The 57,671-nt window shown below is 61.5% G+C and carries 42 protein-coding genes and 1 tRNA gene; 19 read left to right on the top strand and 24 right to left on the bottom strand.

Features of this window, described 5'->3' with window-relative positions; genetic code table 11:
• The first annotated feature begins 39 nt into the window (after positions 1-39).
• The 3 genes from modA (at position 40) to HMPREF2996_RS05030 (ending at position 3,321) form a co-directional block, all read left to right on the top strand.
• A complete protein-coding gene (modA, locus tag HMPREF2996_RS05040) occupies positions 40-762 on the top strand; it encodes a molybdate ABC transporter substrate-binding protein (RefSeq protein ID WP_070730412.1) in 723 nt (240 codons plus the stop codon).
• Between the two features lie 9 nt (positions 763-771).
• The gene (locus HMPREF2996_RS05035; RefSeq protein WP_246822988.1) at positions 772-2,502 is read left to right on the top strand and encodes an ATP-binding cassette domain-containing protein; all 1,731 of its coding nucleotides are present in this window, start codon (positions 772-774) and stop codon (positions 2,500-2,502) included.
• 117 nt (positions 2,503-2,619) lie between these two features.
• The gene (locus HMPREF2996_RS05030) at positions 2,620-3,321 is read left to right on the top strand and encodes a helix-turn-helix transcriptional regulator (protein ID WP_070710972.1); all 702 of its coding nucleotides are present in this window, start codon (positions 2,620-2,622) and stop codon (positions 3,319-3,321) included.
• Position 3,322: 1 nt separating this feature from the next.
• Here the strand turns inward: HMPREF2996_RS05030 and thrB are convergent, their stop codons facing one another.
• The 4 genes from thrB to argS all read right to left on the bottom strand — a co-directional run bounded on the left by thrB (position 3,323) and on the right by argS (position 8,765).
• On the bottom strand, positions 3,323-4,246 hold the full coding sequence (gene thrB / locus HMPREF2996_RS05025) for a homoserine kinase (RefSeq protein WP_070730408.1): 924 nt from the start codon (positions 4,244-4,246) through the stop codon (positions 3,323-3,325).
• 17 nt (positions 4,247-4,263) lie between these two features.
• Positions 4,264-5,586, bottom strand: a complete 1,323-nt coding sequence (locus HMPREF2996_RS05020) for a homoserine dehydrogenase (RefSeq protein ID WP_070646010.1) — start codon at positions 5,584-5,586, stop codon at positions 4,264-4,266.
• Positions 5,587-5,737: 151 nt separating this feature from the next.
• Positions 5,738-7,075: a diaminopimelate decarboxylase gene (lysA, locus tag HMPREF2996_RS05015; protein WP_070646014.1), complete on the bottom strand. Its 1,338-nt coding sequence runs from the start codon at positions 7,073-7,075 to the stop codon at positions 5,738-5,740.
• Between the two features lie 28 nt (positions 7,076-7,103).
• A complete protein-coding gene (gene argS / locus HMPREF2996_RS05010) occupies positions 7,104-8,765 on the bottom strand; it encodes an arginine--tRNA ligase (protein ID WP_070730406.1) in 1,662 nt (553 codons plus the stop codon).
• 235 nt (positions 8,766-9,000) lie between these two features.
• On the opposite strand from argS, the gene HMPREF2996_RS05005 reads away from it, so the two are divergent.
• The 6 genes from HMPREF2996_RS05005 to HMPREF2996_RS04980 all read left to right on the top strand — a co-directional run bounded on the left by HMPREF2996_RS05005 (position 9,001) and on the right by HMPREF2996_RS04980 (position 15,798).
• Positions 9,001-10,653, top strand: a complete 1,653-nt coding sequence (locus HMPREF2996_RS05005; RefSeq protein ID WP_070730405.1) for an L-lactate permease — start codon at positions 9,001-9,003, stop codon at positions 10,651-10,653.
• Positions 10,654-10,966: 313 nt separating this feature from the next.
• Positions 10,967-11,752 carry a (Fe-S)-binding protein gene (locus tag HMPREF2996_RS05000; RefSeq protein WP_010187137.1) on the top strand — a complete coding sequence of 262 codons (786 nt, stop codon included), beginning with the start codon at positions 10,967-10,969 and terminating at the stop codon, positions 11,750-11,752.
• Complete coding sequence (locus HMPREF2996_RS04995; protein ID WP_070730403.1) at positions 11,752-13,257, top strand: LutB/LldF family L-lactate oxidation iron-sulfur protein; 1,506 nt, start codon at positions 11,752-11,754, stop codon at positions 13,255-13,257. Before HMPREF2996_RS05000 ends, HMPREF2996_RS04995 begins: the two co-directional genes overlap by 1 nt.
• On the top strand, positions 13,254-13,883 hold the full coding sequence (locus HMPREF2996_RS04990; RefSeq protein WP_070646026.1) for a LutC/YkgG family protein: 630 nt from the start codon (positions 13,254-13,256) through the stop codon (positions 13,881-13,883). The genes HMPREF2996_RS04995 and HMPREF2996_RS04990 overlap by 4 nt, the downstream gene beginning before the upstream one ends.
• Before the next feature lie 104 nt (positions 13,884-13,987).
• A complete protein-coding gene (locus HMPREF2996_RS04985; protein WP_070730401.1) occupies positions 13,988-15,571 on the top strand; it encodes an alpha/beta hydrolase in 1,584 nt (527 codons plus the stop codon).
• Positions 15,572-15,724: 153 nt separating this feature from the next.
• Positions 15,725-15,798: transfer RNA gene (locus tag HMPREF2996_RS04980), tRNA-Arg, on the top strand.
• Between the two features lie 201 nt (positions 15,799-15,999).
• Here HMPREF2996_RS04980 and HMPREF2996_RS04975 read toward each other — a convergent pair.
• The 8 genes from HMPREF2996_RS04975 to HMPREF2996_RS04940 form a co-directional block, all read right to left on the bottom strand.
• Entirely contained in the window at positions 16,000-16,440 is a 441-nt protein-coding gene (locus tag HMPREF2996_RS04975) for a hypothetical protein (RefSeq protein ID WP_070730399.1), read from the bottom strand.
• A gap of 383 nt (positions 16,441-16,823) precedes the next feature.
• The gene (locus HMPREF2996_RS04970) at positions 16,824-17,033 is read right to left on the bottom strand and encodes a hypothetical protein (RefSeq protein ID WP_070710964.1); all 210 of its coding nucleotides are present in this window, start codon (positions 17,031-17,033) and stop codon (positions 16,824-16,826) included.
• A gap of 181 nt (positions 17,034-17,214) precedes the next feature.
• Positions 17,215-17,508 carry a molecular chaperone GrpE gene (locus tag HMPREF2996_RS04965; protein WP_070644741.1) on the bottom strand — a complete coding sequence of 98 codons (294 nt, stop codon included), beginning with the start codon at positions 17,506-17,508 and terminating at the stop codon, positions 17,215-17,217.
• Positions 17,509-17,573: 65 nt separating this feature from the next.
• Positions 17,574-18,083, bottom strand: a complete 510-nt coding sequence (locus HMPREF2996_RS04960; protein WP_070644742.1) for a MarR family winged helix-turn-helix transcriptional regulator — start codon at positions 18,081-18,083, stop codon at positions 17,574-17,576.
• Between the two features lie 24 nt (positions 18,084-18,107).
• A complete protein-coding gene (locus HMPREF2996_RS04955; protein ID WP_070730396.1) occupies positions 18,108-20,693 on the bottom strand; it encodes an AAA family ATPase in 2,586 nt (861 codons plus the stop codon).
• 3 nt (positions 20,694-20,696) lie between these two features.
• The gene (locus tag HMPREF2996_RS04950; protein WP_070730394.1) at positions 20,697-21,821 is read right to left on the bottom strand and encodes a metallophosphoesterase; all 1,125 of its coding nucleotides are present in this window, start codon (positions 21,819-21,821) and stop codon (positions 20,697-20,699) included.
• A gap of 62 nt (positions 21,822-21,883) precedes the next feature.
• Entirely contained in the window at positions 21,884-22,717 is an 834-nt protein-coding gene (locus HMPREF2996_RS04945) for an SWIM zinc finger family protein (protein WP_070730392.1), read from the bottom strand.
• A complete protein-coding gene (locus tag HMPREF2996_RS04940; protein WP_070730390.1) occupies positions 22,718-25,789 on the bottom strand; it encodes a DEAD/DEAH box helicase in 3,072 nt (1,023 codons plus the stop codon).
• 243 nt (positions 25,790-26,032) lie between these two features.
• Between HMPREF2996_RS04940 and putP the strand changes: the two genes are divergently transcribed.
• From putP to HMPREF2996_RS04925, 3 genes are all read left to right on the top strand, one after another.
• The gene (gene putP / locus HMPREF2996_RS04935; RefSeq protein ID WP_070443710.1) at positions 26,033-27,595 is read left to right on the top strand and encodes a sodium/proline symporter PutP; all 1,563 of its coding nucleotides are present in this window, start codon (positions 26,033-26,035) and stop codon (positions 27,593-27,595) included.
• 325 nt (positions 27,596-27,920) lie between these two features.
• Positions 27,921-28,463 (top strand): HNH endonuclease family protein, encoded by a 543-nt coding sequence (locus HMPREF2996_RS04930; protein ID WP_070730387.1) that lies wholly within the window; start codon positions 27,921-27,923, stop codon positions 28,461-28,463.
• A gap of 47 nt (positions 28,464-28,510) precedes the next feature.
• Positions 28,511-28,954, top strand: a complete 444-nt coding sequence (locus HMPREF2996_RS04925) for a DUF2269 domain-containing protein (protein WP_070443704.1) — start codon at positions 28,511-28,513, stop codon at positions 28,952-28,954.
• Between the two features lie 105 nt (positions 28,955-29,059).
• Here the strand turns inward: HMPREF2996_RS04925 and HMPREF2996_RS04920 are convergent, their stop codons facing one another.
• From HMPREF2996_RS04920 to HMPREF2996_RS04890, 7 genes are all read right to left on the bottom strand, one after another.
• Positions 29,060-31,054: a DEAD/DEAH box helicase gene (locus tag HMPREF2996_RS04920; RefSeq protein WP_070730385.1), complete on the bottom strand. Its 1,995-nt coding sequence runs from the start codon at positions 31,052-31,054 to the stop codon at positions 29,060-29,062.
• A gap of 76 nt (positions 31,055-31,130) precedes the next feature.
• The gene (locus HMPREF2996_RS04915) at positions 31,131-32,681 is read right to left on the bottom strand and encodes an ATP-binding protein (protein WP_070730384.1); all 1,551 of its coding nucleotides are present in this window, start codon (positions 32,679-32,681) and stop codon (positions 31,131-31,133) included.
• Positions 32,682-32,739: 58 nt separating this feature from the next.
• Positions 32,740-33,918 carry an imidazolonepropionase gene (gene hutI, locus HMPREF2996_RS04910; protein ID WP_070730383.1) on the bottom strand — a complete coding sequence of 393 codons (1,179 nt, stop codon included), beginning with the start codon at positions 33,916-33,918 and terminating at the stop codon, positions 32,740-32,742.
• A 21-nt stretch (positions 33,919-33,939) separates the two neighbouring features.
• Positions 33,940-35,616, bottom strand: a complete 1,677-nt coding sequence (locus HMPREF2996_RS04905; protein ID WP_070730381.1) for a urocanate hydratase — start codon at positions 35,614-35,616, stop codon at positions 33,940-33,942.
• 271 nt (positions 35,617-35,887) lie between these two features.
• Entirely contained in the window at positions 35,888-37,441 is a 1,554-nt protein-coding gene (gene hutH / locus HMPREF2996_RS04900; protein WP_070730379.1) for a histidine ammonia-lyase, read from the bottom strand.
• Positions 37,442-37,626: 185 nt separating this feature from the next.
• Positions 37,627-38,355, bottom strand: a complete 729-nt coding sequence (locus tag HMPREF2996_RS04895; RefSeq protein ID WP_070443682.1) for an IclR family transcriptional regulator — start codon at positions 38,353-38,355, stop codon at positions 37,627-37,629.
• 37 nt (positions 38,356-38,392) lie between these two features.
• On the bottom strand, positions 38,393-39,739 hold the full coding sequence (locus tag HMPREF2996_RS04890) for a YjiH family protein (protein WP_070730376.1): 1,347 nt from the start codon (positions 39,737-39,739) through the stop codon (positions 38,393-38,395).
• A 362-nt stretch (positions 39,740-40,101) separates the two neighbouring features.
• Here HMPREF2996_RS04890 and HMPREF2996_RS04885 point away from each other — a divergent pair, with 362 nt between their 5' ends.
• Genes HMPREF2996_RS04885 through HMPREF2996_RS04870 form a run of 4 tightly spaced genes read left to right on the top strand, consistent with a single transcriptional unit; the run spans position 40,102 to position 46,027 of the window.
• A complete protein-coding gene (locus HMPREF2996_RS04885) occupies positions 40,102-41,517 on the top strand; it encodes an amino acid permease (protein ID WP_070443676.1) in 1,416 nt (471 codons plus the stop codon).
• 2 nt (positions 41,518-41,519) lie between these two features.
• Positions 41,520-42,488, top strand: a complete 969-nt coding sequence (gene hutG, locus HMPREF2996_RS04880; protein ID WP_070730374.1) for a formimidoylglutamase — start codon at positions 41,520-41,522, stop codon at positions 42,486-42,488.
• A gap of 33 nt (positions 42,489-42,521) precedes the next feature.
• Positions 42,522-42,914: a (deoxy)nucleoside triphosphate pyrophosphohydrolase gene (locus HMPREF2996_RS04875; protein ID WP_070730371.1), complete on the top strand. Its 393-nt coding sequence runs from the start codon at positions 42,522-42,524 to the stop codon at positions 42,912-42,914.
• A complete protein-coding gene (locus HMPREF2996_RS04870; protein WP_070730370.1) occupies positions 42,911-46,027 on the top strand; it encodes a DUF3427 domain-containing protein in 3,117 nt (1,038 codons plus the stop codon). The genes HMPREF2996_RS04875 and HMPREF2996_RS04870 overlap by 4 nt, the downstream gene beginning before the upstream one ends.
• Positions 46,028-46,371: 344 nt before the next feature.
• Here HMPREF2996_RS04870 and HMPREF2996_RS04865 read toward each other — a convergent pair whose 3' ends face one another.
• Positions 46,372-47,607 carry an MFS transporter gene (locus tag HMPREF2996_RS04865; protein ID WP_070710952.1) on the bottom strand — a complete coding sequence of 412 codons (1,236 nt, stop codon included), beginning with the start codon at positions 47,605-47,607 and terminating at the stop codon, positions 46,372-46,374.
• Between the two features lie 94 nt (positions 47,608-47,701).
• Here HMPREF2996_RS04865 and HMPREF2996_RS12960 point away from each other — a divergent pair, with 94 nt between their 5' ends.
• On the top strand, positions 47,702-48,223 hold the full coding sequence (locus tag HMPREF2996_RS12960) for a hypothetical protein (protein ID WP_246815682.1): 522 nt from the start codon (positions 47,702-47,704) through the stop codon (positions 48,221-48,223).
• Between the two features lie 77 nt (positions 48,224-48,300).
• Here HMPREF2996_RS12960 and HMPREF2996_RS04855 read toward each other — a convergent pair whose 3' ends face one another.
• The 3 genes from HMPREF2996_RS04855 to HMPREF2996_RS04845 all read right to left on the bottom strand — a co-directional run bounded on the left by HMPREF2996_RS04855 (position 48,301) and on the right by HMPREF2996_RS04845 (position 51,885).
• Positions 48,301-49,152 carry a hypothetical protein gene (locus HMPREF2996_RS04855; RefSeq protein WP_070710951.1) on the bottom strand — a complete coding sequence of 284 codons (852 nt, stop codon included), beginning with the start codon at positions 49,150-49,152 and terminating at the stop codon, positions 48,301-48,303.
• A 62-nt stretch (positions 49,153-49,214) separates the two neighbouring features.
• A complete protein-coding gene (locus HMPREF2996_RS04850; RefSeq protein WP_070730366.1) occupies positions 49,215-50,087 on the bottom strand; it encodes a DNA primase in 873 nt (290 codons plus the stop codon).
• A 76-nt stretch (positions 50,088-50,163) separates the two neighbouring features.
• Entirely contained in the window at positions 50,164-51,885 is a 1,722-nt protein-coding gene (locus HMPREF2996_RS04845; RefSeq protein WP_070730365.1) for a carboxylesterase/lipase family protein, read from the bottom strand.
• Between the two features lie 115 nt (positions 51,886-52,000).
• On the opposite strand from HMPREF2996_RS04845, the gene HMPREF2996_RS04840 reads away from it, so the two are divergent.
• Positions 52,001-52,768: a hypothetical protein gene (locus tag HMPREF2996_RS04840; RefSeq protein WP_070718763.1), complete on the top strand. Its 768-nt coding sequence runs from the start codon at positions 52,001-52,003 to the stop codon at positions 52,766-52,768.
• A 153-nt stretch (positions 52,769-52,921) separates the two neighbouring features.
• Positions 52,922-56,665, top strand: coding sequence for a multifunctional oxoglutarate decarboxylase/oxoglutarate dehydrogenase thiamine pyrophosphate-binding subunit/dihydrolipoyllysine-residue succinyltransferase subunit (locus HMPREF2996_RS04835; RefSeq protein ID WP_070710947.1), 3,744 nt, complete (start codon positions 52,922-52,924; stop codon positions 56,663-56,665).
• 559 nt (positions 56,666-57,224) lie between these two features.
• Here HMPREF2996_RS04835 and HMPREF2996_RS04830 read toward each other — a convergent pair.
• Positions 57,225-57,671, bottom strand: a 447-nt coding sequence (locus tag HMPREF2996_RS04830; RefSeq protein ID WP_141757480.1) for an LPXTG cell wall anchor domain-containing protein, incomplete at its 5' end; no start/stop codon positions are given.

Below are 57,671 nucleotides of genomic sequence, written 5' to 3'. Positions count from 1 at the left end.
TCACGCGAACGGCCTAAAGCTTCCGTAAGCTGACTGAACATGCACCTCGCAAAGATTGTAATCCCCGTCATCGCCGCCGCGCTGACTGTTGCCGGTTGCGCCTCTGATTCCACAGAGCCCTTGCAGGTGTTTGCTGCATCCTCGACAAGAGTGTTGAATGACGAGCTTGCTAGCGCCTCCGGGACTCCCCTGGCCTTCAACAACGGCGGCTCTTCTGCTTTGGTGCAGCAAGTCGATGAGGGAGCGCCCGCAGACCTTCTCCTCACTGCTTCTCGGGAGACCATCGAGAATGCACTCGCTCAGGGCAGCGTGGAGACGCCCGTGGCCTTAGCCAGCAACGTCATGGTTATGGTCGTGCCGAAAGGTAATCCTCAAGGTCTTCGCTCTGCAGCAGACCTGGAGCCCTCGGCACGCCTAGTTCTCTGTGACCCGAGCGTGCCTTGCGGAGCCATTTCCACGCGCATTATGGAGGCCAATGGCTGGCATCTGTACGCATCATCTTTGGAGAGCCAAGTCGCTGATGTCCTGGGAAAGGTTGCCTCCGGTGAAGCGGACGCCGGGTGGGTCTATTCCACCGACGCCGCCGCGAGCGAAGATGTCGAGGCCATCCCGCTCGCCCACGCGGAAGACTTCCGCAATGAGATCATGGGCGCTGTGGTGGCTTCTTCATCCCGGCATGAAGAAGCCCAAGAAGTCCTCTCGCTTCTTGAGTCGGATTTTGACAGCACTTGGGAACACTTCGGCTTCACTCCGGTGAACTAGGTGTCGCGCATGATTCTGCGCGAACAGCGCCCACGAGCCCCTTGGCCGGTCATCGCCGCCGGCGCATTGGCAGCTATCTACATTCTCGCCCCAGTCCTCGCCTTGGGAGTGCGGGTGCCCTGGAGGCAACTCTCGGACACGCTGAGCTCGCCGATGACCCAGGATCTTCTCCGCGTCAGCCTGTTCGCGGCGGCGTGGTCTACAGTGTTGTCCACGTTGCTGGGCACCTGCTTGGCGCTGTGGCTGCAGCAGCTACGCCACGCTTCCCACCTGGTGAGACTGGTGGTCTACCTCCCCTTGGCCATGCCTCCCGTCGTGGGAGGCTTGGCTCTTACTGCCCTGCTGGGGCGCCGCGGACTGCTTGGTCCTGTTCTGGAGCAGGCTGGACTGCACGTGTCTTTCGCCTTCCCGGGTGTCGTGGCAGCCCATGTCTTCGTCACGCTTCCCTTCGCGGTGGTGGCGGTGGACTCCGCGCTGCGGCAACTCGATCCTGAGGTCATCGCCAGCGCGCGCGGCATCGGCTTAGGAGCGGGAACCATCCTTCGGCGCATCATTCTCCCAGCCATCCGCCCCGCTGTGTTCACCGGTGGTGCGCTGGCTTTCGCCCGCTCACTGGGTGAATTCGGAACAACTATCACCTTCGCCGGTTCCCTGCCCGGCTCGACCCGAACCATGCCGAGCGGAATCTACCTAGAGCGCGAGGTCAGCGCGGACAATGCCTATGCCCTTTCCGCCGTGCTTATTGGAATAGCCATCCTTGCGCTCACCGCCGCCGGACTGCCCCTGTTGCTGCGGCGTCGCCGCGAGCCGAAGGTGCGCATGCTCAAGCCGATGGATCCTGCGGCACTTCGCACTGCCACCACCCCTGTGGACTCAGCCCACGATCTTTCCGTAACTATCGGCAACGCCACCACCACGTTCCGGGGCGGGCGCATGACCGCGGTGGTCGGGCCCAACGGTGCCGGAAAGACCACGCTTCTGCGTTTCATTAGCGGGCGACTCCAAGGGGCACACACCAACGCCGAACGCGTGATCATGCTTTCTCAAAACCCTGGGCTGCCGCCCACTGCCACCGTGGCTCAAGCGTTGACGATGGTGACCAAAGACCCGCAAAGGACCAAAGAGTTGATCAACGCCGCCGGACTGCAAGAGCTGGGCCATGTATCCGAGCTTTCCGGTGGTCAAGCCGCACAGGTTGCCCTCCTCCGCGCGCTGGCGGCGCGCCCGGCGGTATTGGTTGCGGATGAGCCCTTTGCCGCCATGGACGTAGAATCCGCCGCGCGTTGGCGCCACTTATTGCGCCTTTCAGCCGCTGACCGTACCACGGTCATCGTCACCCACAGCCGCGTGGACCTCGACACGCTGGCGGACGACATCCTGGTGATGGAAGCCGGCAACATCATCTCTCAAGGCTCCGCGGAGCGCCTACTGGAACGGCCCCCGTCCCGCTTTATGGCAGAGCTGGCGGGCATCAATGTGCTTCGCGGCTACCATCAGAATGATGCATTTCAGCCAGCTCGCAACGGCGAGCACTGGGCGGCCTTTCCCCAGTCTGCGCTGCGCTTCGACCCCGCTGGCGCACTGAGCGCGACCATTGTGGCCGATCTGGGCAAAACCACCCTTATTGACATTGACGGCCAACGGCTCACAGTGGGCGAGCCAGCAGGCAACAATGCTCCCAGCGACGAGGTCTCCGTGGCCCTCGACGCCACCGCCCTCACGGTCTACACCCGTACTTAATCCATGGGATTTTACCCACGTCGTCACGCAGGTCGTGGTGCCTCTGAGCACCGCAGTGGAAGAAAATCAGGACCTCGGATGTAGAATCCTTCTAGAGTTTTCAAGGAGTCACAGTTCATGTCCGCATTTGCTACGCCTAGCCCCCGCTCCTCCAGCGAGCTGTTTCCTGACACGATGAAGCTCTCCCCCAAGCAGCGCGACGTCCTCTCGGCCTTACAGAAATTCCCGCAAGGAGCACGGGCTGCAGAGATTGCGAAGAAGATGGGCATGCATGTCAACACCGCGCGCGGCCACCTAGATGAGCTCGTTCGCGCTGGCGCGGTGCGAGTAGTTACTGCTCCGGCGAAGGGGCGCGGACGCCCCTCACTGATCTTCCAAGTGCGGGTGCCGGACAACCGTTCAGTGGCGGAGGAATACGTCACGCTGATCAGCGTGCTCATCACAGCGCTGGCGGAAAAAGACCAGCTCAACGATTATTCCTCGGAGCAGGCGCGGGAGCTTGGCCGCGAATGGGCCAAAACTGCGGCCACCAGCCATGGTGCTGAGGCACTCGGCTCGCTTTATCTGATGATGCGCGATATGGGCTTTGACCCGGTAACCTCGTCCGATCACTTCGACGAGGAAGGCCGCGCCGATGTGGAGCTACACGCCTGCCCATTTGTCAGCGCCGGTGTGGAGCCCTCCCCCTTCGTCTGCGCCATCCACGATGGCTACTTGGAGCAGGCGGCTGCCGATTCCGGTGGGAGGTTAAGCCTGAAGCTGATCCCGAAGTCCGGAAACGGCGTGTGCCGAATCAACGTGGAAAAGGAGGCTAGCTAGCCTAACCGCGCTCGACGGAAACCGGCCCGGCGACCTCCAGCTCCAGCACGCGCAGGTTCTGTCCGCGGGCATCCTCGAGGATCTCTTCCTCGATGGGCTCGGTGTGGAGGACCATGATGGTGGGGCCAGCACCGGACAGGTAGGCGGGATAGCCGCGGTTGCGCAGGCGGTTGACCCACTCCGCGGTCACCGGTAGGACATCAGCGCGATAAGGCTGGTGCAGGCGGTCGCGGGTGCCCTCCCACAGTAGGTCCGGGTAGGCGGTCAACGCCGCCACGTTCACCGCAGTGCGGGAGACGTTGAAGGCGGCATCGGCGTGCGTGACGTGGGAAGGCAGCACGCGGCGCACTGCCTGGGTCGACGCGTGGAAGTCCGGGACCAAGGCCGTGGCCTTGATAGTCGGGTGCACGTCTAAGGTGGCGGCGCGGTACTCCGGGAGCGATCGGCCGTCGACAGGCACGGTGGTCCACGAGACCACGGCGTTTCCTAGCACGGAGGCCGCGGCGTTATCCGGGTGGCCTTCGAAGGCTGAAGACAGCTGAACAACCTGCTCCTCGGAGAGCGGGAAACCAGCCAGGCCATTGCCCGCGGCCACACCGGCTACCGCAGCGGAGGCCGAGGAGCCCAAACCGCGGGACTGCGGGATGTTATTCGTGCATACCACGCGCAGGCCAGATACTTCTACGTCGGCAGCCTTCAGCGCGGAGCGGATGGCCTTGACTACCAAGTGGGAGCCATCGCGAGGAAGCTCATCGGCGCCCTCGCCGAAGATCTCCACTTCCAAACCGGAGCGCGTGACTTCTACCTCTACGGTGTCGTAGAGGCTCAGCGCGATGCCAAGGGTGTCGTAGCCCGGGCCTAAGTTGGCCGAGGAGGCCGGGACCTGGACGGTGACCTTGGTGCCTACTTCGATATCGATACTCATTGTTGTACCTAAGCCCCTTAAACGCCCAGGCGGATGACGGAGTGAACGGCCTTGACCTCATCGAGCTCGCCGAGGGCAGCAACGATATCCTCGAGCACCGCTTCCTTCGCCGCGTGGGTGACCACGATGAGGCGGGCGGTGGCATCGCCGTCTTCCTGGCGCACGGTGCGCAGGGAGACACCGTGGCGGGCAAAGACACCGGAGATGGCGGAGAGCACGCCGGTGCGGTCTTCAACTTCCATGTCGACGTGATAACGAGTTTCCACTTCTCCGAACTCCGCAATAGGTAGGTTGGCATAGGTGTTCTCCCCCGGCGCACGGCCGCCGTGGACGATGTTGCGTGCCGCACCGATGACATCACCCAGCACAGCAGATGCCGTCGGGTTACCGCCGGCACCGTTGCCGTAGAACATCAGGGAACCAGCGGCCTCCGCCTCAACGAAGATGGCGTTATAGGACTGGCTGACCGAAGCCAACGGGTGCTCCTTCGGAACCAACGTCGGGTGCACGCGGGCGTTGACGGATTCCGCACCGGTCTCCTCATCCACGAGGCGCTCACAGATGGCCAGCAACTTGATGGAGTAGCCGGCCTGGTTGGCAGCCGTGATGTCATCGGCGGTGATCTTGGAAATACCCTCGCAGTAGACATCGTCGAAGGTCAGGCGGGTATAGAAGCCCAGGGATGCCAGGATGGCAGCCTTGGAGGCAGCGTCGTGGCCCTCCACGTCAGCGGTGGGATCGGCCTCGGCGTAGCCCAGGCGAGTGGCCTCAGCCAGCGCATCCTCATAGGAGGCACCGGTGGACTCCATGGCGTCCAGGATGAAGTTGGTGGTGCCGTTGACGATTCCGGAGATGCGCTGGATCTTGTCACCGGCCAGGGAGCGGCGCAGCATGCCGACGACCGGGATGGCGGCGGCTACAGCGGCCTCGAAGTAAAGGTCAACGTCGGCGCGGTCGGCAGCTTCAGCGAGCTCATCCGCGTGCGCGGCCACGAGAGCCTTGTTGGCGGTGACCACGGATTTACCGGCGTTGAGGGCGGCGAGGACAAGCTCGCGCGGGAAATCAATGCCGCCGATGACCTCGACGACAAGGTCGATATCATCGCGCAGGACAAGTGCCTTGGCGTCGTCGGTCAGCAGCTCCGCCGGAACGCCCGGGCGCAGCTTGTTCTTGTTGTGCACGGCAACGCCGCGGATCTCCACGGGGCCGCCGATGCGGTGTGCAAAAGCGTCAGCGTTCTCCTGCACGAGGCGGAAAACCTCAGCGCCCACAGTGCCAAATCCAAGCAGCGCGATTCCTACGGGTTCGCCTTCGGGCTTCTTGCTACGGTTCGTCGTCATGGTGTCCCCTTGTTGAAATTGCGAAAGATTCTTACGTGCTAGCCCATCACTATACAGAACGAGCTGTCTATTTCTATACGAAATGGCCGGCACAACGTGCGACCGGCCATGTCTTTGTGAATAAAATGCGGTGAGCTGTGCCAACGCCGCGCTAATCGACGTCCAACGCCAGCAAGTCCTCCACCGTTTCCCGGCGCAGCATAAGTGAGGCTTTGCCGTCACGCACGGATACGACCGCCGGGCGCAGAGCGCCGTTATAGCGCGAGGCCATCATGTACTGATAGGCGCCGGTGGTGGCGAAAGCGAGGAGATCCCCGGTAGTGATATCCGAGGGGAAACGGCGCTCGTTGACCAGAATGTCACCAGACTCGCAGTGGAAGCCCACGATGCGCGAGTCCACCGGCTCGCCCTGGGTGCGGCGGTTGACCACGCGCACGTCATACTCAGAGCCATAGAGCGCCGGCCGGATGTTATCGGACATGCCGCCGTCCACGGAGAGGTAACGGCGCATCGGCAGATCCGCCTTGCCGGTCTCCACGTCCTTGACCGTGCCCACGCGGTATACGGTGACCGCGGAGGCACCCACCAGCGAGCGGCCGGGCTCCACCAGCACGAAGGGCGGCTTGATACCGAGCTCAGTGGCGGTGCGCTCCACGGCGTCGAGCAGGTCCTTAGCCAGCGTGGCGACGTCGAGGGCTTCCTCGTATTCCATGTAGGGAATGCCGAAGCCGCCGCCCAAGTCCAGCTCCTCAAGGGCAACACCGAGCTCGGAGTGAATGCGCTTGTAGAGGCTCAGCACGCGCTCGGCAGCCAGCTTGAAGCCATCGGCATTAAACACCGAGGAGCCCACGTGGCAGTGCAAGCCCACGAGCTTTAGGTTCGCGGATTCCAGCACCGTGCGAGCGACATCGAAGGCGGCGCCGGTGGACAGGGAAATGCCGAACTTTTGATCCTCATGAGCCGTGGCGATGAATTCGTGTGTGTGGGCATCCACGCCAGGCTTGACGCGGATCATCACCGGCTGGACGCGGCCAGCGGCCGCAGCAATGCTGTTAAGCCGCGAGAGCTCCTCCGCGTTATCCAAGACCACATGGCCAATCCCCTCGTTTACGCACAGCTCAAGGTACTCATCTTCCTTGTTATTGCCGTGCGCGGTCATGCGCTCCGGCGGGAAGTCCGCGGCTAGCGCCAGCTTGGCCTCATTGAGGGAGGCCACGTCAAGGCACAGGCCCTCCTCATCCACCCAGCGCACGATGCGCTTGGTAATGAAAGCTTTAGAGGCATAGTGCACGTGGTCGGGGCCGCCGAAGGCCTGGGCCATGTCCCGGCAGCGTGAGCGGAAGTCTTGCTCATCGAAAACATAGAGCGGGGTGCCGTATTCTTCAGCCAGCTCGGTCAGGGAAACGCCACCAATCGAGACCACACCATCGGAATCACGAGCAGCGTTGCGCGGCCACACGTGGGCCGGAAGAGAATTGAAATCAGTCATCGATACCTTGTCTTATATCTTCTCCGTCTTACATCTTCTCCGGTGCGCTGACCCCAACCATGGTCAAGGCATTGGCCATGACCTGGCGGGTGGCGCTGGCCAGGGCGAGGCGCGCGGAGTGAATCGACTCGGTCTCTTCACCAGCCTTCGGCAGCACCTGGCACTGGTCATAGAAGCGGTGGAACACAGCAGCAAGCTCCTCGGCATAGCGCGCGATGCGGTGCGGTTCGCGCAACGTGGCAGCAGTGGCCACAACCTCCGGGAACTCGCCCAGGGTGCGGATAAGGTCGCCCTCCTTATCGTGGGTGAGGAGGTCGAGGGGGGCATCGGCGAGCGCGGCGGTGTCGAAGCCCAGCTCTGCCGCCTTGCGCAGGATGGAGCAAATACGGGCATGGCCATACTGCACGTAGTAGACCGGATTATCCGCCGACTGCGAAGCCCACAGGCCCAAGTCGATGTCCAGGCTGGAATCCACGGACGAGCGCACCAGGGAGTAGCGCGCGCCGTCGACGCCGATGGCCTCGACGAGGTCATCAAGAGTGATGACGGTGCCGGCACGCTTGGACATCTTGACCGCCTGGCCATCGCGGACCAGGTTGACCATCTGGCCGATGAGGACCTCGACGGCCTCCGGGTCATAACCCAAAGCCTGGGCGGAAGCGCGCAGGCGGGCGATGTAGCCGTGGTGGTCTGCGCCCAACATGTAGATAGCCAGGTCGTGGCCGCGGTCAAACTTATCGGCCACGTAGGCGATATCGCCGGCGATGTAGGCGGCGTTGCCGTCAGACTTGATGACCACGCGATCCTTATCATCGCCGTACTCGGTGGACTTCAGCCACCATGCGCCCTCAGACTCGTAGAGCTTGCCGTTGTCCTTGAGCTTTTGGATGGCCTTCTCCACGGCACCGGACTCGAAGAGGGAGTTCTCGTGGAAGTAGACATCGAAGTCCACGCCGAACTCGTGGAGGGACTCCTTAATCTGGGCGAACATCATCTCCACGCCCGCGGAGCGGAAGGCTTCCTGGACCTCGGCATCGCTGCCGTCGAGGGCGTCCGGGTTCTGCTCCAGCACACCCTGAGCGATCTCCTTGATGTAATCGCCGCCGTAACCGTCCTCCGGGGTCGGCTCGCCCTTGGCGGCAGCCACGAGGGAACGAGCGAAGCGGTCGATCTGGCCGCCGTGATCGTTGAAGTAGTACTCGCGGGTCACCTCCGCGCCGGAGGCTTCGAGCACGCGGCCCAGCGAATCACCCACGGCAGCCCAGCGGGTTCCGCCCAGGTGGATCGGGCCAGTCGGGTTCGCGGAGACGAACTCCAGGTTGATCTTCTTGCCCTGGTAGGTGGTGTTGCTGCCGAAGTCTGCACCGGCATTGAGCACCTGGGCCACGATGGCGCCCTGCGCTGCGGCAGCGAGGCGAATGTTAAGGAATCCCGGGCCCGCGATGGAGGCCTCATCGATGGCGTCGTTGCCGGCGAGGGCATCCGCCAACCACTGCGCCAGCTCGCGGGGCTGGGCACCAGCCTTCTTGGCTACCTGGAGTGCCAGGTTGGTGGCATAGTCACCGTGCTCCGGGTTGCGCGGGCGCTCCACGGTGACAGTCTCTGGCAGGACGGAGGCGTCCAGTTCATGCTCGGTGAGCACGGCAGCGGCAGTGTTCTTGATCAGGACGGAAAGATCTTCAGGATTCATAGGGCCAAAGTCTATCGTCTCCGCCGCTGGGAGGCGCTATCAGGTCGCAGAGGTTAGCAAGGTCACTCACCCCCATCAGGTGAACAATGCGGCACAGCGAAGCACCAAGTTCTACCCTAAAGGCGTTATCTGAATCGATCCAACCTTTCGCCTTCTCGCTTGGCCGACACATGCGGTGCCGCATGCCGGGTTTCTCCACAAAGACGCCAGCGGGAGCCAACTGGAATTGAGTTTTATGTCAACCTTCAACATCACCACCGACGCCATTGCTGGCAACGTCGGGCTCACCGCGCTGGTGTCCACGCTGCCGCTCATCGCGTTCTTCATCATGCTCCTAGGGCTCAAGGCCCGCGCTCACTCCTCGGGTGCGGTAGCGCTTCTCGTCGCGGTTCTCATCGCCATTTTTGGCATGGGCATGCCAACCGGCATGGCTTTGTCCTCCGCGGTGCGCGGCGGGCTCTTCGGCCTCTTCCCCATCGTCTGGGTGATCATTACTGCCATCTGGTTCTACGAGGTCACCGTGGCCTCTGGCCGCTTCAATGACCTGCGCAAGACCTTTGACCTCTTGGGCGATGGCGATATTCGCATCCAGGCCATTCTCATCGCTTTCTGCTTCGGTGGCCTCTTGGAGGCGCTCGCCGGCTTCGGCGCTCCGGTAGCAATTACGGCCACCATGATCCTGGCGCTGGGCGTCAAACCCCTCAAGGCAGCCACCACCGTGCTCATCGCCAACACCGCACCCGTGGCCTTCGGCGCGGTAGGCATCCCGGTGACCACCGCAGGCTCCGTGGGCGGCCGTACCGCCGAACAGACCGCTGATATCGCCGGACTGATTTCGCTGCAGGTCCTGCTCATCGCCGCCGTCGTGCCTTTCTTTATCCTCTTCATCCTTGACGGCATGCGCGGTGTTAAAGAAGCAGGTCCCGCCGCCGCTGTCATCGGCATCTCCTTCGCCATTGCTCAGTGGGCCGCGGCCACCTTCTTTGCCTACCAGCTCACCAACGTCGTGGCTTGCATTGTCTCCCTCGGCGCTGGCTTCCTCTTCCTGCGTGTGTGGAAGCCCAAGGGTGTGGACAGCCTGCGTGAGCGCATGGAGTTGCCCGCCCAAGAGGAGGTCACGGACCTCAACGGCAGCCGCATCTGGATGGCACTGCTGCCCTATGCCGTGGTCACTGCAGTCTTCGCAATCGCCACCGCATGGCCTGCCATCTTCGGCTTCCTGCAGCTCAACGTTGCCTGGCCGCTTCTCGAAGGCACCGTCTTCGACGCCGAAGGCCACGCCATGGATACCGCGTTTAAGTTCAACGTGTTGGGCAACCCGGGCACCCTGCTGTTGATTTCCGGCATCATCGTGGCTGTTATCTACATGTCCTTCAACGAGAACGGCCGCTACACGCTGGAGGCATCGGCACCGCTAGCTAAGTTTGGCGAGGTTATCTCCCGCATGAAGTTCTCTGCGCTGACCATCATCCTGGTCCTGGCGCTGGCCTACACTATGAACTACTCCGGCCAGACCATCTCCATCGGCCAGTTCGTGGCTTCTGTCGGAGGTATCTTCGCGCTCTTCTCCCCCGTCTTGGGTTGGATTGGTACCGCGGTTACCGGTTCGGATACCTCCGCTAACGCCCTTTTTGCCAACCTCCAGGTCACCGCTGCTGAGCGCATCGGCGTTAACCCGGACCTCATGCTGGCTGCCAATACCTCGGGTGGCGTTGTGGGCAAGATGATCTCCCCGCAGTCGCTGGCCATTGCAGCCACTGCGGTTCAAATGGAGGGCGAGGAATCCCGCATCTTCAAGGCCGTTGTGGGCTACTCCGTGGCCTTCCTTGCCGTCGTGTGCATCATCGTTTTTCTCATGACCAACGTGCTGGGCTTCCTGGTTCCTTAAGTTCTCAGTCCTCAGCACCAACTACCCCCAGAATCGGGCACTTCACTCGCCACATCTGGGGGTTTTCGCTTGCCCGCTTTTTGTGACCGCTTCATCTCTGCACGTAAGGAATTTCACAACATTAATGTTGCGATAAAACGCCAGGTAGGAGGGCTAATTCCGCCTCGATAATGTGAGTTTTGGGCGGTAGGCTCATAGATACAAACTCGAAAAATGCCCACTGCGGCTGTCCTGGTAGCGCGCATCCGAGTACACCATCGCTGTGCCAAGCACAGGACAAGCTACAGAGAGGCAGACTAAGGAGCACACGCGAATGCGAATAGCATTGTTTTCCACCTGCATCGGTGATTCACTCTTCCCCGATGCTCATAAGGCCACGGCCCTCATTCTCTCTCGCTTGGGCTATGACGTCGTCTTCCCAGAGGAGCAGACCTGCTGTGGCCAGATGCACATCAACACCGGCTACCAGGAGCAGACCCTGGGGATGATCCGCACTTATGCGGACGCCTTTGCGGATCCCTCCATCGACTACGTGGTCTCCGCCTCCGGCTCCTGCGTGGGCGCCGTGCGTGAGCAGCACGAGATGATCGCTGATCGTTTCGGCACTTCCGCCGATGTGGACGGCGCCAAGAAGGCAGCCGGCAAGACCCTGGATCTGCCGGAGTTTCTGGTCGACGTCGCCGGGGTCACCAACGTCGGCGCTTTCTTCCCTCACCGCGTGACCTACCACCCCTCCTGCCACGGCCTGCGCTTCCTCAAGTTGGGTGACCGCCCCTACCAGCTGCTGAAGGAGGTCGAGGGAATCGACCTCGCCCCGCTGCCTAATGCAGAAGAATGCTGCGGTTTCGGCGGAACCTTCGCCCTCAAGAACGCGGAGGTCTCCGCAGCGATGGTCGGTGATAAGACCCGCCACATCCGCGAAACCGAGGCCGAATACGTCACCGGCGGTGACTCCTCCTGCCTGATGAATATCGGTGGTGCTCTGGCTCGCCAGCGCTCCGGTGTTCGCGCTATCCACTTGGCGGAAATCCTCGCCTCCACCAAGGAACACCCGTGGACTCCTACCTCTGCGGCCTACTCCAAGGAGAAGATGCTCTAATGACTTCCTTCCTCGACACCACTCCTCCGCGCGCCCCCGAAGGCTACGGCAACCTGCGCGGCTCGAAGGCCTTCGTGCCGCTGGCTCACGTGGGTCTCAACAACGCCACCCAGCGCCGCAACCTGCACCACGCCACCACCACCATTCGTGATAAGCGCCAGCACGCCGTGGATGAGACCCCGGACTGGGAGCAGCTTCGCGACGCCGGCTCCGCGCTCAAGGATGACGTCGCCGTACGCATGGGTGAATTGCTGGTCCAGTTCGAAGAGCAGGTGACCAAGCGCGGAGGCATCGTCCACTGGGCACGCGATGCCAAGGAAGCCAACGAGATTATCGAGGGCCTTATCCGCGAAACCGGTGAGACCGACGTGGTCAAGATCAAGTCCATGGCCACCCAGGAAATCGCGCTCAACGAACACCTGGAAGAAGCCGGTATCCACGCCCAAGAGACCGACCTGGCGGAGCTCATCGTCCAGCTGGGAGAGGACAAGCCTTCCCACATTCTGGTCCCGGCTATCCACCGCAACCGCGCGGAGATCCGTGACATCTTTGTCAACAAGATGCCGAATACCGATGACTCCCTCAAGGCCGAGCCGGCGGAACTGGCTGAAGCATCCCGTCAGTTCCTGCGCGAGCAGTTCATGAAGGCCAAGGTGGCCATCTCCGGCGCTAACTTCGGTGTGGCAGAAACCGGCACCATCAACATCGTGGAGTCTGAGGGCAATGGCCGCATGTGCCTGACCCTGCCGGAAACCCTCATTACCGTGATGGGTATTGAGAAGCTCGTCCCGACTTTCCAGGACCTCGAGGTCTTCCTCCAGCTGCTGCCGCGCTCCTCCACTGCAGAGCGCATGAACCCATACACCTCCATGTGGTCTGGCGTGACCGAAGGTGACGGCCCACAGAACTTCCACATCGTGCTGCTGGACAACGGCCGCACCGCTGCTCTGTCCTCCCCCAAGGGCCACGAGGCGCTCAAGTGCATCCGCTGCTCTGCCTGCCTGAACGTCTGCCCGGTCTACGAGCGCGCCGGCGGCCACGCCTATGGCTCCGTCTACCCGGGCCCGATTGGTATCTCCCTGACGCCACAGCTGACTGGCATGAAGGACCACAACGATCCGTCGGCAAGCTTGCCCTATGCCTGCTCCCTGTGCGGCCGTTGCGACGAGGTATGCCCGGTGCGCATCCCGCTCTCCCAGGTCATTCTGGAAAACCGCTACCAGAAGGTCACCCACGCCACCCCGCCGGTCGAAGAGAAGCTCTTCCAGGTAGTTGAGCTTGTGTGGAAGAACCCGAAGATCTGGAACCAGATAACCCACATGGTGGCGCTCGGCCGTGTCCTCGGTGGTTTCAACGGGGTCATCGACAAGCTACCGCTGTTTATGTCTGGTTGGTCCGAGGTACGCGATACCGCCGTTCCGCCGAAGAAGTCCTTCCGCCAATGGTTCGACACTGACGAAGCTCAAGAACTCCTCGCCCAAGCCAAGAAGGAGGGCATCAAGTGACCACCGCCAAAGAGGAAATCCTCAACCGCATTTCCGCCGCCCAGAAGCAGGCCGGCCTGCCGGACCACGTAGACATTCCGCGCGAGTACCAGAAGGAAGGCACGCTCAACGAGGATGAGCTGCGTGAGATGCTGGTGGACCGCCTCGAAGACTACAAGGCTGACGTGCACGTCACCGATGAGTCTGGGTTGAATTCCACCCTCGTGGGCATCCTGAAGGAGCGCGGCTGCTCGAACGTCGTCTACGCACCCGGCATGGACGCTGGGCTTCTGGACGGCTTCGAGGGAACCATCACTCCTGATGACAACGCCAAGGACCCGCGCGAGCTCGACGCTGTCGATGCCGTGGTGACCGAATCTCACGTCACCTCCGCGCAGACCGGCACCATCGTGCTCGAGTCCAATGAGACGTGCGGCCGCCGCGCGCTGACTTTGGTTCCGGACCGTCACGTGTGCATCGTTCGCAAGGAGCAGATCGTGTACGGCATCCCGGAGGTTGTCTCCCGTATGAACCCGGAGCGCCCAGCGACGTGGATCTCTGGCCCGTCTGCTACCTCGGATATTGAGCTCTCCCGCGTGGAGGGCGTCCACGGCCCGCGCGATCTCATTGTGGTGATTGTTAAGTAATGTGACGATCGGGTGCACCCACCCTTTTTGAGCACTCGGCTCACATCGCCCCCGGCGCATAGGATAAGGCCCGTACCAACTAACGATTTGAGGAGCCTTATTCTATGCGTCTTTCTCGTGTTTTAGGCTCGGTGCTGGGGCCCGTGGCTATCGCTGCTGGTCTGGTTGCCGCGCCCGCTGTCGCTCACGCAGACCAACCCACCATCAATTGGGGCCCGTGCCCGGAGGGGGTCACCGAAGAGCGCGCCGAGTGCGGTCACGTTACGGTTCCGACCTATCACGATGCGCCGGAAAAGGGCACCATCGATGTCGGCCTCATCCGCCTCAAGGCCACGGGCAACCGCCAGGGCGCCCTATTCACCAACCCTGGCGGTCCGGGCGGTGACGCATACAGCTGGGCTAACTTTGCGGCGTGGCCTGAGGAAATCAAGCAGGGCTACGACATCATTGGCGTCCAGCCCCGCGGTTTGCGCGAATCCGGAGAAGTGAACTGCTCGTCCAGCGAAGTACGCGGAAACCCGCTAGCGCAGCTGACGCAGATCGGCGCGATTACCCGCGATGACTGTGAGAAGAACACCCCGGGCTACACCGACTCCCTAACCACGGAGAACACCGCTAAGGACTGGGAGGTTGTTCGCCAGGCGCTCGGTGAGGAGAGAATCAACATCGCCGGTCTTTCCTACGGCACTTTCCTAGGCTCCACCTACGCCACGCTTTACCCGCAGCACACCGACAAGGTCGTGCTGGACTCCGGCATGAATCCGAAGATGGCATGGAACCAGATCTTCGCCTCCCAACAGGCAGGCTATGAGAATGCCCTCCATGACTTCTTTGCGTACGTGGCCAAGAATGACGCCACCTACCACGCCGGTACCACGCCGCTGAAGGCTTATGAGCGCTGGTCCCAGATCGTGGCCAAGGAAGCAGGCGTGCGCCCGACTGTGCTTCCCCCGAACGCCCAGATTGGTGACCTCCCGCCAGGACTGGAGTTTGCTGGCCAGCCCGGCGCCAACGTCATGACCGCCACGGGAGAGCTGCGCGTACAGGTAGAGCACCTTGCAGGCAAGGTACGCAACCCGCAGGCTGTTCAAGCTTCTTCGCAGACGCTGAGCGCGACCCGTGAGCTCCTCCCCCGCCCCGAGATGTGGGACGCACTGGCCAAGCACATCGGAGGTGTTGAGCCTATGAACTTTGAGGAGCAGGCGGCACAACAGCCTCAACAGGATCCAGAAAAAGCCCAGCAGCAGCTCGTCAATGCAATGAGCATGCAAAACATCATTATGTGCAATGAGAACACCGCACCGACGGATCCGACTCTCATTCCGGCGTTCCTCTGGTCGAACTACGTGACGATTGACCCGTTCACTCTGTTTAATTCGATGTACGCCTCTGGCGCGGGTTGCAGCGGTCGCGCACCGGTCAGCACCCCGATTGCCGTCTCCGGTGAGAAGCTGCAGACCAAGCCGCTGCAGCTGCAGGCTACCGGTGACCCGCAGACCCCGTACGCCTTCTACCGCGGCCTCTCCGATCCGATGCAGTCTCGAGTGGTGACTGTGCACGGCCCAGGCCACGGCCACTTCGCCATGGGCAACAAGGCCGTCGACCAGATTGTGGTTGATTACCTGCGCACCGGTGAGGTCCACACTGCGGATGCGCCGGGCTTCTTTGACCAGCCCGAGGCTCAGTAACAGCCCGCCTAGCCAGAAAGGCTGCGGGAACAATGAAGGCGCGGCTTACCTAGCCGCGCCTTTCCTCCCACCACACCCCCATCAGCGTGAGGCCAATTACTGCGCTTCAGTCTTTATAGGCTAGAATCGCATCGTTGGCATTTCGCCAGCAATGCCCTTGTAGCTCAGCGGATTAGAGCATCGGTTTCCGGTACCGAAGGTCGCAGGTTCGATCCCTGTCAGGGGCACTTTTTCATGCCCACAACTCTCTCTCATCAGGCCGCACCCCGGCCCTCATTTTCAACGATGCCACGAGTGCGGGAAAGCCTTTCGCTCTCTGCATTCCCCCAGACCTGAAACCCGCAACCTGCAGGTGGGCGTCGCCCAGCGCTGGGTGACACCCCACCTCCCACCAGGAGGTTGCGGAATCCAAGTCTGGGGATATAGAACTAGCGCAAGCGCGCCTCGATATCCGAGACCACTTCCTCCGGGTTCTTCGCCGAAGCGATAAGAGAGTCCGGGCCATGCTCTATACGAACCGTTGGCCCAGAAACGATATAAGCCGGTGCTCCGTCGACAACACGCGGGCCCGCACCTTCCTTGAGCCCAGTCTCGGGACCGATGCTTGCCCCGGTGATATCACTGAGTGGAATCCTCTTCGTGAATATACCCAGGATGGAAACAGCTACGTCGTCGTCACTCACGACGATCTTCACCCGCATCATGATGCAAGCCACGGTTGCAACGATCACCAAGGCACCGAAAAGGACTGCTGCCCACGTAGAGTCAATCATCGTGGGAACCACAGCTGCCACGACGGCAAGGCCAACGATGATTCCCAGCCACTGGAGCGGGCCGTTGAGATAGCGAACGTAGATGTGAGAGTCCATGGCGTTCACACTATCGGATGAATACACCCTTCGCGCTCACCGAAGCCGCGGACGGCGACTGATTGAGACCGACGGTGAGCGCGAAGGGCGAAGAATTGCTTACTCGGAGACTCACTTTCAGGCTCAACACTGCCCTAGTTGCCAAAGTTCTGGCCAGATCTTGCGGCGAGCGCGATGGTTTTGGCAGCTAGGGCAGTTGCGCCGCCTGGGCATGGTTCTGCGCATGCATGAAACCCTCCCCAAACCACGGTGGCTTTCGGCTCAGGGGAACAAGGTTGAGGGGTGCGGCAGGTTGGAAGAACGAAGCCCCAGCAGACATTGCTGCTGGGGCTTTACGTCAAGCTGCTCTCCCCCGCCGGGCGGTGAAAAGAGAGCGAACCAGTTTACTGGGTGATGTACTGATTGACGATTGGCTGGGTGATGTCCAGGGTGCCGTGCTCGACGTAGTACATGCCGAACATCAAAGCACCAAGCAGCACCACGGAGAGAAGCATGGAGGGAATCCACTGAACGAAGACGGATACCCAGCCGTCAGCCTTGTCACGTGCAGCTGCTTCACGCTGCTCCTGAGCCATATCGCGCTCGACGATCATGTTTAATCCTTTCACTTAGCTCCCCTAGCCAGACTGCATTCTCATGGAATGCCTTCTCTTCACTGCACGGGGGATGCTCGCCCTTTAACACAGAGTATCTTAGCAGTTTATGCAGAGCCGCCCGTAGTTAAACGCAGATCTTTCAGAACGCATCCGCCTTTAGTTTGACGCCGACTGTGGCCTAGACCCCAGGATCCTCATTGTTATTGAGCGCTTCGACGAAGTCTTCACGGTCCTGGAGCATGCTCTCAATATCTTCTTCCGCGCCAATAATCCACAGCTGCGAGGCATCATCGAAGGTTAGTGCGCCCTCCGGATGCTGCTCAAGGGCTGCCTCAAGCGCGGTGGCTTGTTCCTCGGTGAGCTCTTCCAGATCCTCAACCGAACCCACCTGCACGCTGAGTTCCTTCAAGGGAGTGATGCCGTACGTAACGTATTGGCGCTGCGGATGCTCAAACAGTTCTTGTCCCATCATGGTGTGGGAAGGTCACCTCCTGGTGAATTAACGGACGGGCCCTACTCTACCCGCGCCAGGCACGGCTAGTCTGCGTGGAGGCCCAGGCGTTCGTCCGGAACGAAGCCGTCATAGCCCGGAAGATTATTCTCCGACAGGACGCCCTTGCAAAAGCGCAGAAGCGCCGGAACATCGGCAGGATCGAGGTGATCAAACACCATGCGACGCACCGACTCGACGTGCTCAGGAACTGCCGCCTCCAGGCGTTCCCGGCCGGCCTTAGTCATGACGACCTCAACGCCGCGTGCATCGCCTGCGCACTTTTCCTTGCGCACCAAACCGCGCTTTTCCATGCGTGTGATCTGGTGGGAGGCGCGGGAGCGGTCCCACTCCAATTCTGAGCACAACTCGCGCAAACGCAGCATGTGATCGGGTGCCTCCGAAAGCGAGACGAGGACCGCAAACTCCGCCGCGGAGATATCGCTGCAGGCTAAGAGGGTTTCCTCCATGCCGCGATTAATCTTGCGAATGCTGGCGAGAATGTGCCGCCAGAGGTCCTGTTCGCTTTCCGTGAGCCATCGAGTGTCCGCAGTCATGGCTCACACCCTACACTCCATGACTTAAGCGCTTGTAAGTCTCTCCATATCTAGGTCCATGCGCCCCGGTACCCACGAGTAGCGCTGCGGCATACAGGTCAGCACGATGACCTGAGTGTTTTTCCCGGCCTTGCTGAACAACGCCGCCATAAGCTGAAGGCGCTGCGAGTCGGCAGACCCTAACGCGTCGTCGATGACGACGGGAACCGGTTCGCCGGACACTAGCTGAGCGATGGCAAAGCGTGTCAGGATGCTCAGCTGTTCTTTAGCACCGCCGGAGAGCGCGTCGAAGGACACGGTCTCACCGTTACGGCTGCGAGCTTGGACCTTGAGCTCTTCGGAGAGCTCGAAGTCCACGTCACCGCCAAAGACGGTGCGAGCCAAACCATTAAGAGCCGTGACAAAGGGCGCAGCATAGCGCTGGCGGGCGGCGTCGCGGTGGCGCAGCATGAGCGTACGCAGGTAGCGCGCGGCATTCGCACGGCGCTCGACAGCGGCATGGCGCTCACGAGCCACTTCGAGCTCCGCGGCAGCTTTCTCTGCATCCTCAGCTGCACCAGAGTGCATAGTGATAAGCCCGTTAAACTCGCGCATATCGCCAACCGCCGCATTGACCGCTGCGTTCAGTGAATCAACGTGCGTGTGTGCTCCCCTAGCTAGCTGCTCTGCGGTGTCGACATCCACGGTCGACATCTCCTCCAAAGCCGCCTTCTCCTTCGCCAGCTCAGTCCGTGCTGTCTCAATCGCGGCGGTCACCTCGGCATCACTGAGCTTGGCGCGGGCGGCCTCTACGGCTGCGGCCTGAGCATCACGCTGCATCGTGGCCTCCTCCGCACGGACCATCGCCACCTCCAGTGCGGTGCCCGCCTTGTTCTCGCGGTAGGGTGCCAGGGCGCGGTCGAGCTCATCCAGCTTCCTGCGCAGCTCCTCTTCTTCCTGCTCCACGACGTCGAGCTCCCGCGGCTGTGCGGTGGAATCGGTAGAGCCGCCGGGCCCCTCGGTGTCCGCAACATCGGCCGCGCCCGCCTCGAAGCGAGCACGCAACTCACCCAGGTCCTCCCCACCCAGCGCCGCAGTGAGTTCGCGGGCCGCGGTATCGGCAGCGGATGCTAGCTCTACGTGTTTTTCGTGGGTGGCACGGGCGGCCTCCACGTCCTCGCACCCGGCGTCTTCCAGCAGGCGTGTGAGCTCCGCTCGGGCTTTCTCCACGCCTTCCTCACCGCTATCGCCCGCACCGGCTGCATAGCGGGCGGTAATGTCGCCGATCTTCAGCGTGGTGCCCTCGCGCAGTTCGACTGCCAGTTCTTGACCGCTCTCCAGCGCACATTCTTCGCCATCTACGCTAAAGGAGCCCTCGCCAGAAAAGTAAAGCTTGGCCGCCGCAGCCGCGCGCAGGCGCTCCTGGACGGTGACCTCGCGTGCAGCGTCCTCCAAGGCCTGAAGGTTCGGAACGTCGGGAGTCGCGGCCAGTTCACGGCGGCGGGACGCCAAAGTCTCTTCCAGTTTGTTCAGTGCTTCGAGGCGGGTACCCAGGGCCTCGCGTTCAGCGCGTTGCTGCGCGCGGCGGGCGCGCTGGCGCTCCTCGCGCACGGCCTCATAGCGCTGGTGGACCTCGGCGTGCACTTCTTCCAGCTTCGCTCGGGCGGCGGCTTCTTCCTCGGCCCTCTCGCGGGCTTGAATAACCGCTGCGGCGGCACGCTCAGCAGCCTCGGCAGCTGCGGCATGCTCAGCAACCACAGCTTTACGGCGCTCCGCTTCCTTCTCCGCGCGCGTCACAGCCTCCGCCGCCCGAGCCACCGCCGCCTCCTGCGCGGTGACTTTCTCCTGGGCGGCCCGAGCGGCGAGCAGCTCACCGTCACGGCGCTCGCATTCTTCCGCGGCTGCCGGCAGAGCGGCTTCAGCCTCGGCTTTCTTCAGCTCGGCGGCTTCATAGCGCTCCACCACGCCGTCGAGTTCGCGCAGGGCGGCCTCGGCGGCAGCGTGCTTCTCCTCAGCATCCGCCAGCGCAGCAATGGCAGCCTTATAGTCTCCTGCCGGCTTGTCTGTCTTCGCGGTGAAGTACTCCTTATATTCCGCTTCGATGCGCGTGAGCAGTTCAGAATCTTCTGCCGCGGCACTCGCCCCGGTTTCTTCTTCGAGTGCGGCGGTTAGGGAAGGAATGCCCACCGCGGCGATGCCTTGGTGGGGGTCGTCCTGGCGGACGAAGAGGGCGTCGAGAAGCGCGCGGTCCACGTTCTCACTAAGGATGCGCTCCAACTCCCCATCCGCCTCGGCACCGGTCCACTGGCCCGGGCGCGGGGAGAAAACATGCAGCTCCGAGGTGCGCTTCTTCACCCACCGCTTGCGAATACGGAAGCGGTAAGGCCCCACGGTTGCCTCCAGCGTGACCTCAGGTCCCACATCGCGGCCGGCAGGCTGGAGCGCCCTCACCGGCTTGGAATTTGCCGTGTGCTTTTCCGTGAGCACGAAATCGATGGCCTCCACCAGCGTGGACTTTCCAGCTTCGTTCGGCCCACCGATGACCACCACCCCGGTCTCCGGGAGGTCTTTGACCTCCAGGTGCTCCACGCCCCGGACGTTGTTCAGTTCAACAGAATGCAGCAGCATCATGGTTTAGGCTCCCTTCGCGCTGAGGCGGAACAGCAGGTTGGCGGCGTCGCGGGCAGTGGGATTATCTAGGTCCTCGAGCAGCTCCGCTAGCGCATCGGCGGCGTACCCGCTCAAACTCAGCTCGCCGAGTTCTTCTTCTGAGGGCGCCAGATGCAGGTCCATGGTCCTCTTGCGCGGCTTGAGGGAGGCAAAGACCTCCTCCATCTCCGCCAGGCCCTGCTCCAGACGGGCCTGCGCGCTCAAGCCCACGGTGCCACGCAGGCTGTACTTCACCGCGGTACGAATCTTCTCCGGAACGGCATCGAGCTCCGCAAGAAAAGCCTCGACCTCCTCCAGTGAGTTAACGTCCGCATCAATCGCCCGGAAGTCCCAGCGGCCAACGTGGTGCTTGGCCACGTCCACCCGCTCTCCCTCAACGGTCACCACCAAGGCGTTGCCCGAATCGCGCTCCCTATCGTCGAAGGCCGTGGTCTCCGGGCTGCCGGAGAACCATACCTTGCCGGTAGAACCGAGAGATTCGGTGGAGTGCGTATCCCCCAGCGCCAGGTAATCGATAACACCCTTATCCAGGCACTCTTCCACGAAGGCGAGGTCGATCGTATCGGCATCCGAGTCCTCGCCCTCGCCCGCGCGGGATTCCACCTGGCCGTGGCCCACCGCGATGCGAACCGCGCCCTCCTCGGCAGGCTCTAAAGGCTCCAGCGCACGGCGCACGAGGTCATAATTAACCCGCTTAGACAGGTAAGGGGCACCAACGATCTCCAAGCCTGGGCGAACCTCAATCGGCTCCGAATCAGCGATCACGTGCACGTTATCCGCAAAGGAGTTGAAGAAGATGGAATCCGCCACGAGCGGATCATGGTTGCCGGGCAACAAGTAGACCGGAACCGGCAGGCGCTTGAACATATCCTTCGCGCGCAACAGCGTGGTTTTGCTCAAGGAGTTGTGCTCGAAGACGTCACCGGCCACAACGATGAACTCGGCACCCGTCTCGGTGGCCAACTCCCCCAGCCGCAGGACCGCTGCTTCGCGGTCATCATCAAAACGCGATTGCGCCGCAGGACTTAAAAACCAGCGGGTCATGCCCAGCTGGAAATCTGAGGTGTGGATGAACGTAACCGCGGCCATGCAAACTCCCTACAACGTGGTCCAGGGCTGGCGCTTGAGCCTGTCCCCTGGGGTGGCAATGTCTAGTGCGTCAGATGATAGTAAAGGTCCTCGACATCGGAGACTGCCCGAAGCAAATCTATGTTCGTATGACTCACGGAGCGCATGGCTTTGCGCAGCAATTCCGGGTCGGAATCATCCACGGCAGGAGCAGTTTTGGGCTCCGGCAAGGGCGGCAATTCGCGCCCCTCCCAGAACAGGGCATTGCGTTCCTCGGCAGAGATTTCAGAGGTCGCGGAAGCTGAAAAAGAGTCCTCCGAGGCCGCCTTGGCCTGTTCCATGACCGCTTGCTCCAGCCGCGCGAAATCAAGTCCGCGCAGGGCGAAGATGACGGAAGGATCGGCATCCATCCGGGCCGCGAGGCGGTCCGCCACCGCCACGACGTGTTTGCACACATATTCCGGGTCGGGGCAGGTGCAGGAAAAGCGAAGGTCGTCGGGGTACTCGGCGATGAGAATGTCGAGGGAGGCGTCGGCAAGCATGCCTTCCTTGGCCTTCGCCACGGAGTTGGGGGTACGTGCGAACATCTCCGACAGCCGCCCGATGTCCTCGTTATTGCGGTAGGGCACCTGGATGAGCACCGCGAAAGGCTCGTTCTGGGAGCCCGCAACCTTTCCGTGTACCGCGCCATTGCGCACGTCGAGGCCCACGACATGGCCCTCCGTGGCGTACTGGCGCCCGCGGCGAATGCGGCCGGAATCCGTTTGCTGGTTGACAAAGTTGAGCAGGCGCGTGGCCGCCGGTTGCATGGTGCGCACGCGGTCGACGCGGTTGACCTCCTCCGGCGTGCTCACGCGCTTGCGGGTGCCGAAGTTGGCATAGATGACGTTGTTGTCCTCAGGGTTTTTCGGTGCCATTTATTTCTCCTGTCCCCTATAGCTCATGAGATCCGCCAGCTGCTCGGGGCTCAGCTCGGTGAGCCAGCCCTCGCCTTCGCCCACGACGGCCCCAGCCAGCTGCGTCTTACCGTCGAGGATGTCCTGAATGGATTCCTCCAAGGTGCCGGCGGTAATCATCTTGTACACCTGCACGTTGCGCTGCTGGCCAATGCGGAAGGCGCGGTCCGTGGCCTGATTCTCCACCGCCGGATTCCACCAGCGGTCCATGTGCACGACAATCGACGCCGCGGTGAGGTTCAGCCCCGTACCTCCTGCCTTGAGCGAAAGCAGCATGACGGGCGCGCCGTTATCGGCCTGGAATTCCTCCACCATCTGGTCGCGCCGGTTCTTGCTCACCCCGCCGTGGAGGAAGGGAATCTCGCAGCCCAGCTGCTCAGACAGGTAGGGCTGGAGAACGTCACCGAAGGCCTTGTACTGGGTAAAGATCAGTACGCGCTCCGAAGATTCGATGGCCTGGTCGATGATCCGCATGAGTTCTTCCACCTTGCCGGAGCGGTGCTTGCCTTTGATGGTGACAGCGCTGCCATCGGCCAAGAAGTGCGCCGGGTGGTTGCAGATCTGCTTAATGCGGGTCAGCGATGCCAGGATGAGGCCGCGGCGCGAGATGCCCTCTTTCTTCTTTGCCAGAGCCTGCTCCACGTCATTGACTAGGGCTTTGTAGAGGGCCGCCTGCTCATCGGTCATGCGCACGGTGATGATCTGCTCAGACTTCTCCGGCAGGTCATCGATGATATTCGGGTCCGTCTTGAGGCGGCGCAGGATGAACGGGCCGGTGAGCAGGCGCAGGCGCTCCGCCATGACATCGCTTCCTTCGCGCTCGATGGCCTTGGCAAAGTGGTTGCGGAAGAAGGAAGCTGAGCCCAGGATCCCGGGGTTGCAATAGTCCAGGATGGAGCGCATTTCCGACAGCCGGTTCTCAATCGGCGTACCGGTCAGCGCCACGCGGTGCCGCGAGGGGATGGCGCGCACGGCCTTGGAGGAGCGCGTGGAGGCGTTCTTGATCGCTTGGGCTTCATCGAGGACCACGCGGTCCCACTCCACCTTGCTCAAGGTCAGGAAGTCTCGGCTGACCGTGCCATAGGAGGTGATGACGATATCGGCGTTCTGCGCCGCTGTGACCAGCTCCTCGCCCTTCAGGCGCCCGGTGCCATGTTGCACCATGACCGTAAAGTCCGGCACGAAGCGCTTGGCTTCCCTAGCCCAGTTGCCCACCACGGAGGTCGGGGCAACCACCAGGGTGGGCTTCCACGCCTCTGCTTCCCTCTCTGTCTCATGGGCGGCCTTTTCTACCGCCAGCAGGGACAACAGCTGCAGCGTCTTGCCCAAACCCATGTCATCTGCCAGCACCGCGCCGATATTGTTGCGGGACATCCAATACAGCCAGTCGACGCCCCGGCGCTGGTACTCGCGCAGCTCGGCATGGACCGTATCGGGGATCTCCACGCGGTCGGGCGCGGTACTATCCATCCCACCGAGCAAAGAGGTGTGCCACTCAGATCCGGTGAACGCTACTGGGTCCTCCGCCATGGATTTCAACGCCATCTCGCGTAGGTCCGCAAGCGTTACCGCTTCTTCTTGTTCGCCCTCGTTGAATTCCTTGCGGCGGCGCTCCACCTCCGCAACGAGCTCTTCCCAGCCAGGCTGTTCCAGCTGGCGGGCCATCTCCGCGGTCGCGGCGAGCTGCTCCAGTTCCTTTAGGGCGCGCTTGCGGGCGGTATCGGCCAGTTCGCGCATGTACTGCGAGATCTTATTGAGGGCCTGTGTATCCGCCATGACCCACTCGCCGCGCAGACGAATCAGGCCGGACTTGGAGGAGATGAGCTCGTGCATTTCGGCGTCGGTAAGCTGCGTATCCCCCACCGAAAGCTTCCAGTCATAGCTGAACAACTTCTCCATGCCGATGTGCGCCTTGGTGGCGGCATCAGCAGGATCGCGCACCTCTGTGGTTTCCAGCTTGGCTTTGGTCTCCATGTGGGACCACGACTTGGGCAGCAGCACGGTAAAGCCGGCTTTGCGCAGGGCGGCGGCGTCGTGGGTGACAAAATCCACGAGCTGTTCCGTGGTCAGGTACACATCCCAGTCCCCCGCATTCCGGCTCGCCGGCGCGGAATTGTACTTTAGCCGCGGAGCCACATCGAAGGCGTGACGACGGGCTTCGCGCAGCTTCTCGACGCTCCCCCGATCCAACTGGTCTTGGTGCACCGGCATTGGCGAATCGGTACCGGAGCGAACTAGCAGGCGGATGGGCCATGCTGCGTCCTCGACGGCGACATTATCATTTGGTGGCTCCTCCACGAGGAACACCAGCTGCAGATCGACGGAGGTAATGGAGTCCTTCCACTCGTTGAGCCCGCGCAACAGCTGCGCCCGCCCTTTCTTCACGGGCGCGGTTTTCAGCAGCGCTTGGGCGAAGTCGTGCCAGGGGGCAGCGCGTGGGGCGTCGATCTGCGGGCGCAGCTGGGTATAGGCAATCCAGTGCGTGAGCTCATCGGCCAAATCATCAGACAGGGCCCGGTTATTAATGGACAGGATGCCGGGTGCAGACGCCAGCATTTCCGCCAACCAGCTGCGCTCGCCCAAACCGGAGGCCAGCTGCCACATCGGATACCACTCGCCGGCTTGGTAGGACAGGCGGATGGTCACGCGGCCGGCGCGGACAAAACGGTAAAGCCCGCGGTAGGCACGGATGAGCCACAGGAGATCCGGCGCGATGGTCGCACGCTGCTCCACGGAGACCGCTTGGCTTTCGGTGTCGAGGTATTCCAGCTTGGCCAGTGTTTCCACCGCTTCATCCGGGGCAAACATGGCCATGGGCACCATGAGGGAGACATCCTTGCCCTTCGGAGTGCGCAGGGAGACTCGCGCGCGGTTGCGGAAGGTCTTCTTGCTCAGGATGCTATCGACCACATCCGGGAAAGTTCCCTCTGGGACTGCTGAGGGCATGATGATCTTGTGCCCTTCGACCTGTTCGATCCATAGGCTCAGGCCGGAGACGGGCAGCCAGAGGCCATGCAGCAGGTAAGAAGCCATAGGGGCCAGTTTAGCAGCACGCCTTCTGGGGGTCAGGGTTGCAGAAAGTTCCCAAATCCAGCCCAAATAAGCAATCGTTACAGTCTCGTTACATAACGACGTAACACCAGTAAGACCGTACATTAAGCTGTGACCAAGGTAACCAAATACTGGTCAACCAGCCAATTTTCAGTTGGGTAGGAGCTTGTGCCTCGTTAGCGTGGTGAGGTCCTATTTTTTAATCTCAATCTCAAGGAGAGATCAGTGCAAGACTCCACTTGGTATGTCGTTGCGATGATCATCTACCTGCTTGCCATGGCCGCTATCGGCTTCTGGAGCTACAAGCAGACGGATGAGTATGACGACTACGTTCTCGCCGGCCGCGGCCTTCACCCGTTCGTAGCCGCCCTGTCCGCCGGCGCTTCCGATATGTCGGGTTGGCTGCTCATGGGCCTGCCGGGCGCTTTGTTCCTGACCGGTATGTCCGAGCTGTGGATGGCCATCGGCCTCCTCATCGGCGCTTGGGCCAACTGGAAGTGGGTCGCGCCGCGCCTGCGCTCCTACTCCGAAATTGCCGGCAACTCTATTACCGTCCCCTCCTTCTTTGAGAACCGCCTGCACGATAAGTCGCGCGTGCTGCGCATCATCGCGGCGGCGATCATTATCTTCTTCTTCACCTTCTACGTCTCTTCCGGCATGGTGGCTGGCGGCCGTTACTTCGAGTCCAGCTTCGGCGGTGACTACATGGTCGGCATGCTCGTCGTGGCTGCCGTGACGGTCTTCTACACTTTCGTCGGTGGCTTCCTTGCGGTGTCCTACACCGATACCGTCCAGGGCCTGCTCATGTTCGCCTCCCTCATCATCGTGCCGATCATGGTGCTCTTCTCCTTGGACAACCCGGGCGAGATCTTCAGCTTCGCTGCTGAGAACCCCTACGCCACCAATGGCGTTATTGAGAACCCCGATTACTTCTCCCTGTTCTCTGGCGTATCCGCCGCCGTCATCATCGGTAACTTGGCTTGGGGCTTGGGTTACTTTGGCCAGCCGCACATCATCGTGCGTTTCATGGCGCTGCGTAAGCCTTCCGATGCCCGCGCGGGCCGCTTCTACGGTGTCAGCTGGATGGGGATTTCCCTGATTGGCGCTATCTTCGTGGCGCTGTCGGGTACCGTGTTCTTCACCCAGACCGGCCACTCCATTACTGACCAGGAAAACTACGAGACCATCTTCCTGGACATGGCTCAGGTCATGTTCCACCCGCTGTTTGCTGGTCTGGTTCTGACCGCCGTTCTCGCAGCCATCATGTCCACGATGTCCTCCCAGATGCTGGTTGTCTCCACCTCCCTCATCGAGGACCTCTACCTCATCTTCGCTAAGAAGAAGCCGCGCCAGGAGGTTCTGATCAACCTCTCCCGTACCGCCGTCGTGGCCATCGCCATCATCGCTGCCGTGCTGGCCATCAACCCGTCGGATTCGATCCTGGGCCTAGTTGGCTTCGCCTGGGCTGGCTTCGGCTCCGCCTTCGGCCCAATCGTCCTGCTGGCGCTGTACTGGAAGCGCCTCAACTCCACCGGCGCTATCGCCGGCATGCTCACCGGTGCGATCGTGGCCATCGGCTGGGGCATGAGCCCGCTGGGCGATACCCTCTACGAGCTGGTTCCGGGCTTCATCTCCGCTCTACTCGTGGCTGTCGGCGTTTCCCTGGCTACCAAGGCCCCGGATGCGAAGGTCACCCAGGAGTTCGAGGAGGCTACCCGCTTGGCCAAGCTCGTTGAGAAGAACGATGACTTGGACTTCGAGGAGGCCGCAGAGAAGGTTCAGAAGTAACCCTCCTCTCTCCCCGATCCTTCTGCGCAAACCCCGCTTCAGCAGTCCAGTTACTGCTGTGGCGGGGTTTCGCTTGTGATTGACTCGGATGGCTCTACAAGGTCGCTACTCAAAAGCCTCTATTCAAAAGGCATTTCTCAAAAGGTGCCTTTGCCTCGAAAACGCCGTGTGCGAGCCTCTAAAAGGTGCCTTTGCCCCCAAAGAAACCTTCTGACTAATGCCTTTTGGGAAAAGCCGTATGGCTGCCCCACCTAACCCGTTTCTACAGTCACGTGCTTCCTGCTTATTCGGGAACCGCTCATACACCCCAGCAGTCTAAAAGTGCATGAACCTGCGCGCGGCCTATATCGGTTTCCTCTCTATAGCCACCGTGGCCTACGGCGGCTACCACCTCCTCCCCGGCCCCGACCTGGGTGTGGCTACCGTGCCTGCGCGCGTGGAGGCCCCCGGCTATGACCGCGATGACTTCGGCGGCTGGGCTCCCGGAACCCGCGATAATGTCAAAGCCTCGCAGACCACCAACGGCACACTCTATGACCCCTATTCCCGCGCTCCGGCGCCGGCGCGCGTGGAAGTCGACCACGTCTTTCCGCTCTCAGCGGCCTGGGACCTTGGTGCTTCAGATTGGCCGCGTGATAAGAAAATGGCCTTCGCCAATGATCCGCTCAACCTCGTCGCTACCGCCCGCAATTTGAACCAAGCCAAGTCCGATTCCTTGCCGGCGGACTGGCTCCCACCGGCTGATCGTTGCGACTATTCGCAGCGGCTTGCCGCTGTGGCCCGCAAGTATCAACTCCCGCTTCCCTCCCGCGACTATGCGGTCATGCGCCACCAGTGCCGATTCGATTTCATCTCACAGCACCGTTAGACTTTCGCTGGGAAAAGCCCCGTACAGAAAGGTAAAGCGCACTCCCCATGACTAGCTTGCTCATTTTCCTCCACGCCTTCGCCGCTATCTTGTTGGTCGGTACCGTATGTATCTCCACCTCCGCCTTCCCAGCACAGCTGGCAAAGGCTGGCGCTGGTGATGCTTCGGCTGCTGGTGCCGCCGGCATCCTCAACAAGATCACCTCGACCTATGGCTATATTTCCGCCATTGTTCCGGTTATTGGCCTGGCCGTTTTCCTTACCGACCTGGATGCCTACAAGTCCCAGGTCCAGTTCCACATTGCCCTTCTGCTCTCCGTCATCGCTTGGGTCATTCTGCTCGTCGTGGTTATCCCGAAGCAGAACAAGGCCATGGCTGCGATTGCTAGCCCGGGCAGCGCCGATGTGGCCAAGCTGAAGAAGCAGCTAGCTATGTTCTCCGGCATCTTCAACCTGCTGTGGGTTGTCTGCGCCATCCTGATGTACGTCTAAACTTTCCGGTTTAGCCCTCAATAGCAAAACCTCCCAAGCCCTCAATGAGAGTTTGGGAGGTTTCTTCTTGTGCAGCATTAAGGCCGCTGCGATGCCTGGCAGAGACTAGTCGCGCCAGCCGCCGCGGCGCCCACCACGATCACGACCGCGTCCACCGCGGTCACGGTCGCGGTATCCGCCGCGCTCACCGCGTCCACCACGGCCACGTCCACCGTAGCCGCCGCGGCCGCGATCATCGTCGAAGTTCCGGCGCGGTGGGCGGCCGGTGTCCTTCTGAATCTTGATGAGCTGTCCGGAGATACGGGTGTCCTTCAGACGCTCCAGCACTGCCGGGTCCAGGTTCTTCGGCAGGTCCACCAAGGTGTGGCCCACCGCGATGGTGATGCGGCCGAAGTCCTTGGAGGACAGGCCACCTTCATTGGCCAGCGCACCCACGATGGCTCCGGGGCGCACGTTCTGGCGCTTGCCGACGTCCAACCGGTACGTCTCAAAGTCCCCGTCCGGTCGGCGCGGGCCGCGGTCACGGTCGCGGCCAGCGCGCTCACGGCCACGGCCACGCCCGTCGCGTTCGAAGCGGTCGCGCTCGCGACGGTCCTTCTTGGATACCGGACGCTCCTTGAGCAGGAAGTCCGTCCCGCCCTGTAACTGCACGGCCAGAGCAGCAGCGATATCATCCATCGCCACGTTCTCAGCCGCGGAGTACTCGCGCACCATGTCACGGAAGAACTCGAACTGCTTGTCCTCCTGCGAAGCGCCGATGGAAGCGAAGAACTTCTCCTTGCGCTTAGCGTTGACCTCATCCGCGGTCGGAAGGTCCATCTCCTCCAAGCGGGCATTGGTCACGCGCTCGATGGAGCGCAGCATGCGGCGCTCACGCGGGGTGACAAACAGGATGGCCTCACCAGTGCGGCCAGCACGGCCGGTACGGCCGATGCGGTGCACGTAGGACTCGGTGTCATTCGGGATGTCGTAGTTGACCACGTGGGTAATGCGGTCCACGTCAAGACCGCGAGCAGCCACGTCGGTAGCCACCAGGATGTCCAGGCGGCCATCCTTGAGCTGATCGACGGTGCGTTCACGCTGCTGCTGGGCAATATCACCATTGATGGCAGCAGCGTTGTAGCCGGCCTCCTTGAGACTATCGGCCACGTCCTCAGTCGCGTGCTTGGTACGGCAGAAGACAATGATGGCATCGTAGTCAATGACCTCGAGGATGCGGGTGAAGGCATCCATCTTGTGGCGGTGCGGGGTCAGCAGGAAGCGCTGCGTGATGTTGTCATTCGTACGGCGCTCCGACTTCACAGTGACCTCAGCGGGATTGTTGAGGTACTGCTTGGACAGGCGGCGAATCGAATTCGGCATGGTGGCCGAAAACAGTGCGACCTGCTTTTCTTCCGGGGTGTCCTCAAGAATGCGCTCGACGTCTTCCTGGAAGCCCATGTTGAGCATCTCGTCCGCCTCGTCGAGGACGAGGAAGCGCAGCTGTGAGATGTCCAGGGAGCCCTTCTCCAGGTGGTCAATGACGCGGCCTGGGGTGCCGACGATGATCTGGGCGCCACGGCGCAGCCCGGAGAGCTGAATGCCATAAGCCTGGCCACCGTAGATAGGCAGAACCTCGATGCGACCCAAGTGGTCAGCGAAGGACTGGAAGGAGTCCGCTACCTGGAGGGCCAGCTCACGAGTGGGTGCCAGGACCAAAGCCTGCGGGTAGCGGGCCTCGGTATCGATCTGGGAGAGAACCGGCAGCGCGAAGGCTGCGGTCTTACCCGTACCCGTCTGGGCGAGGCCGACGACGTCGCGGCCTTCCATGAGGATCGGGATGGTTTCTTCCTGAATTGGGGATGGCTTGGTAAAGCCCACCTTGGACACGGCTTCCTGAACGTCATCGGAAAGGCCGAGGTGTGCAAAACCCTGGGAGTTGTCGTTGGCTGATTCTTCTTCAGCGCCGGTGTCCTCAGGGTTATTCGCAGCCCCGGTGTCCTGATTCGACACCTGCGAAGCGTCCAATGCTTCGCCACCTTGCGAGTTTTCCTGAGATTCCGACTTATTGAATTCTTCCGGCTCGTTGACGCCGCCGGTGGCGTTATCGGTAATGCTCATTGCTCACACCAGAGTACGGTACCAACATCCAATTAGCTATTTCGCCGAAGATCTACCCGAGCTTTTCCACTAGGGGCTACTCCTTCGCAGCGTAACGCGTGGCTCGGTCACCGTGTTTGCCGCGCATGATGACGTGCCCAGACTCGATAAGCTTGCCCAGCGCGTAACGCACCTGGCCGCGGGTGAGCTGCGTACTGTTTACGATGTCCACGAGCGAGAGCTCGCCCTTCCGGCGCAACGCAGCAAGCACAAGTGCGGGGTTTCCGCCGAGCTTGGCGACGAGCCCGTCTTCCACCACGCTGCCCTCACTGCCTATGCTCGCAGGCTCCGGAGCAGACAGAGAGGAAGCGTTAGCGCCGTGCGGTGCCGCGTCATGTTCGTCATCGCCTCGCCCCGCCCTCCAGAGGATCACGGTGAAGCGCACACCAGTGTCGATGAGGGCGGGCGGACGCAATCCAGCTTTCCGAAGCGATTCAAAAACCACCCGCATTCCTCCGCCCTGGCCCTCAATGACACGCTCGCCGTCCTCAAGCCGCAGCTTCGTGCTCAATGTGTATAGGCGCGGGTTCACAGCGACGGGTGACAGCATCTTTCCCCTAAGCTCTTCCACGGAGATGCCCCGCAATCCACCGGGGCTGGTCACAATCAGTGCTTGGCGGGTCAGCCGGACAGTGACAAATTTGCCGGCGCCTAAGCTTTCTGGGCCAAGGTCGCGGTGGACCACGGCATTAGCAATGACTTCACGAACAGCCTCCAGCGGTAGTTCTGGAACCTCGCGCAGGTGGCCATCTGTGCCATAGACCAAGTCAGTGTCGATATTCCTGTGCACCCACGCCACGGCTCCATCCACCAGATCCGGCACAGGGCCGTAGAATTCCTCCAGATTCCGGGTACGCGGTCCTTCTTCCCCCGCTGGGTATTGCACGGCCGCAGAAATATGCAGGTCGGGAAAGAATCCCTGCGGAAAGCGCCCCAGAGCGTATAAACCTGCCACACTCAGCTGCCCTTGTGAATCAACCACGCGGAATAGCTCCAGCAGCTCGGCATCGCTCGCGCCCCGCAAACGAGGGGTGGCGCTGCGCAGCTCCGCCACCGCCTCCTTAAGCACCGAAGCATCACAGACTTCTAGGTTTGACCCGGGAACCGGTGCTGAGTCATAGGCAATGGCCTCGCGAGCGTGCAGCTTATCCACCTCGACCATGCGAAGATCATTGGCGCTCATGACGTAGTCACCATCCGCCATTCGCAGGTAAGGCCGACCCCGATAGAGTGCCGGCCGCTGGTGCGGCAGCACGCCTTCGACGTGTCCAAGCACGACAGCTCGCCCTTCGACGTACAGGGTCTGAGTCTCAATGAAGGGCGCGGGTTCCACTAGAGTGCGTGCCTGATCCGCCAGCGCGCTTTCGATGGCGCCGGGATCGTCCACGCCGTGCACCGCAAAGTCGGGTTCCGCCACTCCAATAATGACGGTGCCACCGCGCGGCATGTTGGCGAAGGCACACAGAGTAGCCCCGAGGGACTGCGGCATTCCCCCGCGTCCCGACTTCACTTCCACGGTCGTAGTATCCGACTGCAAAAGGCGACAGTGCTCGAGGTAATCCTCGAGCTCATCAACCGTCCACATCATGCCTGCAGAATACCGCAGACTACAAAGTTTTACACTCTAGAGTGCAAGACTTTACTTTCTAGACTTCACGGCCACCCACGAAGGTCTTCCAGGTCATCGGCATGCCCGGGCGATAAGCCAGGTGGATAGCGCTCGGGGCATCAAGCACGTGCAGGTCCGCAGCAGCGCCCACCACCAGCGAGCCTTTAGCCGGACGGCCTTGCGCGTCCTTACCTGAGCCAACATCCTGGCGGCGCAGCGCGGTGGCACCGCCCAGCGTGCCGGCGGCGATGGCCTCATCAAGCGTGAGGTGCTGCTGGAGCACAGCCGTGGTCACGCAGAAGTTCATCGAGGAGGTATAGGAGGTGCCCGGGTTGAGGTTGGAGGCGATGGCGACGGTCGCGCCGGCATCAATAAGCTTCCGGCCCGGCGCCAGCGGCTCACGGGTAGACAGATCGCAGGCTGGCAGCAGCGTGGCCACCGTATCGGAGGAAGCCAGCGCCTCGACATCGGCATCGCTGAGGTAGTTGACGTGGTCCACCGAGGCAGCGCCCAACTCCACGGCAAGCGTCACGCCTGGACCCTCACCGAGCTGGTTGCCGTGCACGCGCACGCCCAGGCCCCGCGCCTTGCCGGCCTCCAGCACGCGGCGCGACTGCCCCTCGTCGAAGGCGCCGCGCTCGCAGAAGACATCGATCCACTGTACGTGCTCGGCCACACCGTCCAGCATCGGGCCCACAACCTCGTCGAGGTAGGTTTCGACCTCTGCTCCCGGCGGCACGAGGTGTGCGCCGAGGAAGGTCACGTCATCGACGTGGCGAGCCGCCACGCGAGCGGCCTCCACCTCGGATTCAGTATTAAGACCGTAGCCGGTCTTCGTCTCCAAGGTCGTCGTACCACCTCGGCGGGCGGCGGCAATGCGCTCCACCAACAGCTTTTCCAGGCGCTCCTCCCCCGCCGAGCGGGTAGCGTCCATGGTCACCGCGATGCCACCGGCCTGGTAGGACTCACCCGCCATGCGGGCTTCGAACTCGGCGGAGCGGTCGCCGTCGAAGATCATGTGCGTATGAGAATCCACCCAGCCCGGCAGGACCGCGCGCCCGCCCAGGTCGACTTTCTCATCCGCGGCCGGCGCCTCGGACGCCGGTCCGATCCAGGCGATGGTGCCGTCGGTGTTGGCGATGAGGGAGGCGTCGGCAAGCGTGCCTGCCTCCGACACCGTGCGCAGCTCTGAGATTCCAGTAAACAGGGTGGACATGATCTTCTTTTCCTCTCTTATCTAGTCGCGGGCCTTGAATTCCATCGGGATACGCACGCCGCGCTCGTCGGCGACTTCCTTGGCGCGAGTGTAACCGGAATCCACGTGGCGGATAACGCCCATGCCCGGGTCGTTGGTCAGCACCGCGCGCAGCTTGGCGGCGGCCAGCTCGGTACCGTCGGCCACGGTGACCTGACCGGCGTGGATGGAGCGGCCCATGCCCACGCCGCCGCCATGGTGGATGGATACCCAGGTGGCACCGGAGGAGACAGCGGTCATGGCGTTGAGCAGCGGCCAGTCGGCCACGGCATCGGTGCCGTCGAGCATGGCCTCGGTCTCGCGGTACGGGGAGGCCACAGAGCCGGAGTCGAGGTGATCACGGCCGATAACGATCGGCGCCTTGATCTTTCCTTCCTTGACCAGGTCGTTGAAGAGCAGGCCAGCCTTGTGGCGCTCGTTGTAGCCCAACCAGCAAATACGTGCCGGCAGGCCCTCGAACTCCACGTACTCCTCGGCGGCATCAAGCCAGTTGTGCAGGTGCTCGTTGTCCGGGAAGAGCTCCTTGAGTGCTTGGTCGGTGACCTTGATGTCCTCAGGGTCGCCGGAGAGCGCTGCCCAGCGGAAGGGGCCAAGACCCTCACAGAAGAGCGGGCGGATGTAGGCAGGGACGAAGCCTGGGAACTCGAAGGCACGCTGGTAGCCGGCCTTGCGGGCCTCGTCGCGGATGGAGTTGCCGTAGTCGAAGACCTCAGCACCCTCGTCTTGGAATTCCACCATGGCCTGGACCTGGGCTGCCATGGCCTCGCGGGCCTTCTTGGTAAAGGTGGTCGGGTCCGCCTTGGCCTCGTTGTGCCAGTCCTCCACGGTGATTTCGGTGGGCAGGTAGCTCAGCGGGTCATGCGCGGAGGTCTGGTCCGTGACGATGTCCACGGTGAATTCACCCGCGCGCTGGCGGCGCAGCACCTCCGGGAAAACCTCGGCGGCGTTGCCCACGAGACCCACGGACAGCGGCTTCTTGTTCTCCTTGGCGTCGAGCACCAGCTTGAGGGCCTCATCCAGGTCGGTAACAACCTCATCGAGGTAGCGCTTGTGCTGGCGGCGCTTCAGGCGGGTCTCATCCACATCGACGATGAGGCAGGCGCCGCCGTTCAAGGTCACAGACAGCGGCTGCGCGCCGCCCATGCCGCCGCAGCCACCGGTGAGGGTGAAGGTGCCGGCGAGCGTGCCGTTGAAGCGCTTCTTGGCCACGGCCGCGAAGGTCTCGAAAGTGCCCTGCAGGATGCCCTGGGTAGCAATATAGATCCAGGAACCGGCCGTCATCTGGCCGTACATCATCAGGCCCTCGTCCTCGAGCTTGCGGAAGTGCTCCCAATTGGCCCAGTCGCCCACCAGGTTGGAATTCGCGATGAGCACGCGCGGCGCCCACTCATTGGTCTTCCAGATGCCGACCGGCTTGCCGGACTGCACCAGCAACGTCTCGTCGGACTCGAGGTTCTTGAGGGACTCCACGATGGCATCAAAAGCCTCCCAGCTGCGGGCAGCACGCCCGGTGCCGCCGTAGACCACGAGGTCCTCGGGGCGCTCAGCAACCTCAGGGTCAAGGTTGTTCATGAGCATGCGCAGCGGGGCTTCGGTCTGCCAAGACTTGGCGGTGATTTCGGTTCCGCGCGGGGCGCGTACTTCGCGGGGTTCAGACATGACTTCCTTTCGCTCGTGCTTTTCGACGCCCTCCCAAACCCCCAAGGCCGGTTCCCCGGGGCTGTCCCTAGTGGGGCTTGGTCAGCGTCACACAGGACAAGTTACTGTGACCCACAACCATGAGCCAGGACACTTTTGGCCTAGCTGTCTCAGATACGAGACTGCCGCGCGACTAGCACTGCAGCGGTGCGCTGGCTGCCCCCGCCACAGCCAACGCCAAACCCAAAAGTGCAGACCTGGAAGTACATACGCCATGGGGCTGGAGTGATGCTTAACGCAGCTTGCCGACGGCCCCCTCTACCGCAGCCACCAGCGCACCTTCCTTGACCAGGCGCACGGTCTCTTCGATCTCCGGGGACAGATAGCGGTCGGTGCCCGGACCTTGGACGGTCTGGCGCAGAGCATCGATGACCGCGCCGGTACCCTTGGCGGGCTGGCCCTCGCGCATATCGATGGCGCGGGCGGCAGTGAGGATTTCAATGGCGAGGACGCGCTGCAGACCGTCTACGGCCTTGCGCAGCTTGCGGGCACCCGACCAGCCCATGGACACGTGGTCTTCCTGCATGGCCGAAGACGGAATGGAGTCCGCCGAAGACGGGTTGGCCAAGCGCTTGAGCTCAGAGACGATGCCCGCCTGCGCATACTGCGCAATCATGTGGCCGGAGTCCACGCCCGGGTCATCCGCAAGGAAGGCGTTAAGGCCGCGGTTACGGGCGACGTCGAGGAAGCGGTCGGTGCGGCGCTCCGAAATAGAGGCCAGGTCAGCCACGACGATGGCCAAGAAGTCCAGCGCATAGGCCACCGGCGCGCCGTGGAAGTTGCCGTTGGAGACCACGCGTCCATCCTTGGCCACCACCGGGTTGTCGACGGCCGCGGCCAACTCGCGCTCCGCAACCGTTGCTGTGTGCGCCACGGTATCGCGGAAACCACCGGCCACCTGCGGGGCACAGCGTACGGAGTAGGCGTCCTGTACCTGCTTCTTCTTGAATTCCTCGAGGGCGGCCGCGAGAATCTCCGAGCCCTCTGCGACCTGCAGGATATTGGCGGCGGCATCTGCCTGGCCCGGGTGCGGGCGCAGCCGCTGCAGGTCATCGGCGAAGACCACCAAGGTCCCCAGCAAGCCCTCCACCGTCATTGCGGTGGCGATGTCAGCGGTCTTGGCAAGCTCGCGCAGGTCAGTGATAGCCAGGCAGAGCTGCCCCAGCATGCCGTCGGTGCCGTTAATGAGTGCTAAGCCTTCTTTCTCCCGCAGCTGAAGCGGTTCAATGCCCGCAGCGGATAGGGCCTCGGCGGCCGGGGTGGCCTCACCACCGTCGACGCGCACCTCGCCCTCCCCCAGCAGCGCCAGCGCACAGTGCGCAAGCGGAGCCAAGTCGCCGGAGCAGCCCAAGGAACCATACTCGCGGACCACCGGATGGATATTGGCGTTGAGTACTGCGGCATAAGTTTCCGCCACCACCGGCCGCACGCCGGTACGCCCAGTGCACAGGGTGGACAGGCGCAGTAGCATCAGCGCGCGGATGACCTCTTGCTCTACTTCCGGGCCCGTTCCGCTCGCATGCGAGCGCACGAGTGAGAGCTGCAGTTGCGCGCGCATCTCCTCCGGAATGTGGCGCCGCGCCAGCGCACCGAAGCCGGTGGAAATACCGTAGACGGGGGTCGGATCCTGGGCTAGTTCCTCGACGCGCTCGCGGGTCGAGGCGATTTCTGCCAGGGCGTCCTCGGAAATTTCCACCTTCGCGCCGTAGCGCGCAACGGCCACGACTTCTTCGATACTCAGCGCCCCGATACCCACGGTCACGGTGGAAGGATAAGAATTAGACATGTAAGGCTCCTTTAACGTCGCTGCGTTACCCACGTCCCACCACCCACGTGGAAGGGAAGAAGGCACGTGAAAACACGTACTCGTTTTCACAAGAATAGAAAAATAGTGATACGCGCGACAGCCTTACGCGTTGCGCTCATAGTACAACAGGCTGCCCGGCGCGCCAATACCTCGGGCACTACCTGTTAGCGGCGCCCGTACATCCTCTCGGCCACCTGCTGCGCAGCCGCGTGCAGTTGCTGCGCGGCATCAGTGGCATCAGCTGCGCCCACGGGAAAAGTCACCGCGAGTGCCGCTGCTGGCCTGCCCACGTGGTCAACCACCGCCACGCCTACCGACGCCTGCCCGCGCGCCACCACCTCGACCTCTTCGGCCCAACCGCGTTCGCGTACCTGGCGCAAGATTTCCTTGTACTCCCCAAAACCTAAGGACCCCGGGACAAATGCTGCACGCCACTCTGCTTCTGGAAGCAATGCCAACATGGCCCGCCCAGAGGCCGTCCGCTGTGCCTGCAGCCGCACGCCCTTCTCCGTCACCAGTGACAGCGCCCCCGGCGCGCGCACCTCGTTGAGGTAGAGAATCTCCGAGCCCGCCAAACGCGATAAGTGCCCCGATCCCCCAACACTGCTGGCAATCCGCTCGAGGTGCCCCTGGGTCGCCCGCACCAAGGGCTGCTGCGTGGCATAGGCCGCGGCCATCGAGTAGGCAGCAAGCCCCAACCCGTAGGTTTGGTTCTCCGGCAGGTGTACCACGAACCCCGCGTCCACCATCTCCTTGAGCAGGTGGTAAGTAGTTGAGCGCGGCAGGTCCAGCTCACTGCGGATGCGCGCGGCGGAAATCGGCACGTCGATGGTAGACAGCAGCCGGAGGATCTCCAGTGCATTGCGCGCCGCCGGGACTCGGGAGGTACTCATGGGCCCACATTCTAATGAGCCCTCGTACAAGCCCCAGCTAAGTCACCAGGAAGGCAATCGGCGTCGCAATGATGATGGTCAGCACCACGCGCTCGAACCAGATGACCACGATCTGCCACAGCTTGATCGGAATCTTGGTGGCCAAGATGCACGGCACCAGCGCGGAGAAGAAGATAATGGCGGAGATAGCCACCACGCCGATGACGAACTTGAGCACCATGCTTTCTGAGCCCGCCACAGCCGTCGCCGGCAGGAACATCTCCGCAATGCCCATGGCCGCGGCCTTACCCGCCAGTTCCGGTTCCGGTAATTGAACAATCCAGGCGAACGGGTAGAACAGGTACCCCAGCCAGTCGAAGAGAGGGGTGAAGTTGGCCAGCAGCAAACCAATCAGGCCCACGGACATGATGGAGGGCACAATCGCCGACGCCATGCGTACGCCATCGCGCAGGTTCTCCCAAATGGCAGCGCCTAAAGACGGCGCGCGGTCCAGCGCCAGCAGCGCTTCCCGCCAGGCGGCCTTAAAGAAATTGCCCTTTACCGGCTTTTCCGGGTCCGGCTTTACACCATCTACGTAGTCATTAGGAATCCTACTCAGCGGCGGAATCCACACGGTAATCGCCGTGACCAGGAAGGTCACCACAAGGGATACTGCGAAGTACACGCCCCACATATCCATCAAGTCCAGCTGCTTGGCCACGATGACCATGAACGCTGCCGAGACCGTCGAGAAGCCCGTTGCGATGATGGAGGCCTCACGCGCGGTGTAGCCGCCGCGCTGGTACACACGGTCAGTAATGAGGATTCCCAAAGAGTAGGAGCCCACGAAGGAGGCTACCGCGTCGATGGCGGAGCGCCCCGGTGTGCGCCAGAGCGGGCGCATGATGGGCTGCATAAATACGCCCACGAATTCCAGAAAGCCGTAGCTGATGAGCAGAGCTAGGAATGCGCCGCCGATGGGTACGATGAGGCCGACGGGTGTCGCAACCGAATTCCACAGGAAGGGCACGATGTCCTCGTTGCCGAGTACCCCTGGAAGCTTTCCGATGACCATCAAGAAGGAGACCACCAGGCCCACCACGTTGAGCGCGGTAAAGACCGCTTGCAGCGGGCCTTCCTGCCAGTTTTTATTCACGATACTGCGCACCGTGCCATAGAGCGCTAGCGCCAGGATAAACCACGGCACGAAGGCATCGGCATAGGTGCGGATGATGGTGACCATGTGGTCAAGCGGGATGGATTTCTTTCCGTCATAACTAATGGGAAAGAAGAATACGAAAGCGCCGATAGCGCTGTAGACGAAGAGGCGCCAGATGCCCTTCTTGGAGGGCACGTCATCCTCGTTCTCGTAGAAGGCGTCAACGATTGCGTCTTCAGAGTTCATGTTCTACCTCACGGTGGTGGAAACGACACGTCATTAGCACGGCCACGCACGCGCCCTTTAAAGGAACGCGCCAAGCACACACGCCTCTACACAGCGATTGCTTCTAGCCATGCCCACGCGACAGCCACACGCAGGTCTCCCACATACTAGCGGCACCCCACACAAATGTCACGCACGTCACCCCCACGCACGAAATGAGGCGCCCACCATAGCGCCGGATGAAGCTACCCACCACAAAATTGACCCCGCGTCTCAACTAGAGGAAAGTAGCTCCCAGACCCACTCGCACCAACCACTCCCCACATTCGCGGTGCTAGAACCAACTAGCGCCCGCACAGGGGGACAGAGGAGGACGCATCCCCGTGGCAGAAACCACCACCAAGCGCGCCGGCTTGAAACACCGGCACCTGCACTTCATCGCCTTAGGCTCAGCTATCGGCACCGGCCTGTTCTACGGTTCTGCCGGCGCCATCCAAGCCGCCGGCCCCTCGGTCCTCTTGGTCTATCTCCTCGGCGGCGCCGTGGTTTATTTCCTCCTGCGCGCACTCGGTGAGATGTCCGTGCACCACCCCGTTACCGGCTCCTTCGCCGAATACGCCCGCACCTTCTTAGGCCCCTGGGCCGGCTACATCACCGGCTGGATGTTCGCCTTCGAGATGGTCATCGTGGCCCTCGCCGACCTCACCGCTATTGGCGTCTACATGCAATTCTGGTTCCCCGGCTCACCCAAGTGGGTGTGGGTCGCCGCCACACTGCTTCTCGTCGGCGGCGCCAACCTCGCCACCGTCAAGGCTTTCGGCGAGCTGGAATTCGCCTTCACCATCGTCAAGGTCGGCGCGGTCATCGCGATGATCCTAGGTGGCGTGGCCGTCCTAGTCTTCGGCCTCTCCACCGCGGAGACCACCGGCCCGGCCAACCTCGTCAACGATGGCGGCTTCTTCCCCAACGGCGTCTCCGGCATGGTCGCCTCTTTCATCCTCGTTCTCTTCGCCTTCGGCGGCACGGAGATCGTCGGCGTCGCCAGTGCGGAGGCAGAAGATCCCGCCAAGTCCGTGCCCAAAGCCGTCAACACCATCCCGGTACGCATCCTGCTGTTCTACGTCCTGGCCATCCTGGTCATCCTCATGATCAATCCCTGGCGCAGCATCACCGGTGAGGAAAGCCCCTTCGTCCAAATCTTCTCCACCCTCGGCGTCACCTGGGCTGCCGCCGCACTCAACGTCGTCGTCATCACCGCGGCGGTTTCTGCCATCAACGCGGATCTCTTCGGCGCCGGCAACGTTCTGACCGGACTGGCACGCCAGAACCTCGCGCCAAAGGTCATGGCCAAAAAGACCCGCGGGGTGCCGGTCATGACCATGATCATCCTGCTCATCGTCATGATTATCGGCACCGGACTCAACGCGCTCATCCCGGATAACGTCTTCGAAGTCATCGCCTCCCTGGCCACGTTTGCCACCATCTACGTGTGGCTGATGATCCTCTTGGCCCACGTGGCTTCCCGCCGCCAGATGTCGCCCGAGGAACGCGCCAGCCTGGAATACACCGTCCCCTTCTGGCCCTGGGGCCAATACTTCTCCATCGCCTTCATCATCTTCACTTTTGGCATCATGGTGTGGCAGGAGCAATACCGCCCGGCACTCGCCACCGGCGTTATCTTCATCCTCCTTATGACCGCCATCTTCTACCTCACCGGCCGCCGCAGCGCCGCCGCGAGCACCCCACAGGAAGCAGCCCTGCAAAATACAGCCGAACAAGAAACAGACGCGAAAGGATAACCATGAACACCGTTGATGCCCCCGCCTACTCCCCTGCCCCCGAGTGGTCCGGCCGCTCCGATGGCCCAGGCCCCGAGCATGCGCGGTGGCACAGCGTAGTTCGTCCCCTCGACCTAGCGAACCCCCAGGAACACCCCGGCGTGGCACTCCTGGGCTTTGCCTCCGACGAGGGTGTGGAGCGCAACCATGGCCGCCCCGGCGCGGCTGCAGGCCCAGCTGCCCTGCGCGGCGCCCTGGGTTCCCTGGCGCTGCACCATCCGCATCCGCTGTACGACGCCGGCACGATCACCACCCAAGGCACCGACCTGGAGGCCGCCCACGAGCGCCTCTCCAATGCGGTGGAATCACTCTCACGCGCCGGGCACCTGCCCATCATCCTCGGCGGCGGCCACGAAACCGCCTTCGGCTCCCACCGCGGTGCTTTCCGCGCCCAGGGGCCTCTGCAGATCATCAACCTGGATGCGCACTTCGATCTCCGCACCGCGGACATGCCTACCTCCGGCACCCCGTTTAAACAAATTTCTGAGCTGGTGGGCCGGGAGGACTTCGACTATTCCGTCCTGGGAATCTCCCGCCCCAACAACACGCCCGTGCTTTTCGACGAAGCCTCCGCCCTCGGCGTCACCGTCGTCCTCGACGAGGATTTGCTCAGCATGGATCGCTCCCAGCTGCGCACAACCATCGACAGCATCTGCTCCGGCACCAAGCCCATCCACCTCTCCATCGACTTGGATGTCCTCCCCGCCGACCAGGCACCGGGTGTCTCCGCCCCCGCTGGCCTCGGCGTGCCAGTAAACACCATCCGGGCACTGGCGCTGAGCATCGCCGCCACGGGACGCCTCGCGCTTGTCGACGTCGTCGAGCTCAACCCCACCTTCGACACCGACAGCCACACCGCCAAGCTGGCCGCGCGGTTGATTGATGACATTGTGACAGCGCACTTTTCTGCTACCACAGGAGCGAATTCCTAGATAAGGCGCGGGCCAGCCGGCATACTAGTGCCCATGAGTTCACCGATTCGTGTTGTCGGAGCCGTCTTCGTAGACGGCAAGCGATTCCTAGCCTGTCGCAAAGCTCCAGGAAAATCACTAGCCGGCATGTGGGAATTTCCAGGCGGCAAGATTGAAGAAGGCGAGACACCTAAGGAGGCTCTCGCGCGCGAAATCGAGGAAGAGCTGTCCGTCATCGCACATGTTGGTGACCAGGTCACCACGACTGTGTACGAGTACGACTTCGCCACCATCGAACTCACTACGTTCTTGTGCACTAAGGATTCCGGGGAACTCGTTCTTAGTGATCACGATGCCACCCGTTGGGTCACCCCTACTGAGGCCCGGGAACTCGACTGGGCCCCTGCCGATATCCCCGCCGTCAAACTGCTTTCTTCGCGCCTATGAGTTCCGAATCCATCCTGCCGTTTGGCATCTACGAAACCCCAGTCACTGCTCGTATCCAGGAGCGAATCGAGGAAACCAAGCGAGCTCGGCCCACGGCAGCAACCGGCATCGCCTCCGGTTCCAAGAAGGATGTCAACCCCCGGTTCGCCGCGGCAGTGTCCCAGCATTTTGCCAAGGCCCTCGAGCGCAAGCTCACAGAGTTATCAAAGCCCGAAGAGCGTGTGGCCCTCATCAATGGGCTCGCGCAACACCTCGGGGTGGATGAGTCCATCTCCGCCGAGGAACTGCTTTACGCCATCTATGGATCAGAGCTCGAAGAGGCCCCGAAACTCCCGGAAGTCTCGCTCAACTCCAGCGCCTTGTTCACCAACAGCGTGGACGACACCAACATGTCAGTCGAGATTGCCCGCGAGATCCGAACGGCCGACTCCGTCGACCTATTGTGCGCTTTCATCAAGACTTCAGGCATCGCGGTCATCAGCGATGAATTGGAATACCTCAGGGATCACCAGATCCCGCTGCGCGTCATCACTTCGACGTACTGCGGGGCGACCGAAGCCGCCGCCGTGCGCCGCCTCGTGGAAGACTACGGCGCTGAAGTCCGGATCTGCTACGAAAGCAAGACCACACGGTTACATGCCAAAGCCTGGCTTTTCCGCCGTCAGTCCGGATTCGACACCGCCTTCATCGGTAGCTCAAACCTCTCGCGATCAGCGCTTGTTGACGGTTGGGAATGGAACGTCCGGGGCTCTCGTTCCTCCACGCCGGAGATAATCGAAAAGTTCATCAAGACCTTCGACAGCTATTGGTACGACACTCATTTCAAAGCATTTGACCCGGACCAAGACTTCGAGCGCCTCAAGGAGGCCCTCGGCAGCGCCAGATTTCTTGAAGCAAAGCCCGGTGAAAAGCTCGAACTCTCAGGCCTTCGCGTTGAGCCCTATCCCTACCAGGAGGAGATGCTCGAAGCTTTAGATTCCGAGCGCGAAGTTCACGATCGTCATCGCAATCTCCTCATTGCCGCTACTGGTACAGGCAAGACTGTTGTGGCAGCACTGGACTACCGCCGCCTATGCGAGAAGCTGGGGCGCAGGCCACGATTGCTGTTCATTGCGCACCGGCGCGAGATTCTTACCCAGGCCCAGCGGACCTATCGCGAGGTGCTTAGCACCGCAGGTTTTGGCGAGCTCCTCGTCGGCGACACGCAGCCCGGCCAGTGGGACCATGTCTTTGCGAGCATCCAGTCTCTGCATAGCAAGCGCCTGTCAAACATTGCACCGGACCATTTTGAAGTCGTCGTCATTGACGAGTTTCACCACGCTGAGGCCCCGACCTACCGCGCAGTACTTGACTACCTGCAACCGCGCGAGCTCCTCGGGCTGACTGCCACTCCGGAGCGCGGTGACGGCGAGAACGTACAAAAGTACTTCGACTACCGTGTGGCCCATGAGCTTCGTCTCTGGGATGCATTGCGCCTCCAGCTTCTCGCCCCGTTGCACTACTACGGAGTCGACGATGATACTGACCTGACGAGCTTGACCTGGAACCGCGGGAAGAAGGATTACCAGGTTTCGGAACTGAGCGAGTTCTATATCAAGGCCGGTGAGAAGCGCACCAGGTTCATCATCAATGAGCTCAACCGCCGTATCTTCGACCTCTCCGATATGAAGGCCCTCGGATTTTGCGTATCCATCGCCCATGCCGAATACATGGCCGCGCAATTCAACTTTTTCGGCATCCCTGCCCAAGCGGTCAGCAGCAAGCTCAGTGTTGATGAGCGTCGACGTGCCATTGAGCAGCTTCGCGAAGGCACTATCAACATCGTTTTTGCGGTCGATATTTTCAACGAAGGCGTCGACATTCCATCGATCAACACGCTGCTGCTTCTGCGCCCAACGCAAAGCCCTGTGCTCTTTGTCCAACAACTTGGCCGCGGGCTGCGTCTCCATGAGGGAAAGAATGCCTGCACTGTCTTTGATTTCTTGGGTGTACAGCACGAAGAATTCGATTTCGAAGAGCGCTTCAAAGCTCTAACTCCTGCTCGCGGAAAGAACTTGGCCAAGGAGGTAGAGCAAGGATTTCCTACCGCCCCGCCAGGCTCCAACATCACCTTGGACCGTGTAACGACCGAGCGCGTTCTCAAGAACATCAAGCGCTTAGCCCGTAACTCCATTAAGAAAATACGAGCACTTATTTCTGATTACGGCACAACGGACCTCGCCAGTTTCACTAACAGCTCCGGAGTTCCGCTAGAAGACATCTACCGCCGCAAGGGAATTACGTGGACCACGCTGCTGCGCGATGAGAAGCTTCTGCCCTCCGTCCCTGCGAGCGAGCACGAAGAGTTTCTACTCAGCCGAATCCGGGTGCTGTTACACATCAACGATCCCAACCGCGTAGCGGCCTACAGTCTCCTGGTTTCTCCGGATGGGCCCACCCAAAAGGACATGACTCCCGAGCAGGTTCGATACGCCACCATGCTCGTGCTGGCGCTGTGGGCGAACTCAAATACGCCGGTACCGGAATCCTTGGACGAGGCCCTCGGAATCATCCGCTCATGCCCTTCCTTCGTCGCTGAGGTAACTCAGGTCATGCAGCTCACGCTCGACCGCTCCCGCGTCATTCCAGAAAAGTCAACGAACAGCGTCTTGGAAACTCACGCCGACTACAGTCTTGCCGAGCTCGTCGGAGCTTTGGACGATGGCCCGTTGCGCAAATTGGCAAATCTGCCGCGCGAAGGTGTACGGCGCTTCGATGCATCAAACACCGACCTCTTCCTGGTCACCTTTCAAAAAGACGAGAGTGTCAGTGCTTCCACGAACTACCGCGACTACCCACTGGCGCCGGATCGTTTGCACTGGGAATCCCAATCCACCACGTCGCTCAAGTCCGCGATGGCACGGCGCTACATCCACCATCATGAGCTCAACGGCAACATCATCATTGCTACGCGCTTTAACAAGCGGAACAAGGTGGACACTGCATCGGCATACACCTTCCTCGGCAATGTCGACTACGTTACGCATAGGGGCGAGAAGCCCATCCAGTTTGAGTGGAGCCTTCGCCGTGACATGCCTAAACAGCTTTATGCCGCTGGACGCACTGTGGCTTAAGTCTCACATAAATATAAATAATGAAGTTGACACCCCAACTAACCCACTTTAAGATTTCCTTAGCAGATTAAGAAAAGATTAGTCTCTGATGCCTTAATGCAGAAGTGTGGAGGACGGTTATGGCAGCCGCGAGCGAGCGTAGCCGGAAGAGGTGGAGCCGCCCAGATAACGGTTCTGAAACTTCCATCTATGGCTTTACGCGCTTTCGGGAGCGCAGCTTCAAAACCGGCACCACCCCTCGCTGGGCTGCGTGCAGCAAGAAAGCGCGCCGCACCCACTAGAACTAAACGGCCCTGAAGACTCTGCCAGAAAGATACTGACGGAGCCTTCCAGTCTTTTGTCTATTAACGCCGCGGGCGGTAGCGGTGGCGCAGGCCCTGCAGGATTCCCTTTCTCTCCGCCAATGTGTCGCGTCCGAAAATCCACGCCACAACGCCAGCTGCAGCAACTACCGCACAGAAACCAAAGGCTGTCTCAAACCCGTACCTATCCGCCAGCAGACCAATGACGATGGGGCCTAAGATTTGCCCAAAGTCGCCTGCCATCTGGAATGTCGACAGCACCTGACCACCCGAGCGCTTCGAGCCGACGATATCCGCCACGGCTGCCTGCTGCGAAGGGGCAATAAGGCCCGAGGCGGCGCCGGACAGGGCGGAGAGGATGAGGAGGGAGACGATGTTCGTCGCCAAGCCCAGCGTGCCCACGAACAACGCGGAGCCCACAAGTCCCGCAACGATGAGTGGCCGGCGCCCCACGCGGTCCGACCAGGAGCCGGAGAACTGCAAGACGATGGCATTGCCCGCGGCAAAGGCCGCTAGCGCAACGCCTGATGTCGATGCACCGTTGGCAAAAATGGCGGCCGCGAACAGTGGCAGAACCGCTACGCGCACACCCATATTGATCCAGCCCTGGGCGAAGTTCGACGTCAGCACTGCACGGTAAGCAGTATCCGCCCAGGCTTCCTCCAATCGCATGGGCGTAAGGTGACGCCGACGTTCATCGGCCTCATTGACCGAGGGCATAAGGATCCACACAACGAGTGCGGCGATGGCGACGCCAACGCCATAGATAAAGAAAGGCCAGCGGAATCCTAAGAAAGAGAGGCTCGCGCCCACGAGCGGGCCAATCACGTTGCCAAGAAGGAAAGACGTGGCATAGGTTGCCGAACAGCGCCCGCGAATGCTGGGTGGTGCTAGGCGCACAATGAGCCCCATCGCCGCGACAGTGAACATCGTCGAGCCAATGCCGGCGATAGTGCGCAGCGCAACGATCTGCCAATACTCCTGCGCCACGCCCACTAAACCGGTGGTCACTGCCACGGTGAACAGGCCCGTCACGTAGACGCGGCGCGTGCCGACGCGGTCGATGAGGAACCCGGCGGCGGGTGCGAAGACAAGGCGGCTAGCAGAAAAGACGGAGACTACGAGACCAGCCGCAGCCATTGAGACGTCGAAGCTGACGATGAACTGCGGCAGCAGCGGTGCAATGAGCCCGTACCCCAAGGCGATGATGAACCCGGCGGTGACCATGACCCAAATTTCCCGCGGGATTTTTACCTGCGGTTCTGCAGTATTTTTCATATCGCCACTCACTCTAGCCCACGACGTCAAATCGTCGAACAATAGTTCGACACTTTGACGTGGAATGTCCGCACAGGCATCTAGTGTGTGCGCCATGAAGAATTACAGCAGCATTCACCAGTCCGTTCAGTCCCCGTCCACGCTCAGCCCCGGTGAGCTGACCACGGAGATCCTCTACCACCACCATGAAACTCTTCGCTCCATAGAGAGCATCATTCGCCATCCACGCTCGCTCGCGCGGCCCACTCCGCAGTGGCGGCCACCATCGAAGGTTCTGCCACCAGTGGCCATAGAAGGCGGCGAATCGCTACCGCTGACTTTTACTGTGTCGCGCCACCGCGTGGGCGAGCGGGCCAAGGCCCGCGTGCTGGGTTATGGCGAAAAGCGCGTGCCTTCTTATCTCATCACCGTACGCATCACCGATCCGACTGGACGTCCCGTTACTCCCTCGCTAGCGGAAGCCTGGGTGCGGGCACTGGTCCCAGAAGAGCTTGTCTCCGCAGTTCATGAGATTTCCAGCAGCAGTGCGGCGACGTTTGTGTGGCTGGTAGATAGCACCTACACCCCGGTGCATTCACCGCTTTCCCTCTTCGAAGGCTTCAGCCAAGCCGCCTAATACTCTCTTGGCTCCTGTCCAATGCGGATGTCGCCCGAGCGGGTGGAGCCACGCAGCTACGAGAGCTCTTAGAGCTTTTAGAAGTAGCGCTGTATCCGGCCCAGGAGGTTGCGGGGTGGTTCCTCATCGAGGGAAAGCGTGAACCTGTCCTCCGTTAAGACGCGGTCTCGGGATGGGCGCGTCTCCGGATAGTCATAAAGACGGAGGATGGGCTGCGGCGCTAAGCGAATAGCTACGCAGACTACGAGGACCGTGAACGTTTTATCAATCACGTCGGAGCTCAGACTCTGCAAGAGAACTGCCAGGCGTCCGTCATGCAAAATTAGCTCCCACAGGGCCATGAGCTTAATGGGTCCGCTTTGTCCATACTCACCGGGCAAGAGCAAGGTACACATCGTGGTCAACAGCCCAGCAACTACTCCCACACCAGCGCCGGCGAGCATCATGACCATCATCCGCTTAAAGGCACCACGGCGCGCCAGCCAGCCGAATAAGTAGGCCACCACCAGGGCCACCGGTAGGTACACCAAAAGCAGCGGATTGTTGATGCTGGCCAAGCACGCAGTCAAAAGCGCCGTGCCCATTCCCAAGACGGGTCCATAGACAATTGCCACGAATGCCGTGCCCATCATGTCCAAGTACAAGGGAACGCTCACGTTAAAAATCAACGAGGACAGCACAAGGTTCACTATCACCGCCAGCAACGGGTTGAGCAATGCGTGATGGCCTAAAGAACGCCATTGTGCGGCAAGGAAGAGAAGGGCGCCGAGCAGTGTCAGGCACCACACACTGATGGAGAGGACGGAGCCAAAAACATAGTCCCCGCTACCGTAGTTCGAATTCAGCGACAGGACCCAAGCCAGAGCCGCACACACTAGGGCGGAGCCAACACACAGGCGTTGGCTCCGCGATGCCTTCTTGTCCGGCATGTGTTTTGGTTGCTCCTCATTAACGTAGGGAAAAGTACGCACCTACCCTACCCTGGGAGCTTTTAGTCCTCGGAGTCACCGTCGCTATCGGCGTCCTCTGCTCCGTCCTCGTCGTAATCATCGTCTTCGTCATCATCGTCTTCGAAGAGAACGTCATCGTCCTCATCATCGGCGCCGAAGATGTCATAAACCTCAGGCTCGTCGAAGTCATCGTCATCGATGCTCACTAGCTGTGCTTCCCAATCTAAGGCTTGATCGGAGACCAAGCTGAGCACATCGAAGAGGCGGTCGAAGTCGGTGTAGGTACCCAGTTCGAGTGCCTCAGCCGGGACCTCAATGATGGGGGCTAGCCCGCCGTCTTCGTCGTCTGCATCGCCGAAGATGGCAACGTGCTCTTCCTCACTCATGTCCTCCGGGCTGTCGATATCCCAGAGCTTACTGATCGCCTCATCCTCCAGCTCATCGAGCTCTTCCTCATCGAAGTCGAAGGAGAGAAAACGCACGATCGCGCTCGGGACACCGTCGATGGTTTCCACGAGCACGCGCAGCTCCGAGTCGTTGGCAACTTCCGCCACGACCAGATTCGGGTTGAACTCATCCTGAAGAAACTCCAACTCAGCGATGCGTTCATCGGTGCCTTCCAGCAGGTCACGCAGCACCGTCACCACCTGGTCCGTGGCAATGTGGCGGGATACGGCCTCAACCGCATCGTCCACAGAAAACGCCACGGACACCAAAACGGCCTCGAAGTCTTCATCATCTTCATCCACATCGGCCGCGGCAATGTAGACGTTGGCCGCCGGCAGGATGGGGTCAATTTCCACAAACTGGATTTCCAAATCGGAGGTGATGGGCACGAACATCACATCGTCGTTGACGCGGGACTCAATGCCCTCCCCGTCCAGAGCAGAGGCGATATCTTCAAAAAAGCTCATGTGATTAACATCCGTCCATGTGGGAGTCTCACCCGGGCTGCTGCCAAGGCCCCACACATCTTACCTGCGATCTCCGTCAATAGCTCTCCTCATCGAGCAGGAATCCCAGTTCCTTCAGAATCTCCGGGCGCCCAGTACCCCACTCCAACATGTCATAGGCCTCCCATGCTTGGCGACGCCCCTCCATCGGCGCCTCCTCCACGCGCGGCTCCACATCAAAAACCATGGTCGAGCGCTGCGGCGCGCGGTATTGCGGCCAGTTGTCTAGAGGCGCTCCGCCCCGAATGAACTCGCCCCACTGCGCCTGCATGGTCTCGGTCACGTCCTCCATTTCGGAAGGCTTAGCAATGCTGTTTAGGAAGGACACTCTCGACGCCCCTGGATCGCCAAAGATGTTGGATAGCTCCATCGAATGCATCGCACCCAAGCCTAACCAGCGCAGCGCCGCTGGCGCGAAGTCGAAGCGGTACATCCACGTCGGATAACGCCGTGCGTGGTCGGAGGCAACGCGGACAGTAGGAGCCCAAAAGAGGGCGTCGGTCAGCAGATCCCCGAAATCGCGGCGGGAGACGGCACCGCCGTAGGCCGCGATGACATCCGGTGCGCTCTCCGGATCAAAGGAAGCAAGAAGTCGGAGGGCCGCTCGCTCTCGGGCGCTCTGGCGTTGGAAGAGGAATTTTCCAAAGCTGGCCTCACCGGAGTTGGTTCCCACCAGCAGCGGCACCGGGTGTTGGTTGCCGTCCTCAAAGGCTTCGATGGGATGGTGCGGGATGAGGTCGCTGTCGACAGTCGGCGCATAGCAGGAGTTCAGGTACAGCAACTCGCCCGCGCGCCACATCATGGACTGGCCAGAGCGCACGAGGTCCGCGAAGTCCTCGCGGCGCAGATCATCGGCGGTGGTATCGCGCGGCAAGGCCATCTTGTGAACCAGCTCGCGGGCCCAAAACACTGACTGCGCTCGTGAATGAATCATGCCGATCGGCGGCGACTGCGCAATCGCGCGGTGAAAAAGCCCTTCTGCACGCGGCACCGCCATGAGAGTGAGGACGGCCGCGCCGCCGGCGGATTCACCCATGAGAGTCACGTTTTCTGGGTCCCCGCCGAAGGCCGCGATATTTTCGCGTACCCATTCCAGCGCTAAGACTTGATCCGCCACAGCCGGGTTGGCACAGGCCTCACCGCCAAGACTGCGGACGTCGAGGTAGCCCAAGGCACCTAAGCGGAAATTCACCGAAACATAAACAACGTCCATCTGGGCTGCGAACTCGAAGCCGCGCAGCATCAGCATGTGGGAGGAACCCACAATGAAACTGCCGCCATGCAAATACACTACGACGGGCAACTTCTCCCCTGCCTTAGAACCCGACGGTGTATCGGGTGAACCCGTATCGTGCGGCCGGACGACATCAAGGGTCAAGCAATCCTCTGCACCCTCGATGCGGTCGGTCCAGGAGTACACCGGCTGCGGGGCCACGTGCCCGAACTCACGGCAATCCCGGATTCCTTCCCACGCCGGGGCAGGCCGCGGCTCCATGAAACGGTTGGCGCCCGAGGTATCTGCGCCAAAAGGGATACCGCGCCACGAGCGGACAGGAGCGCTGAGCGGGCGGTCCGTGCGTAACTCTTCCTCGATGCAACCTCGTACCCAGCCACCGGTGGTGAGCACCGTGAGATCGTCGGCAAGCGCGGTGCGTGCCGCCTCCTGTGCTGCGAGGGCACGGGCGTGGAGGGAATCTGCAAGCAAGCGCGCCGCAGCCGCGCTGACCTCACGCGGAGGGAAAGGCTCAAACTCGCTCATGCCTCATACCCTAGTGCGCCACCCTGCTAGCGCGCTGGATAAAGCTTTTTCGATACGGTGGTAAACATACAGTTCAGATTCACAATCAGATTTAGTTAAAAAGTTAGGTGAGACAATGTTGGACAAGGTCTTTAACAAGGAGAAAGAGGGCAAGGACATTAGTCGCCGGGATGCATCGGTCGATCAGGCCAGCTCCGCAGAGGCTGTGGGAACCTTGGAGGTGGATGAGGCCAACCGCATCACCAAGGGATTCCTGGCGGCCATCGACAAAGTCGTCTCCGTCCAGTCCTCCGTCATCATCAACTATGTCGAGGGCCTAAAGAAGCGCAACCCCGACGCCAGCCCTGCGGAGCTGCAAGAGCTCATCGACAAGCATTTCATGAACATCATCACCGGTACCGGTGCTGCCGCGGGCGCCTCCGCGGCTATCCCTGGCATCGGCCTGGTCACCGGCGCAGCCACTATCGGCGCGGAATCCCTGGTCTTCCTTGAAGCCGCCGCCTGGTACATTCTCGCCTCCGCGCACCTGCGCGGTGACAACATCCGGGATAAGGAGCGCCGCCGCGCGCTGGTCTTGGTGGTGCTCACCGGCTCCCAAGGCAGCGCGTTGGTCGATACCTTTGTGGGTGATGCAACCTCCCTGTCGGGCGTCACCTCCGCTGCTACCCTCTCGCGTTTTTCCGGCCCTACCCTCAGCGGTCTCAACGGCCGCCTGACCAAGCTCTTCATGAAGCAGGCCACCAAGAAGCTCAAGTGGGCATGGGTATCCAAACTGCTGCCGATGGGTGTAGGCGCGGTGCTGGGAACAACCGCCAACCGTAAATTGGGCCGCCAAGTAATCAACCATGCGGGCACCCAACTCTCCCCCCTGCAGGGGGAATAAAAGGGGCGAAACCCGCTCAGGTTAGTGAGCAAACTTACAAGGGCCGTATCATAAGGAGAGACACTTTTCGGGGTGCCTTTCGCACCCGTGGATTGGCCTACTAGAGTCGAATAAAGACAAACTTAGAAGCACAGAAAGAGGCGAGCATCTGCCGTGAGCAACTCGAGCATCTATGGCCCGAATGCGTGGCTGATTGACGAACAGTTTCAGCAGTACTCCAAGGACCCGAACTCCGTAGACAAGGAGTGGCGCGAGTACTTTGAGGCCAACGGAGCACCGAAGTCGGCCGCACAGCCCAAGGCTGCGAACGCTCAATCCAGCACCCCCACCAAGAAGAAGGACGCGGCACAGGCTGCGCCGAAGAAGACCCAGGCTGAGGAGAAGTCTTCCGCTGTTCCAGGCGCTAAGGCACCGAGCGATTCCAAGGCTTCCGCCGCATCCAAGAAGGACGCGAAAAAGACGGAGAAGAAGTCCGAGTCCCCGCTGGACCGCATCAAGGAGGCACCGGAGCCGGGCTCCCGCGTACTCAAGGGCATGTTCAAGGCCATTGCCAAGAACATGGACGAGTCCCTGGAGATCCCCACCGCTACCACCGTGCGTGACATCCCGGTCAAGCTCATGTGGGAAAACCGCGCGATGATCAACGATCACCTCAAGCGCACCCGCGGCGGCAAGATCTCCTTCACCCACATCCTGGGCTACGCGCTGGTGAAGGCCGTTCAGATCCACCCGGATATGAACGTGCGCTACGAAATCCAGGACGGCAAGCCCACCGTGGTTCAGCCGGAGCACATCAACCTCGGCCTGGCTATTGACCTTCCACAGAAGGATGGCTCCCGCGCCCTCGTCGTCGCTGCCATCAAGGAAGCGGAGAACAAGACCTTCTCCGAGTTCATCGATGCCTACCAGGACATCGTTGACCGCTCCCGCAAGAACAAGCTGACGATGGATGATTTCTCCGGCGTCACCATCAACCTGACCAACCCGGGTGGCATCGGTACCCGCCACTCCATCGCCCGCCTGACCAAGGGCTCCGGCTCCATCATCGGTGTGGGATCCATGGATTACCCGGCAGAGTTTGCTGGCACCTCCGCCGACCGCTTGGCAGACCTCGGCGTCGGCCGCCTGGTTACCCTGACCTCCACCTATGACCACCGCGTTATTCAAGGCGCGGAGTCCGGTGAGTTCCTGCGTACCGTGGGCCAGCTCATCCTGGATGATGCCTTCTGGGACGAGCTCTTCGAGTCCATGGGAGTTCCCTACCAGCCCTTCCGTTGGGCTGCCGACGTGCCGAACACGGGCGTCGACAAGAACACCCGCGTCATGCAGTACATCGAGGCCTACCGCTCCCGTGGCCACCTTCTCGCGGACATCAACCCGCTGGGTTGGAAGCAGCCGGGCCTGCCCTGGCCGGATCACCGCGACCTCGACCTGGCAACCCACGGCCTGACCATCTGGGATCTGGACCGCACCTTCAACGTTGGCGGTTTCGGTGGCAAGGAGACCATGACGCTGCGCGAGGTGGTTACCCGCCTGCGCTCCGCCTACACCCTCAAGGTTGGCTCCGAGTACGCCCACATCCTGGACCGCGATGAGCGCGGCTGGCTGCAGGAGCAGATTGAGGCCGGCATGCCGAAGCCGACTAACTCTGAGCAGAAGTACATCCTGCAGAAGGTCAACGCCGCTGAGGCCTTTGAGAACTTCCTGCAGACCAAGTACGTGGGCCAGAAGCGCTTCTCCTTGGAGGGCGCTGAGTCCCTCATTGCCCTGCTGGATTCCATCGTGGACACCGCAGCAGGCCAGGACCTCGACGAAGTTGTTATCGGCATGCCGCACCGCGGCCGCCTCAACGTCCTTTTCAACATCGTGGGCAAGCCACTGGCAGATATCTTCGGTGAGTTCGACGGCAACTACAAGGGCGGCCAAATGGGCGGCTCCGGTGACGTGAAGTACCACCTGGGCGCAGAGGGCGAGCACCTGCAGATGTTCGGTGACGGGGACATCAAGGTCACCCTGGCTGCTAACCCGTCTCACCTCGAGGCCGTCGACCCGGTCATGGAAGGTATCGCACGCGCCAAGCAGGACATCCTGGACAAGGGTGCTGAGGGCCACACTGTTGTGCCGATCATGCTCCACGGCGATGCATCCTTCACCGGCCTGGGCGTGGTCCAGGAGACCATCAACCTTTCCCAGCTGCGCGGCTACACCACCGGCGGTACCGTCCACGTGGTGGTTAACAACCAGGTTGGTTTCACCACCACCCCGGATTCCGGTCGCTCCACGCACTACGCCACCGACCTGGCCAAGGGCTTCGATTGCCCGGTCTTCCACGTCAATGGCGACAACCCGGAGGCTGTTGTCTGGGTGGGCAAGCTGGCCACCGAGTACCGCCGCCGCTTTGGCAAGGACGTCTTCATTGACCTCGTTTGCTACCGCCTGCGCGGCCACAACGAGGCCGATGACCCGTCCATGACCCAGCCACGTCTCTACGACATCATCGATGACCACAAGTCCGTCCGTGAGCGCTACACCGAGGAACTCATCGGCCGCGGTGACCTCTCCGATGAAGAGGCAGAGGCAGCTGCGCGTGACTTCCACGACCAGATGGAGTCCGTCTTCGCTGACCACAAGAAGGCACAAGAGGCTGGCCCGAAGGAGCAGACTGGTATCACCTCCTCCCAGGAGCTGACCCGCGGTCTGGACACTTCCATTACCGCTGAGGAGATCGCCGAGATTGGTGATGCCTACGGCAACCCGCCGGAGGGCTTCGAGTACCACAAGCGCGTGGCCAAGGTGGCCAAGGAGCGCCAGAAGTCCTCGCGCGAGGGAGGCATCGACTGGGGCTGGGGCGAGCTCATCGCCTTCGGTTCCCTGGCTAACTCCGGCAAGGTCGTGCGCCTGGCCGGTGAGGATTCTCGCCGCGGTACCTTCACCCAGCGCCACGCGGTGGCCTTCGACCCGCGCACGGGTGAGGAGCACAACCCGATTGCTCAGCTGGCTTCGTCCAAGGGCAATGGCGGTAAGTTCATGGTCTACAACTCGGCCCTGACCGAATACGCCGGCATGGGCTATGAGTACGGCTACACCGTGGGTAACCCGGATGCCGTGGTGGCCTGGGAGGCACAGTTCGGCGACTTCGCCAACGGTGCGCAGACCATCATCGATGAGTATGTCTCCTCCGGTGAGGCCAAGTGGGGCCAGCTCTCCAGCTTGATCCTTCTGCTGCCGCACGGCTACGAGGGCCAGGGTCCGGACCACTCCTCCGCCCGCATTGAGCGCTTCCTGCAGCTGTGCGCTGAGGGCTCCATGACCGTGGCTCAGCCTTCCACCCCGGCTAACCACTTCCACCTGCTGCGCCGCCAGGCTCTTGGTGAGATGAAGCGCCCGCTGGTGGTCTTCACCCCGAAGTCCATGCTGCGCAACAAGGCCGCAACCTCCTCCGTGGAGGACTTCACTGAGGTCAAGAAGTTCCAGTCCGTTATCAACGACCCGAACTTCGTAGACATCAACGGCAAGAAGGTCGGCGATACTGACAAGGTCAAGACCATCATGCTGGTTTCCGGCAAGCTCTACTGGGAGCTGGCCAAGAAGAAGGAAACCGATGGCCGCGATGACATCGCCATCGTGCGCGTGGAGATGCTCCACCCGATTCCGTTCAATCGCCTGCGTGAGGCTTTCGAGGCTTACCCGAACGCAACGCAGATTCGCTTCGTACAGGACGAGCCGGCCAACCAGGGCCCGTGGCCGTTCTACAACGAGCACCTGCGTGAGCTCATCCCGGATATGCCGGAGCTGGTCCGCGTCTCCCGCCGCTCGCAGTCCTCGACTGCCACCGGCAACGCGAAGGTCCACCAGATTGAGCAGAAGAACCTGCTCGAGGAAGCCTTCGACGTCTAAAGGCGCTTAAAGCCGAAGGCGCTGGCACACAGCCCAGCGCCGAGCAAGGCCCCGGCCACCACGAACTCACAGCGAGTGCGGTGGCCGGGGCCTTTTCTTGCTTGTGTAACCCGGGGTGCCTCCCCTACCAGACCACAAAAGCCGCGCTGCGCGCTCAGCCACCCGCCCTCCGTTCTCCCTTACTCGCCCTTCGCGCTCACCGTGAGCCTCAAACAGCAACCGCAAGCACTCCCGGTGAGCGCGAAGGGAGACGCCCATATGAGTGAGTGCTTTCTCAGATACCCCGCGAAAGGCTAGGCAGCGTGGCACACGTAGATGAGGCTGTGGCACAACCTCTAAGTGATCCATCCGTCAACCGGCGCGATTGATCACGCTGACGCCCTAGCCGACGACGACGGCAGACACCCCTTCTCATGTGGCATCGAACCTCGACAGGGCAAGTGGATCGCCTCAGTGTGATTGAGCAAAAAGAAACGCCCGAGCTAATGCTCGGGCGTTTGCTCGTGGTTTACTCAACCACTGCCGTGAGGCCGGTCGGGCCCCTGCGGATACCTAGTGCTTAGGAATCCTTGCGGCGGCTAGGACGCAGAATCAGAGCTGCACCAGCGATGAGTGCCAGTGCCACACCAATGAGGCCTAGGACGTTAGCACCGGTGTTGGCAAGCTTGCTAGACGAGGTGCTCTTGGAAGAGGCCGGGGTGCTCGATGTCGTTCCTGGCTGGCTAGCCTGGCTCGGCTGTGCACTCGGAGTCTGCTCAGCCGTCGGCTGTGCTTCCGTGCTCGGTGCCTCTGGCGCCTTCGGTTCCTCAGGCTTCAGCGGCTCTGCTGGCTTGGCCGGCTTCGTCGGCAGCTCCGGAATGTGCGGAGGCTTGAAGAAGTGGGCCAGTGCCGGCGGAATAATCACCAGCGGGATGAGCGGCCACAGGCTGCTGAGATCCCGGATGCTCGATGTACCAGGCTTATCCGGCTTTTCGCTCGGCTCCTGGCTGGGTTCCTGGCTCGGGTC

The sequence above is a fragment of the Corynebacterium sp. HMSC066C02 genome (assembly GCF_001814945.1).
Classification (GTDB): Bacteria; Actinomycetota; Actinomycetes; order Mycobacteriales; family Mycobacteriaceae; genus Corynebacterium; species Corynebacterium aurimucosum.
The sequence above is the reverse complement of the archived record's forward strand: the minus strand, read 5'-3'. Positions and strand labels throughout refer to the sequence as shown.

Bases quoted from the DNA above. Each gene is read 5' to 3' on its own strand.
- HMPREF2996_RS04840 (WP_070718763.1), top strand. From the start codon at position 52,001: ATGTTGGACAAGGTCTTTAACAAGGAGAAAGAGGGCAAGGACATTAGT.
- HMPREF2996_RS04850 (WP_070730366.1), bottom strand. From the start codon at position 50,087: ATGAGCTTTTTTGAAGATATCGCCTCTGCTCTGGACGGGGAGGGCATT.
- HMPREF2996_RS04955 (WP_070730396.1), bottom strand. From the start codon at position 20,693: ATGATGCTGCTGCATTCTGTTGAACTGAACAACGTCCGGGGCGTGGAG.
- hutG (WP_070730374.1), top strand. From the start codon at position 41,520: ATGAACACCGTTGATGCCCCCGCCTACTCCCCTGCCCCCGAGTGGTCC.
- HMPREF2996_RS04970 (WP_070710964.1), bottom strand. From the start codon at position 17,033: ATGATCGTCGAGCGCGATATGGCTCAGGAGCAGCGTGAAGCAGCTGCA.
- HMPREF2996_RS04940 (WP_070730390.1), bottom strand. From the start codon at position 25,789: ATGGCTTCTTACCTGCTGCATGGCCTCTGGCTGCCCGTCTCCGGCCTG.
- HMPREF2996_RS04985 (WP_070730401.1), top strand. From the start codon at position 13,988: ATGCGTCTTTCTCGTGTTTTAGGCTCGGTGCTGGGGCCCGTGGCTATC.
- HMPREF2996_RS04895 (WP_070443682.1), bottom strand. From the start codon at position 38,355: ATGAGTACCTCCCGAGTCCCGGCGGCGCGCAATGCACTGGAGATCCTC.
- HMPREF2996_RS04960 (WP_070644742.1), bottom strand. From the start codon at position 18,083: ATGACTGCGGACACTCGATGGCTCACGGAAAGCGAACAGGACCTCTGG.
- HMPREF2996_RS04890 (WP_070730376.1), bottom strand. From the start codon at position 39,739: ATGAACTCTGAAGACGCAATCGTTGACGCCTTCTACGAGAACGAGGAT.
- hutI (WP_070730383.1), bottom strand. From the start codon at position 33,918: ATGTCCACCCTGTTTACTGGAATCTCAGAGCTGCGCACGGTGTCGGAG.
- hutH (WP_070730379.1), bottom strand. From the start codon at position 37,441: ATGTCTAATTCTTATCCTTCCACCGTGACCGTGGGTATCGGGGCGCTG.
- HMPREF2996_RS05030 (WP_070710972.1), top strand. From the start codon at position 2,620: ATGTCCGCATTTGCTACGCCTAGCCCCCGCTCCTCCAGCGAGCTGTTT.
- HMPREF2996_RS04875 (WP_070730371.1), top strand. From the start codon at position 42,522: ATGAGTTCACCGATTCGTGTTGTCGGAGCCGTCTTCGTAGACGGCAAG.
- HMPREF2996_RS04975 (WP_070730399.1), bottom strand. From the start codon at position 16,440: ATGGACTCTCACATCTACGTTCGCTATCTCAACGGCCCGCTCCAGTGG.
- HMPREF2996_RS05000 (WP_010187137.1), top strand. From the start codon at position 10,967: ATGCGAATAGCATTGTTTTCCACCTGCATCGGTGATTCACTCTTCCCC.
- HMPREF2996_RS04930 (WP_070730387.1), top strand. From the start codon at position 27,921: ATGAACCTGCGCGCGGCCTATATCGGTTTCCTCTCTATAGCCACCGTG.
- HMPREF2996_RS04845 (WP_070730365.1), bottom strand. From the start codon at position 51,885: ATGAGCGAGTTTGAGCCTTTCCCTCCGCGTGAGGTCAGCGCGGCTGCG.
- HMPREF2996_RS12960 (WP_246815682.1), top strand. From the start codon at position 47,702: ATGAAGAATTACAGCAGCATTCACCAGTCCGTTCAGTCCCCGTCCACG.
- HMPREF2996_RS04950 (WP_070730394.1), bottom strand. From the start codon at position 21,821: ATGGCCGCGGTTACGTTCATCCACACCTCAGATTTCCAGCTGGGCATG.
- HMPREF2996_RS05005 (WP_070730405.1), top strand. From the start codon at position 9,001: ATGTCAACCTTCAACATCACCACCGACGCCATTGCTGGCAACGTCGGG.
- lysA (WP_070646014.1), bottom strand. From the start codon at position 7,075: ATGACTGATTTCAATTCTCTTCCGGCCCACGTGTGGCCGCGCAACGCT.
- HMPREF2996_RS04945 (WP_070730392.1), bottom strand. From the start codon at position 22,717: ATGGCACCGAAAAACCCTGAGGACAACAACGTCATCTATGCCAACTTC.
- HMPREF2996_RS04925 (WP_070443704.1), top strand. From the start codon at position 28,511: ATGACTAGCTTGCTCATTTTCCTCCACGCCTTCGCCGCTATCTTGTTG.
- HMPREF2996_RS04905 (WP_070730381.1), bottom strand. From the start codon at position 35,616: ATGTCTGAACCCCGCGAAGTACGCGCCCCGCGCGGAACCGAAATCACC.
- thrB (WP_070730408.1), bottom strand. From the start codon at position 4,246: ATGAGTATCGATATCGAAGTAGGCACCAAGGTCACCGTCCAGGTCCCG.
- HMPREF2996_RS05020 (WP_070646010.1), bottom strand. From the start codon at position 5,586: ATGACGACGAACCGTAGCAAGAAGCCCGAAGGCGAACCCGTAGGAATC.
- HMPREF2996_RS04855 (WP_070710951.1), bottom strand. From the start codon at position 49,152: ATGCCGGACAAGAAGGCATCGCGGAGCCAACGCCTGTGTGTTGGCTCC.
- modA (WP_070730412.1), top strand. From the start codon at position 40: ATGCACCTCGCAAAGATTGTAATCCCCGTCATCGCCGCCGCGCTGACT.
- HMPREF2996_RS04915 (WP_070730384.1), bottom strand. From the start codon at position 32,681: ATGATGTGGACGGTTGATGAGCTCGAGGATTACCTCGAGCACTGTCGC.
- HMPREF2996_RS04870 (WP_070730370.1), top strand. From the start codon at position 42,911: ATGAGTTCCGAATCCATCCTGCCGTTTGGCATCTACGAAACCCCAGTC.
- HMPREF2996_RS04865 (WP_070710952.1), bottom strand. From the start codon at position 47,607: ATGAAAAATACTGCAGAACCGCAGGTAAAAATCCCGCGGGAAATTTGG.
- HMPREF2996_RS04995 (WP_070730403.1), top strand. From the start codon at position 11,752: ATGACTTCCTTCCTCGACACCACTCCTCCGCGCGCCCCCGAAGGCTAC.
- HMPREF2996_RS04965 (WP_070644741.1), bottom strand. From the start codon at position 17,508: ATGATGGGACAAGAACTGTTTGAGCATCCGCAGCGCCAATACGTTACG.
- HMPREF2996_RS04920 (WP_070730385.1), bottom strand. From the start codon at position 31,054: ATGAGCATTACCGATAACGCCACCGGCGGCGTCAACGAGCCGGAAGAA.
- argS (WP_070730406.1), bottom strand. From the start codon at position 8,765: ATGAATCCTGAAGATCTTTCCGTCCTGATCAAGAACACTGCCGCTGCC.
- HMPREF2996_RS05035 (WP_246822988.1), top strand. From the start codon at position 772: ATGATTCTGCGCGAACAGCGCCCACGAGCCCCTTGGCCGGTCATCGCC.